At 67.5% G+C, this 52,112-nt stretch carries 52 protein-coding genes and 1 pseudogene; 32 read left to right on the top strand and 21 right to left on the bottom strand.

All coding sequences use genetic code 11. The features are described from left to right. The first annotated feature begins 135 nt into the window (after positions 1-135). The 10 genes and pseudogenes from N416_RS21335 (at position 136) to N416_RS0106105 (ending at position 9,833) form a co-directional block, all read left to right on the top strand. A pseudogene (locus N416_RS21335) lies at positions 136-566 on the top strand (VOC family protein). 45 nt (positions 567-611) lie between these two features. Further along, positions 612-1,061, top strand: a complete 450-nt coding sequence (locus tag N416_RS0106145; RefSeq protein ID WP_024441243.1) for a hypothetical protein — start codon at positions 612-614, stop codon at positions 1,059-1,061. A 10-nt stretch (positions 1,062-1,071) separates the two neighbouring features. Further along, a complete protein-coding gene (locus tag N416_RS0106140; RefSeq protein ID WP_024441242.1) occupies positions 1,072-2,604 on the top strand; it encodes a class I adenylate-forming enzyme family protein in 1,533 nt (510 codons plus the stop codon). Between the two features lie 36 nt (positions 2,605-2,640). Next, complete coding sequence (locus tag N416_RS0106135) at positions 2,641-3,888, top strand: DNA recombination protein RmuC (RefSeq protein ID WP_024441241.1); 1,248 nt, start codon at positions 2,641-2,643, stop codon at positions 3,886-3,888. Between the two features lie 9 nt (positions 3,889-3,897). Then, positions 3,898-4,554, top strand: coding sequence for a TetR/AcrR family transcriptional regulator (locus tag N416_RS0106130; protein ID WP_024441240.1), 657 nt, complete (start codon positions 3,898-3,900; stop codon positions 4,552-4,554). A gap of 56 nt (positions 4,555-4,610) precedes the next feature. Next, complete coding sequence (locus N416_RS0106125) at positions 4,611-5,432, top strand: SDR family oxidoreductase (protein ID WP_024441239.1); 822 nt, start codon at positions 4,611-4,613, stop codon at positions 5,430-5,432. Positions 5,433-5,445: 13 nt separating this feature from the next. After that, on the top strand, positions 5,446-6,666 hold the full coding sequence (locus N416_RS0106120; protein ID WP_024441238.1) for an acyl-CoA dehydrogenase family protein: 1,221 nt from the start codon (positions 5,446-5,448) through the stop codon (positions 6,664-6,666). Then, positions 6,663-7,439 carry an SDR family oxidoreductase gene (locus N416_RS0106115; RefSeq protein WP_024441237.1) on the top strand — a complete coding sequence of 259 codons (777 nt, stop codon included), beginning with the start codon at positions 6,663-6,665 and terminating at the stop codon, positions 7,437-7,439. Before N416_RS0106120 ends, N416_RS0106115 begins: the two co-directional genes overlap by 4 nt. Further along, positions 7,432-8,466, top strand: coding sequence for a phosphotransferase family protein (locus N416_RS0106110; protein ID WP_024441236.1), 1,035 nt, complete (start codon positions 7,432-7,434; stop codon positions 8,464-8,466). The genes N416_RS0106115 and N416_RS0106110 overlap by 8 nt, the downstream gene beginning before the upstream one ends. Continuing rightward, entirely contained in the window at positions 8,463-9,833 is a 1,371-nt protein-coding gene (locus N416_RS0106105) for an MFS transporter (protein ID WP_024441235.1), read from the top strand. The genes N416_RS0106110 and N416_RS0106105 overlap by 4 nt, the downstream gene beginning before the upstream one ends. A gap of 93 nt (positions 9,834-9,926) precedes the next feature. Here the strand turns inward: N416_RS0106105 and N416_RS0106100 are convergent, their stop codons facing one another. Then, positions 9,927-10,667: a dienelactone hydrolase family protein gene (locus tag N416_RS0106100; RefSeq protein WP_024441234.1), complete on the bottom strand. Its 741-nt coding sequence runs from the start codon at positions 10,665-10,667 to the stop codon at positions 9,927-9,929. Between the two features lie 97 nt (positions 10,668-10,764). On the opposite strand from N416_RS0106100, the gene N416_RS0106095 reads away from it, so the two are divergent. Genes N416_RS0106095 through N416_RS0106085 form a run of 3 tightly spaced genes read left to right on the top strand, consistent with a single transcriptional unit; the run spans position 10,765 to position 13,285 of the window. After that, on the top strand, positions 10,765-11,565 hold the full coding sequence (locus N416_RS0106095) for a thymidylate synthase (RefSeq protein WP_024441233.1): 801 nt from the start codon (positions 10,765-10,767) through the stop codon (positions 11,563-11,565). Then, positions 11,562-12,056, top strand: coding sequence for a dihydrofolate reductase (locus tag N416_RS0106090; RefSeq protein ID WP_024441232.1), 495 nt, complete (start codon positions 11,562-11,564; stop codon positions 12,054-12,056). Before N416_RS0106095 ends, N416_RS0106090 begins: the two co-directional genes overlap by 4 nt. Then, on the top strand, positions 12,044-13,285 hold the full coding sequence (locus N416_RS0106085) for a winged helix-turn-helix domain-containing protein (protein WP_024441231.1): 1,242 nt from the start codon (positions 12,044-12,046) through the stop codon (positions 13,283-13,285). The genes N416_RS0106090 and N416_RS0106085 overlap by 13 nt, the downstream gene beginning before the upstream one ends. A 4-nt stretch (positions 13,286-13,289) precedes the next feature. Here N416_RS0106085 and N416_RS0106080 read toward each other — a convergent pair whose 3' ends face one another. Continuing rightward, entirely contained in the window at positions 13,290-14,015 is a 726-nt protein-coding gene (locus N416_RS0106080) for a DoxX family protein (RefSeq protein ID WP_024441230.1), read from the bottom strand. A gap of 243 nt (positions 14,016-14,258) precedes the next feature. Here N416_RS0106080 and N416_RS0106075 point away from each other — a divergent pair, with 243 nt between their 5' ends. After that, on the top strand, positions 14,259-14,957 hold the full coding sequence (locus tag N416_RS0106075) for a sensor domain-containing protein (protein ID WP_024441229.1): 699 nt from the start codon (positions 14,259-14,261) through the stop codon (positions 14,955-14,957). A 2-nt stretch (positions 14,958-14,959) separates the two neighbouring features. Here the strand turns inward: N416_RS0106075 and N416_RS0106070 are convergent, their stop codons facing one another. From N416_RS0106070 to N416_RS0106055, 4 genes are read right to left on the bottom strand one after another with little or no spacing between them, the layout of a single operon-like run. After that, positions 14,960-17,038: an FAD-dependent oxidoreductase gene (locus N416_RS0106070; RefSeq protein ID WP_024441228.1), complete on the bottom strand. Its 2,079-nt coding sequence runs from the start codon at positions 17,036-17,038 to the stop codon at positions 14,960-14,962. Next, positions 17,035-20,238 (bottom strand): adenylate/guanylate cyclase domain-containing protein, encoded by a 3,204-nt coding sequence (locus N416_RS0106065; protein ID WP_024441227.1) that lies wholly within the window; start codon positions 20,236-20,238, stop codon positions 17,035-17,037. Before N416_RS0106065 ends, N416_RS0106070 begins: the two co-directional genes overlap by 4 nt. Continuing rightward, positions 20,235-20,738, bottom strand: a complete 504-nt coding sequence (locus N416_RS22085) for a hypothetical protein (protein WP_051190191.1) — start codon at positions 20,736-20,738, stop codon at positions 20,235-20,237. The genes N416_RS0106065 and N416_RS22085 overlap by 4 nt, the downstream gene beginning before the upstream one ends. Further along, positions 20,735-22,165: a hypothetical protein gene (locus N416_RS0106055; protein WP_155943328.1), complete on the bottom strand. Its 1,431-nt coding sequence runs from the start codon at positions 22,163-22,165 to the stop codon at positions 20,735-20,737. The genes N416_RS22085 and N416_RS0106055 overlap by 4 nt, the downstream gene beginning before the upstream one ends. 132 nt (positions 22,166-22,297) lie before the next feature. Between N416_RS0106055 and N416_RS0106050 the strand changes: the two genes are divergently transcribed. The 5 genes from N416_RS0106050 (at position 22,298) to N416_RS0106030 (ending at position 27,422) form a co-directional block, all read left to right on the top strand. Continuing rightward, on the top strand, positions 22,298-22,963 hold the full coding sequence (locus N416_RS0106050; protein WP_024441224.1) for a hypothetical protein: 666 nt from the start codon (positions 22,298-22,300) through the stop codon (positions 22,961-22,963). Continuing rightward, a complete protein-coding gene (locus N416_RS0106045; RefSeq protein ID WP_024441223.1) occupies positions 22,960-24,009 on the top strand; it encodes a polyprenyl synthetase family protein in 1,050 nt (349 codons plus the stop codon). Before N416_RS0106050 ends, N416_RS0106045 begins: the two co-directional genes overlap by 4 nt. Positions 24,010-24,039: 30 nt before the next feature. Beyond that, a complete protein-coding gene (thyX, locus tag N416_RS0106040) occupies positions 24,040-24,804 on the top strand; it encodes an FAD-dependent thymidylate synthase (RefSeq protein ID WP_024441222.1) in 765 nt (254 codons plus the stop codon). A gap of 85 nt (positions 24,805-24,889) precedes the next feature. Next, positions 24,890-25,738: a 4-hydroxy-tetrahydrodipicolinate synthase gene (gene dapA / locus N416_RS0106035; protein ID WP_231383997.1), complete on the top strand. Its 849-nt coding sequence runs from the start codon at positions 24,890-24,892 to the stop codon at positions 25,736-25,738. Positions 25,739-25,745: 7 nt separating this feature from the next. Continuing rightward, the gene (locus N416_RS0106030; protein ID WP_024441220.1) at positions 25,746-27,422 is read left to right on the top strand and encodes a ribonuclease J; all 1,677 of its coding nucleotides are present in this window, start codon (positions 25,746-25,748) and stop codon (positions 27,420-27,422) included. Positions 27,423-27,431: 9 nt separating this feature from the next. Here the strand turns inward: N416_RS0106030 and N416_RS0106025 are convergent, their stop codons facing one another. After that, positions 27,432-28,262: a mycofactocin-coupled SDR family oxidoreductase gene (locus N416_RS0106025; protein ID WP_024441219.1), complete on the bottom strand. Its 831-nt coding sequence runs from the start codon at positions 28,260-28,262 to the stop codon at positions 27,432-27,434. Continuing rightward, on the bottom strand, positions 28,262-28,576 hold the full coding sequence (locus N416_RS0106020) for a putative quinol monooxygenase (protein WP_024441218.1): 315 nt from the start codon (positions 28,574-28,576) through the stop codon (positions 28,262-28,264). Before N416_RS0106020 ends, N416_RS0106025 begins: the two co-directional genes overlap by 1 nt. A 134-nt stretch (positions 28,577-28,710) precedes the next feature. Between N416_RS0106020 and N416_RS0106015 the strand changes: the two genes are divergently transcribed. Then, positions 28,711-31,311 carry a DNA translocase FtsK gene (locus N416_RS0106015; RefSeq protein WP_024441217.1) on the top strand — a complete coding sequence of 867 codons (2,601 nt, stop codon included), beginning with the start codon at positions 28,711-28,713 and terminating at the stop codon, positions 31,309-31,311. 6 nt (positions 31,312-31,317) lie between these two features. Here N416_RS0106015 and N416_RS0106010 read toward each other — a convergent pair whose 3' ends face one another. Next, on the bottom strand, positions 31,318-32,682 hold the full coding sequence (locus N416_RS0106010; protein WP_024441216.1) for a wax ester/triacylglycerol synthase family O-acyltransferase: 1,365 nt from the start codon (positions 32,680-32,682) through the stop codon (positions 31,318-31,320). Positions 32,683-32,864: 182 nt separating this feature from the next. On the opposite strand from N416_RS0106010, the gene N416_RS0106005 reads away from it, so the two are divergent. Beyond that, on the top strand, positions 32,865-33,374 hold the full coding sequence (locus N416_RS0106005) for a DUF421 domain-containing protein (protein ID WP_024441215.1): 510 nt from the start codon (positions 32,865-32,867) through the stop codon (positions 33,372-33,374). A 6-nt stretch (positions 33,375-33,380) separates the two neighbouring features. On the opposite strand, the gene N416_RS0106000 is transcribed toward N416_RS0106005, so the two are convergent. Further along, positions 33,381-33,929, bottom strand: coding sequence for an amino-acid N-acetyltransferase (locus tag N416_RS0106000; protein WP_051190189.1), 549 nt, complete (start codon positions 33,927-33,929; stop codon positions 33,381-33,383). A gap of 31 nt (positions 33,930-33,960) precedes the next feature. Here N416_RS0106000 and pgsA point away from each other — a divergent pair, with 31 nt between their 5' ends. The 4 genes from pgsA (at position 33,961) to N416_RS0105980 (ending at position 36,764) form a co-directional block, all read left to right on the top strand. Continuing rightward, entirely contained in the window at positions 33,961-34,548 is a 588-nt protein-coding gene (gene pgsA / locus N416_RS0105995; protein ID WP_081654471.1) for a CDP-diacylglycerol--glycerol-3-phosphate 3-phosphatidyltransferase, read from the top strand. Between the two features lie 94 nt (positions 34,549-34,642). Then, positions 34,643-34,993, top strand: coding sequence for a transcriptional regulator ClgR (gene clgR, locus N416_RS0105990; protein WP_024441212.1), 351 nt, complete (start codon positions 34,643-34,645; stop codon positions 34,991-34,993). Between the two features lie 105 nt (positions 34,994-35,098). After that, the gene (pspA, locus tag N416_RS0105985) at positions 35,099-35,923 is read left to right on the top strand and encodes a phage shock protein PspA (protein WP_024441211.1); all 825 of its coding nucleotides are present in this window, start codon (positions 35,099-35,101) and stop codon (positions 35,921-35,923) included. 4 nt (positions 35,924-35,927) lie between these two features. Next, entirely contained in the window at positions 35,928-36,764 is an 837-nt protein-coding gene (locus tag N416_RS0105980) for a hypothetical protein (RefSeq protein ID WP_024441210.1), read from the top strand. Here N416_RS0105980 and N416_RS0105975 read toward each other — a convergent pair. Both N416_RS0105975 and N416_RS0105970 read right to left on the bottom strand, forming a co-directional pair. Beyond that, on the bottom strand, positions 36,761-37,183 hold the full coding sequence (locus tag N416_RS0105975) for a DUF5313 domain-containing protein (protein ID WP_036457371.1): 423 nt from the start codon (positions 37,181-37,183) through the stop codon (positions 36,761-36,763). The two genes, N416_RS0105980 and N416_RS0105975, sit on opposite strands and share 4 nt — an antisense overlap. Before the next feature lie 10 nt (positions 37,184-37,193). Then, positions 37,194-37,640: a limonene-1,2-epoxide hydrolase family protein gene (locus N416_RS0105970; RefSeq protein ID WP_024441208.1), complete on the bottom strand. Its 447-nt coding sequence runs from the start codon at positions 37,638-37,640 to the stop codon at positions 37,194-37,196. Positions 37,641-37,682: 42 nt separating this feature from the next. On the opposite strand from N416_RS0105970, the gene N416_RS0105965 reads away from it, so the two are divergent. Beyond that, complete coding sequence (locus N416_RS0105965) at positions 37,683-38,855, top strand: glycosyltransferase (RefSeq protein ID WP_024441207.1); 1,173 nt, start codon at positions 37,683-37,685, stop codon at positions 38,853-38,855. Positions 38,856-38,864: 9 nt separating this feature from the next. Next, on the top strand, positions 38,865-39,059 hold the full coding sequence (locus N416_RS0105960) for a DUF3046 domain-containing protein (protein ID WP_024441206.1): 195 nt from the start codon (positions 38,865-38,867) through the stop codon (positions 39,057-39,059). On the opposite strand, the gene N416_RS0105955 is transcribed toward N416_RS0105960, so the two are convergent. Then, a complete protein-coding gene (locus tag N416_RS0105955) occupies positions 39,050-39,700 on the bottom strand; it encodes a TetR/AcrR family transcriptional regulator (protein WP_024441205.1) in 651 nt (216 codons plus the stop codon). The genes N416_RS0105960 and N416_RS0105955 overlap by 10 nt on opposite strands. Positions 39,701-39,771: 71 nt before the next feature. Between N416_RS0105955 and N416_RS0105950 the strand changes: the two genes are divergently transcribed. From N416_RS0105950 to recX, 3 genes are all read left to right on the top strand, one after another. Next, complete coding sequence (locus N416_RS0105950) at positions 39,772-40,998, top strand: oxygenase MpaB family protein (RefSeq protein ID WP_024441204.1); 1,227 nt, start codon at positions 39,772-39,774, stop codon at positions 40,996-40,998. Positions 40,999-41,175: 177 nt separating this feature from the next. Beyond that, positions 41,176-43,329: an intein-containing recombinase RecA gene (recA, locus tag N416_RS0105945; protein WP_024441203.1), complete on the top strand. Its 2,154-nt coding sequence runs from the start codon at positions 41,176-41,178 to the stop codon at positions 43,327-43,329. After that, complete coding sequence (recX, locus tag N416_RS0105940) at positions 43,286-43,825, top strand: recombination regulator RecX (RefSeq protein ID WP_369797570.1); 540 nt, start codon at positions 43,286-43,288, stop codon at positions 43,823-43,825. Before recA ends, recX begins: the two co-directional genes overlap by 44 nt. 14 nt (positions 43,826-43,839) lie before the next feature. Here the strand turns inward: recX and N416_RS0105935 are convergent, their stop codons facing one another. The 5 genes from N416_RS0105935 to N416_RS0105915 all read right to left on the bottom strand — a co-directional run bounded on the left by N416_RS0105935 (position 43,840) and on the right by N416_RS0105915 (position 47,268). Next, the gene (locus tag N416_RS0105935) at positions 43,840-44,070 is read right to left on the bottom strand and encodes a hypothetical protein (protein ID WP_024441201.1); all 231 of its coding nucleotides are present in this window, start codon (positions 44,068-44,070) and stop codon (positions 43,840-43,842) included. Between the two features lie 63 nt (positions 44,071-44,133). Next, positions 44,134-45,018: an amino acid ABC transporter permease gene (locus tag N416_RS0105930; protein ID WP_024441200.1), complete on the bottom strand. Its 885-nt coding sequence runs from the start codon at positions 45,016-45,018 to the stop codon at positions 44,134-44,136. After that, positions 45,015-45,692 carry an amino acid ABC transporter permease gene (locus N416_RS0105925; RefSeq protein WP_024441199.1) on the bottom strand — a complete coding sequence of 226 codons (678 nt, stop codon included), beginning with the start codon at positions 45,690-45,692 and terminating at the stop codon, positions 45,015-45,017. The genes N416_RS0105930 and N416_RS0105925 overlap by 4 nt, the downstream gene beginning before the upstream one ends. After that, positions 45,689-46,510 (bottom strand): glutamate ABC transporter substrate-binding protein, encoded by an 822-nt coding sequence (locus tag N416_RS0105920; RefSeq protein WP_024441198.1) that lies wholly within the window; start codon positions 46,508-46,510, stop codon positions 45,689-45,691. Before N416_RS0105920 ends, N416_RS0105925 begins: the two co-directional genes overlap by 4 nt. Continuing rightward, on the bottom strand, positions 46,510-47,268 hold the full coding sequence (locus tag N416_RS0105915; protein WP_024441197.1) for an amino acid ABC transporter ATP-binding protein: 759 nt from the start codon (positions 47,266-47,268) through the stop codon (positions 46,510-46,512). Before N416_RS0105915 ends, N416_RS0105920 begins: the two co-directional genes overlap by 1 nt. 116 nt (positions 47,269-47,384) lie before the next feature. On the opposite strand from N416_RS0105915, the gene miaB reads away from it, so the two are divergent. Then, a complete protein-coding gene (gene miaB, locus N416_RS0105910) occupies positions 47,385-48,824 on the top strand; it encodes a tRNA (N6-isopentenyl adenosine(37)-C2)-methylthiotransferase MiaB (RefSeq protein ID WP_231383994.1) in 1,440 nt (479 codons plus the stop codon). Beyond that, positions 48,821-49,417: a hypothetical protein gene (locus N416_RS0105905; protein WP_024441195.1), complete on the top strand. Its 597-nt coding sequence runs from the start codon at positions 48,821-48,823 to the stop codon at positions 49,415-49,417. The genes miaB and N416_RS0105905 overlap by 4 nt, the downstream gene beginning before the upstream one ends. On the opposite strand, the gene N416_RS0105900 is transcribed toward N416_RS0105905, so the two are convergent. From N416_RS0105900 to N416_RS0105890, 3 genes are all read right to left on the bottom strand, one after another. Beyond that, on the bottom strand, positions 49,383-50,096 hold the full coding sequence (locus N416_RS0105900) for a hypothetical protein (protein ID WP_051190188.1): 714 nt from the start codon (positions 50,094-50,096) through the stop codon (positions 49,383-49,385). The genes N416_RS0105905 and N416_RS0105900 overlap by 35 nt on opposite strands. Next, a complete protein-coding gene (locus N416_RS0105895) occupies positions 50,093-50,548 on the bottom strand; it encodes an SRPBCC family protein (RefSeq protein ID WP_024441193.1) in 456 nt (151 codons plus the stop codon). The genes N416_RS0105900 and N416_RS0105895 overlap by 4 nt, the downstream gene beginning before the upstream one ends. Positions 50,549-50,628: 80 nt before the next feature. Beyond that, positions 50,629-51,972 carry a DUF349 domain-containing protein gene (locus N416_RS0105890; RefSeq protein ID WP_024441192.1) on the bottom strand — a complete coding sequence of 448 codons (1,344 nt, stop codon included), beginning with the start codon at positions 51,970-51,972 and terminating at the stop codon, positions 50,629-50,631. Positions 51,973-52,112 lie beyond the last annotated feature (140 nt).

Raw genomic sequence — 52,112 nt, 5'->3', positions numbered from 1 at the left:
AGATCCGTATCGAACATACGTTCGACTATACCCGAATCCACTGACTCAAACTTTCTGACAGGGTCGCGTTATCCACAACGCGCACCTGATGAGTGCGAGTCCGACAGGATGCTCCGTCGCTCTAGGCTCGACCGTATGGAGCAGCAGGTGCACTTCGTCACCATCGCGGCCACCGATCTGGACGCGACCAGCAAGTTTTACGGTGCGCTGGGTTGGCAGCCGCTGCTGGAGGTCGAGGGAGAGATCGTCTTCTATCAGGTGGCGCCGGGCCAGGTGCTGGGGTTCTTTGACGCCGAGAAGTTCAACGAAGACCTGGCGCTGCCCGGCGACCATTCCCGGGTCTCCGGGGTCACCATGGCGCACAACGTCGACAGCCCCGACGCCGTGATCGCGCTGGCCGATGCCATGGCCGCCGCCGGTGGCACGATGATCAAGTCGCCGCGACCCGGCCAGTTCGGTGGCGTGTTCCCCACGCCCACATCCAAGACCCGAACGGTCTGATCTGGGAGATCGCCCATAACCCCGGCTGGCGGATCGCGCCGGATGGCACGGTAAGTCTCGGTTGAGGTCGTAGGGTGGCCGGGAAGTAAGGCGAAAGGAACGGCACGACGATGCCCTCACTGCTGAGTACGGCGCTGGGCGCGGCACCGATCTTCGGCGGAGCCCTGCTGACGGCGGCGGCCGGGCAGCTCAAAGGCCCCGACGTACGCGCGCTGATCAAACAGGACCTCGACCTGCTCGACCGGCTTCCCGCGGAACAGACCCAGCGGCGCGCGGATTTGCAGCGCACCATCGACGAGCGCATCGACGACTTGGTCGCGGCCTCCGATCGCACCAGGACGCTGCGGGCGGCGGCGCTGTCCTATCAGGGCAATTGGCGTGACGTGGTCTTCTTCGTCTCCTCGGTGCTGTTCACCTATGTCTGGTGGCACATCAACCATGACCGCGGTAATTGGCTGCCGATGTTCGTGGTGTTGATCCTCGCGTGCATCGTGTCCGCGGTCTACGCGCTGCGGGGGACCTTGCGGGTGGTAACGCACAGCTGGCGGCGTCGGCGATGACAGGCTGACCATGTCGCACGTCGTCGAAATCCCACGGCGCGGCAACCCTTTTCCGGCAACCGGGGTGACCCGCGACCACAACGGTGTCGCGCATTACCAGCAGCTGCCGGCGACGCTGCTCGATGTGTTGGCCGAGCAGGCCGAGCAGCGGCCCGACAGCGAAGCCGTGGTGGAACTTGCGGGCGATCGGCTGACCTACCGGCAGTTGTGGCAGCGGGCCGCGCGCGTATCCGGCGGGCTGCGAGGCGACGGTCTGGCGCGCGGTGATCGGGTCGCGTTGCGTTACCCAGCGGGACTGGACTGGGTGCTGGCGTTCTGGGGCACGCTGATGGCCGGCGGGATACCGGTTGCCGTCAATACCCGGTCGGCCGCACCGGAAGTCGACTTCATACTCACCGATGCCGGCGTTCGGGTGGACCTGGCTCCCGGCGCCGCACTGCCCGATGGCCCACCGTATGTGGTGGACGGGCTCGAAGCGGGCGACACCGCGGCGCTGTTCTACACCTCTGGTACCACCGGCAGCCCCAAAGGAGTGCCCACCACCCACGAGGCGTTTGTGACCAACGCCGAGAACATGATGCGCGCCTTGGGTCGGACCCGGACCTTGGCCGAGGAGTACCGCACGCTGATCTCGGTCCCGCTGTTCCATGTGACCGGCTGCAACTCCCAACTGCTGGTCGCCGCCTACACCGGCGGCACCGCGGTCATCATGCCGTCACTGAGTCTTCCCGAGTTGATCGCAACGCTTCCCGCGCAGCGGATCTCATCGATGGTGACGGTGCCGGCGATCTACGCGCTGCTGCTTCGGCATCCCGACTTCGCCAACGTCGACGTCAGCCGGGTGCGGTGGGTCGGCTACGGCGGGGCGCCGACGGCACCTGCGCTGGTGCGTGCGCTGCGCGAGGCATTCGGCGCGGCAACGGTGTTCAACGGCTACGGCATGACCGAGACCGCCTCGCTCATGACGGTGCTGCCGGACTCCGACGCGGTGGCGCACGCCGATTCGGTCGGCTACGCGGTGCCGTCGGGCGATATCGGCGTCGTGCCACTCGGCGACGATCCGGGCACCGGAGAACTGGTGGTGCGCGGCGCGAATGTGATGCGGGCCTACTGGAACCGGCCCGAGGCGACCGCCGCCACCATCATCGACGGCTGGCTGCACACCGGCGATGTGGTGCGCGTCGACGACGCCGGCCGGGTGCACATCATCGACAGGCTCAAGGACATCATCAACCGCGGCGGTGAGAACGTCTCCAGCGTAGAGGTGGAAGCCGCCCTGCTGTCGGCTCCCGGCGTGGCCGACGCGTGTGTGCTCGCGGTGCCCGACGAGGTGATGGGGGAGAAGGTCGGCGCGGTGCTGCTCGGCGACCAGCTCGAGATCGATGTGGCGGCGGTTCTGGAGTACTGCCGCGGCCAATTGGCGGACTTCAAGGTGCCGCAGTACATCACCGTGGTGAGCGAGGCGCTGCCCCGCACGGCCAGCGGCAAGCTGCTCAAGGCGCAGTTGCGCGATCAGGTGCGTTGGGGCTCGCCGCTGCGCTAACCGGGAGTTGTCGGTGGGGCGCGCTACCTTGCCGGCATGGACACAGCACTGCTGATCCTCCTCACCTCACTGGCGCTGCTGGCGGTGATCCTCCAGGTGGTGGTGCTGGTGCGCCCCGCCGGCGGGGAGATCTCGCCTGCACAGCTCTCGGCGTTGCGCGGCGACAGTGAACGCGTGGAGCGAACCCTGCGCGAAGAGCAGCATGCCGGGAGGGCCGAACTCGCCCAGGCCTTTCACCAGTGGCAGCTGACCCTGCATCGCTTCGGATCGACCCTGCAGGGCACCCAGGACAAACTGGGCGCCACGCTGGATCGGCAGCTGCGGAGCCTGCAGGCCGAGAACACCGCGCAACTGGAGAAGATGCGCGCCACGGTGGACGAGAAGCTGCAGGCCACATTGGAAACCCGTCTGGCGCAATCGTTCACGCAGATCTCGGAGCGGCTGGAGGCGGTGCAGCGGGGGCTGGGGGAGATGCAGACGCTGGCCACCGGGGTGGGGGATCTGAAGCGGGTGCTGACCAACGTCAAGACGCGCGGCATCTTCGGCGAGACGCAGTTGGCCGCCCTGCTGGCCGAGACGCTGACGCCCGAGCAGTACGCCACCAACGTCATCACGGTGCCGGGGTCGAGCGCCCGGGTGGAATTCGCGATCCGGTTGCCGGGAGCCACCGGCGCGCGTGAGGTGTTGTTGCCGATCGACGCCAAGTTTCCGCGTGAGGATTTCGAGCGACTGCTGGACGCGCAGGAACACGCCGACAGCGTGGGGGAGGCCGCGGCACGCCAAGCGCTGATCCGGCGGATCGAAGCCGAGGCCTGCGACATCCACGACAAGTACCTCGATCCGCCGCACACCACCGACTTCGGGATCCTGTTCCTGGCCACCGAGAGTCTGTATGCCGAGGTGCTGCGCCAGCCGGGGTTGTTCGAGCAGATCCAGGCCAAGTACAACGTCACCCTGGCCGGCCCGACCACGCTGGCTGCGCTGCTCAACAGCCTGCGCATGGGCTTTCGCACCCTGGCGATCGAACAGCGCAGCAGCGAGGTCTGGCAGGTGCTCGGCGCGGTCAAGACCGAGTTCGGAAAATTCGCGGCGGTGCTGGAGAAGACCCGCAAGCAGCTCGACACCGCCCGCAACACCATCGACACCGCCGGAGTCCGCACCCGGGCCATCGAACGCAAGCTGCGCGGGGTGGAGTCGCTGCCCGAATCAGAGGCCGACGCCATGCTCGGTGAACTCGGCGGCGGTACCGAAGAAGTCAGTGAAGTTGACATCGAATTCAGTTAGTCTGCCCGGATGGATGCCGTCCCGGCCGCCCCGGCCCGCCAGTTGCCGGCGACGGTGCGCGGGGCGCGCACCCGGGCGGGGCTGGTCGCCGCGGCCCGCAAGGTCTTCGAACGGGACGGCTACCTCGACGCCAAGCTGACCGACATCACCAAGGCCGCCGGGTGTGCGACCGGGTCTTTCTACACCTACTTCGCGAACAAAGAGGAGATCTTCGCCGCGGTCCTCGAACAGGCCCAGCAGGACATGATGCATCCGGGCATGGGCCGGGTGAGCGATTCCGACGATCCCTTTGCGGTGCTGGAGGCGAGCAATCGCGCTTACCTCGAGGCGTATCGACGCAATGCCCAGTTGATGGGGCTGCTCGAACAGGTGGCCCAGATCGACCCGAAGTTCCGCGCCTTCCGTGCGCGGCGAGCCGACGCGTTCGTGCAGCGCAACGCCGCCGGCATCGCCGATCTGCAGAAGCGGGGCATCGCCGGCGCCGATGTCGATCCGCTGCTGGCGTCGCGGGCGCTGTCGGGAATGGTCAGCAGGCTCGCCTACGGCACCTTCGTCGGCGAGGAGGCCGAGCACGCGTCAGGCGCCGACTTCGAGACTCTGGTCGCCACAGTCACCCGGTTGTGGGCGAACGCCCTGCAGTTCCGCTCCGTCAGTAATCGAATATGAGATCGGATTCAACTAATGTCACTGCCGCTGCGCACTGAAGAACGGGGACGTCGCTTATGAAGGTTGCCGAGCGGGTCGCGATCGTCACCGGTGGCGGTGGCGGTATCAGCGGCGCACTGGCCGCGGCGCTGGTCGAGGCCGGAGCCAAAGTGGTGGTGGCCGACCTCGACGCGGACGCCGCGGCGGCGGTAGCCGAGGAGATCAGCGCCGCGCATCCCGGTGCCGCAATCGGTCATGGCGGCGACGTCTCCAACACCGAGACCATTCGTGAGCTGATCGCGTTGGCGCAGGAGCGCTACGGCCCGGTGGACTTCTACTTCGCCAACGCCGGAATCACCGGTGCCCCCGGCCTGCCCGGCGAGGCCGACTGGGACCAGGCCATCGACGTCAACCTGCGCTCGCACATCCGCGCCGCGCAGCTGCTGATCCCCGACTGGGTGCGCCGCGGGGAGGGATATTTCGTCTCCACCGCATCAGCCGCCGGACTACTCACCCAACTCGGCGCCGCCACCTACTCGGTGACCAAGCATGCGGCTGTCGGATTCGCCGAGTGGCTCAACATCACCTACGGCGACCAGGGTGTGCGGGTCAGCTGCCTGTGCCCGATGGGTGTCAACACCAAGTTGCTCTACGCCGGTGAGCAATCCGGGGACCCGCTGGGCGACCTGGCCACCCGTGCGGTCACCACCGCCGGCGAGGTGCTGGAGCCCGCGGACGTTGCCGCCGAGGTGCTCGCCGCCATCGATGACGAGCGCTTCCTGATCCTGCCGCACCCCGTGGTGCTGGAGATGTTCCGGCACAAGGCAGGCGACTACGACCGCTGGTTGCGCGGCATGCGCCGCTACCAGCGCGGCCTGCTCGACTCCGAAAATTCCTAGGTGAGGAGCCTGTATGTCCCTGTTCGAAATATCCGAGCGCGCAAAGAAATACCAGACCGATCTGCTGGAGTTCATGGACGAGTGCGTCTATCCGGCCGAAGCGGTCTACGAGACGCAGATGGCCGAAGCCGGCAACCCGCACTTCCAGCCCCCGATCCTGGAGGAGCTGAAGGCCCAAGCGCGTGAGCGCGGCCTGTGGAATCTGTTTCACCCCCACCCGGAATGGGGGCCGGGGCTGACCAACCTCGAATACGCGCCGCTGGCCGAGATCATGGGCCGGAGCCCGCATCTGGCGCCGGAAGCCTGCAACTGTAGCGCGCCCGACACCGGCAACATGGAGGTGTTCACGCTGTTCGGCAGCGACGAACACAAGGAGAAATACCTCAAGCCGCTGCTGGAGGGCACCATCCGTTCGGCCTTCGCGATGACCGAGCCGCAGGTGGCCAGCTCCGATGCCACCAATGTCCAGCTGTCGATGGTGCGCGACGGTGACGGCTACGTGCTGAACGGCCGGAAATGGTTCGCGTCCAACGCCTTGCATCAGAACTGCAAGGTGATGATCGTGATGGGCAAGACCGATCCGAACACCGCTACCCACCGCCAGCAGTCGATGATGGTGGTCCCCATCGACGCACCGGGCGTCACCGTCATGCGTGGACTGCCGGTCTTCGGTTACCAGGACCGCGAGGGCCACGCTGAGATCGACTTCAAAGACGTACGCGTGCCCGCCAAGGACGTGCTCAAGGGCGAGGGCGAGGGGTTCGCCATCGCCCAGGCCCGACTCGGTCCCGGCCGCATCCACCACTGTATGCGGGCCATCGGCATGGCCGAGCGGGCCTTGGAGCTGCTGTGCAGGCGCGCCCAGTCCCGGATCGCCTTCGGCCGGCCGGTCTCGGACAACGCCAACATCCGTGACTGGATCGCCGAGGCGCGCATCGACATCGAGATGATCCGGCTGCTGACGCTCAAGACCGCGTACCTGATGGACACCGTCGGCAACAAGGCAGCGCAGGTCGAGATCGCAGCGATCAAGGTCGCAGCGCCCAACATCGCACTCAAGATCGTCGACCGGGCCATCCAGGTGCACGGCGCCGGCGGAGTCACCGAAGACTTCCCGCTGGCCGGCTTCTGGGCCCACCTGCGCACACTGCGGCTCGCCGACGGCCCCGACGAGGTGCACAAGCGCGCCATCGCGCGTCAGGAGCTGGGTAAGTATCGCGAGAACGCTCGATGACGGCACCGGACTTCGCGGGGCGCACCGCGATCATCACCGGCGGGTCGCGGGGGATCGGGTTGGCGATCGGGCAGCGACTGGCCGAAGCGGGCGCCAATGTGGTCCTGACCTCACGCGATCAGGAGAGTGCCGATGCGGCGGCGGCCCAGGTCAACGGCAACGCATTGGGTGTGGCCGCCCACGTCGCCGACGACGAGGCTGCCCAGCGCTGCATCAACACCACCCTGGAACGATTCGGCACTGTCGACATCCTGGTCAACAACGCCGGCACCAACCCGGCGTTCGGGCCGTTGATCGACCAGGACCACGCCCGGTTCGCCAAGATCTTCGAGGTCAACTTGTGGGGGCCGCTGCTGTGGACGTCATGCGCGGTCAAGGCATGGATGGGCGACCACGGCGGTGTGGTGGTGAACACGGCTTCCATCGGCGGGATGAGTTTCGCGCCGCTGATGGGCATGTACAACGCCACCAAGGCGGCGTTGATCCACGTCACCAAACAGCTTGCGCTGGAACTCTCCCCGGGGATCCGGGTCAACGCGATCTGTCCCGGCGTCGTGCGCACTAAGCTGGCCGAGGTGCTGTGGAAGGAACACGAGCAGGGATTGTCGACCGGTATACCGCTGGGCCGGATCGGCGAGCCGGTCGACGTGGCCGACGCCGTGTTGTTCCTGGTGTCCGATGCGGCGAGCTGGATCACCGGGCAGACCCTGGTCATGGACGGCGGTCAGATCCTTGGTGACGCAACAGGATTCCGGGGAGGTTCAGGTGGCTGACGAGCCACTGGGCATCGATCCGGCGGCTGCGACCGCGTGGATCACCGAGCTGGGCCTGCCCGTGGCCGGGCCGCTGAGCTTCGAGCGGGTCGGTATCGGACAGTCCAATCTGACCTACCGGGTGTTCGACGACGCCGGTCACAGCTGGGTGCTGCGCCGGCCCCCATTGGGAACGCTGCTGGCCTCGGCCCACGACGTGGCCCGGGAAGCACGAATCCTTGCGGCACTGGGCGATACCGAAGTCCCCACACCGCAGGTGTACGGGCTGACCCGCGACTCCGAAGGCACGCCGCTACTGCTGATGGAGTTCGTCGACGGCGTGGTGGCAGACCGGATGTCGGTAGCGCAGGCGCTCTCCCCGGAACGGCGCCGACAGATCGGGCTGTCGATGCCTAAGACCCTGGCCAAGATTCACGCCGTCGACATCACCGCGGTGGGCCTGGATGATCTGGCCAGCCACAAGCCGTACGCCCAGCGTCAGCTCAAACGGTGGGCCGGGCAGTGGGAGAAGTCCAAGACGCGCGAGTTACCGGCACTCGATGACCTGACCCGGCGGCTGACCGACGCCGTGCCGCAGCAGCAGGAACTGACGCTCGTGCACGGGGACTTCCACCTGCGCAACGTGATCACCTCGCCGCAGACCGGTGAGGTGATCGCGGTGCTGGACTGGGAGTTGTCCACCCTGGGCGACCCGCTGGCCGACATGGGCAGCTTGCTGGCCTACTGGCCGCAGGTGGGTGAAGAGCACATCGCCGGGGAGTTCGTCATCAGCACCCTGGAGGGTTTCCCGGACCGCGCGGAGCTGGCCCGGGTATATCTCGAAGAGACCGGGCGCGACGCGGCGACACTGCAGTACTGGCATGCACTGGGACTGTGGAAGGTCGCCATCATCGCTGAGGGAATCGTGCGGCGGGTGCTCGACAACCCGGCGAACAAGGCCGCTGCGGGTACCCCGATCACCGCGTGGATCGACGCCTTGGTCGACAAGGCGCGTGAGGTCGCCGACGAGGCGGGCATCGCCAGATGAGCACGTCGTATCGCGCCGGCGCGGCCGCCGGCGGGGCGGACCTTGTCGACGGTGTGCCGCGCCGCAGGATCGCGGTGGCGGCGATGGTCGGTACCACGATCGAGTTCTACGACTTCTACGTCTACGCTGCCGCCGCGGTCACCGTCTTCCCGCACCTGTTCTTCCCGAAGGGCAATCCCACTGCGGCGCTGCTGGCTTCGCTGGCAACGTTCGGCTTGGCGTTCGTGGCCCGACCGGTCGGGTCAATCCTGTTCGGTCACTTCGGTGATCGGCTGGGTCGCAAATCCACTCTGGTGGCCTCCTTGTTGCTCATGGGCGTCGCCACCTTCCTGATCGGCGTGCTGCCCACCTACCACCACATTGGCCTGCTCGCCCCGGTACTGCTGGCCGCCCTGCGGTTCTGCCAGGGCCTGGCGCTCGGCGGTGAATGGAGCGGTGCTGCGCTGCTGGCCACCGAAACCGCCAAACCCGGCCGGCGGGCGACGGCGGGAATCTGGCCGCAACTGGGTGCGCCCCTGGGCTACCTGCTGGCCACCACGATCTTTCTGATCCTGTTCCTGTGGCTGGGACAGTCCAACCCCGGGGTAGACGGGACCGGGCCCTTTCTCACCTGGGGCTGGCGCATTCCGTTCCTGCTGAGCGCCGTGATGGTGGCCGTCGGACTGTACGTCCGGCTGCGGCTCACCGAAACTCCGGTGTTCGCGCAGGCAAAGGCCACCGGTGCGCCGGTGAATGCTCCGATCGCAGTGCTGCTGCGGGGCAGCTGGCGCCGGCTGGTCATCGGCACGCTGGCGATGGTGGTGCCCTACACGCTCTTCTACACCGTGACGACCTGGAGCCTGAGCTACGGGACCGCTAAGCGTCCCCCCGAGGGTGTGGGGTTGGGTTATGGCTACGCCGAGTTCCTCGGGCTGCAGCTGATCGCCGTGCTGTTCTTCGTGGCGGTACTGCCGATCGTCGGCAGGCTGGCCGACCACTTCGGCCGGCGCCCGCTGCTGTTGGCCTTCACCGCCGGGATCATGGTGTACGGGGCCACCTTCGGCGTATTCCTGAATCCGACCGCGTCCGTCGGCGTGACGCTGGCTTTTCTGATCATCGGTATGACGTTGATGGGCTTGGCGTTCGGGCCGATGAGCGCGGTACTGCCCGAACTGTTCCCGACCAATGTCCGCTACACCGGTTCGGGTGTCGCCTACAACGCGGCGAGCATCCTGGGCGCGGCGGTGGCGCCGTTCATCACCACCTGGCTGGCCACCAGTTACGGCGTTGTCTGGGTGGGCGGCTATCTGTCCATCGCGGCCGCGTGCTCGTTCGTGGCTCTGCTGGCCATGCAGGAGACCAAGGACGCCGAACTCGTGGACGTCTAATTGCCGGGGCTGTTTCGGCGGTCCAGCTTCGCCTCTCCTTCGTCGAGCCTCGCTGATATAGGTCGAGCTTCGCCTCTCCTTCGTCGAGCCTCGCTAACCGCCGAGCGCGACTCCGAAGACGTCCCGCATCGCCGCCCAGTGCCGGGCCGCGGCGTCGGCGTCATAGGGCCCGTTGTCGGGCACCGCGAAGCCGTGCGCGGCCGGGTAGAACTCGACGGTGTGCGGGACGCCCGCGGCGCTCAGCGCCTCGTCCAGGGCTGTGGCATGCGCCTTGGTGAACGACGCGTCGTTCTCGGCGCCGGCCACATAGACGGTGGCCGTCATCTGATCGGCCAGCAGGTGGGGGCTGTCGGCGGAGTCGGTGACCAGTCCACCACCATGGAACGACGCGGCCGCTGCCACCCGGTCGGGCACGCGTCCGGCGACCACGACCGAGGTACGTCCACCCATGCAGTAGCCGCACACCCCGAATTTCTCGCCGCGGACTTCGGGCCGGCCGGCCAGATAGTCGAAGAACGCCTGCGCGTCGGTGGCCATCCGGTCCGGGGTCACGTCGCCGATCATCGAGAACAGCCGACCGCGCTCCTTGGCGTCGGCGAACACCGTCGCCATGTCGAACGGGGCCCAGTCGGGGTGCCGGTAGTACACATCGGGAAGCAGCACGGCGTAGCCGTAACCGGCCAGTTCGGCGGCCATCTCGTCGAAGGTCGGCCGCACCCCGCCCGCATCGGGATACATGACAACGCCGGGCCAGGGCCCAGCGCCCTCCGGAGTGAACAGACGAACCGGGCAGTCCCCGTCGGGCGTGGTGATGGTGTCGGTGATCGTGGGCATGGCCTCCGTTGTACTCCGCTATGAACGTTTGACTCAATGCGGCGACCCGCGGCGCGTGGCTTCGCCACGCTTTGTGATCGCCGCTAAGCTAGGCGCCGTGTCGATCGCGACCCCGTACGAGGACCTGTTGCGGCTCGTTTTGGCCGAGGGAACACCGAAGGCGGATCGCACCGGTACCGGCACGCGCAGCCTCTTCGGCCACCAGTTGCGTTATGACCTGGCCGCCGGATTCCCGCTGATCACCACCAAAAAGGTGCACCTGAAGTCGGTGATCTATGAACTGCTGTGGTTTTTGCGCGGTGACTCCAACATCGCCTGGCTTAACGAGCATGGCGTCACCATCTGGGATGAATGGGCCTCTGAGACAGGAGATCTCGGTCCGGTCTACGGAGTGCAGTGGCGGTCGTGGCCGACTCCGGCGGGTGAGCACGTAGACCAGATCTCTGCCGCGCTGCACCTGCTGCGCACCGATCCGGATTCTCGCCGCATCATCGTTTCGGCGTGGAACGTCGGCGAGATCGGCCAGATGGCGCTGGCCCCCTGTCACGCGCTGTTCCAGTTCTACGTCGCCGACGGCAAGCTGTCCTGCCAGCTCTATCAGCGCAGCGCGGATCTGTTCCTCGGCGTGCCGTTCAACATCGCCAGCTATGCGCTGCTGACCCACATGATGGCTGCGCAGTCCGGGCTGGGCGTCGGGGAGTTCATCTGGACGGGCGGCGACTGCCACATCTACGACAATCACGTCGACCAGGTCACCGAACAACTGAGTCGCGAGCCGCGTCCGTATCCGCAGTTGGTTCTGGCCCCGCGTGAATCGATCTTCGACTACACCTTCGACGACATCGAGATCCGCGACTACGACCCGCACCCCGCAATCAAGGCGCCCGTGGCGGTATGACGATCAGTCTGATCTGGGCTCAATCGAAGTCCGGGGTGATCGGGCGGGCCGGCGGCATTCCCTGGCGGGTGCCCGAGGATCAGGCCCGCTACAAGCAGCTCACCGTGGGCCACACCGTGGTGATGGGGCGGCTGACCTGGGAGTCGCTGCCGGCCAAGGTCCGGCCGTTGCCGGATCGGCGCAACGTCGTGCTCACTCGCGACCCGGGCTATGTCGCCGACGGTGCCACCGTGGTAGGCACCCTGGATCAGGCCCTGCAGGGTGACGACATCTGGGTGGTCGGCGGAGCCGAGATCTACGCGTTGGCGCTGCCGCTGGCCGGCTGCTGCGAAGTGACCGAGGTCGACATCGACCTGCCGGTGCAGGACGGTGACGCCGTGGCGCCGGTACTCGATCAGTCTTGGCAGGCCAGCACGGGGGAGTGGCTGACCAGCCGAACCGGACTGCGGTACCGCTATCTGACCTACCACCGGACTTCGTGCCAGTCCTGACCGCCGCGCAGGCGCGCCGGATCGCCGTTGCCGCACAGGGCTTCACAGATCCCAAACCCACTGCCACGGTCACCCGGGCGCACCTGAAACGGCTGATCTCCCGCATACAGGTACTGCAGCTGGACTCCGTCTCGGTGGCGGTACGCGCCCACTACGCGCCGGTGTTCAGCCGGCTCGGGCCCTATGACCGCACCGTGCTGGACCGAGCCGCATGGAGCCACAGCGCCCGTTCGCCGCGGCTGCTGGTCGAGTACTGGGCGCACGAAGCGGCGCTGATGGCCGTCGAAGACTGGCCGCTGTTGCGCTGGCGGATGCGGCAGTGGCCCCATGGCCGGTGGGGGTCGGCCATCGTGCGGGCCAACCCGCAACTGGTCACCGACGTCACCGCCGCGGTCGGCGAACTGGGTCCGGCCACCGCCGGTCAGATCGAAGAGCACCTGGCTGCCGCGTCCGGGCGGGCCGGCAAGGGGCCGTGGTGGAACCGCAGCGACACCAAATGGGTGGCCGAGGCGCTGTTCGCTGCGGGGGTGCTCACCACCGCCACCCGGGTCGGGTTCGCCCGGCACTACGACCTGGTGGAGAACGTGCTGCCACCGCAGGTGCTGGCTGTTCAGGTCGATGACGACGAGGCGATCCGCGAGCTGGTCCGCCGCGCCGCCGGCGCTTTGGGCATAGCCACCGAGGCCGACCTGCGCGACTACTTCCGGCTGTCGGCCACCCAGGTCAAACCCGCGATCGCCGCGTTGGTGGCGGCCGGCGAGTTGGAACCGGTGGCAGTCGATGGTTGGGACACCGCGGCCTATCTGCGTGCCGGGCAGGCGATTCCGCGAACCGATCGCGGCACCGCGCTGCTGTGCCCATTCGATCCACTGATCTTCTTCCGGCCGCGGGTGCAGCGACTGTTCGGCTTTCACTACCGCATCGAGATCTACACCCCGGCGCCCAAACGCCAGTACGGCTACTACGTGTGGCCACTCCTGCTGGACGGTGAGCTTGTCGGCCGGGTCGACCTCAAAGCCGATCGGCAACAGGGGGTGCTGCACGTCATCGGGGCATTCGCCGAAGCGGGGCAACCACGCGAACGGGTGGCCGAGGCACTGGCTACCGAACTGTGGTCGATGGCGTCCTGGCTCGGGTTGAGTCAGGTCAGCGTCGGGGATCGCGGGGATCTGGTGGCCGAGTTGCGCCGGCGGGTGCTTCCCGGCCCCGCGGACGCCACCCGCGCGTGACGGACTAGGGGAGGTGCCGGCGCATGCGGCGGCGGGCGCTGTCGGCGAGCGTGATCGCACCGTCGCGGGCCGCGTGCGCCAGCTCGGTTCCCCGGTCCGCGGCGACTTCCGCGAGCTGTGTTCCCCGTTCGCCGGCCGACTCCAGTAACGGTCCGGCCTTTTCCCCGACCGCCTCGGCCAGCTCGCGGCCATGCTCCACGCCGGCGAGCAGGCTCGTGCTCACCTTCTCACCGACGGTCTCCAGCACGGCATCGCCGGAGGAAGTGGGCAAGGCGTCGGTTGCGCGACGATAGGCGCGACGGGCCCGCCAGCCCAGCGAAGGCTTTCCTTCGGTGTCGGCGGCCGCGATCAACAATCCGCCGATCAGGCTGACGTCGGTCAAGAACGCTTTGCGTTGTTCGTTCTTGCGTTCGGGGTCGGATTCCGTCCAGAACATGTGCGCCCCGGCGCTCCCTGGAATGACCGTGCATGCCAGCACCGCAGCCGCAACCCGTGGCAGCCTGCCGCTGGCCAGCAGGACGCCGCCACCGATCTGTGCCAGCGCGTTCGCCTTGGCGAATGCTTCGACATCGGAAGGCACCTTGGCCGCTACCTCGTCGGGTAACTGTTTGAGGCCGTCGAACGCTGGACGCGCCGCCTGCCCGGCTTGCTGCGGCCGGCGCAACGCGTCCACGCCTTGACCGATAAACGCTGCCGCGAGCAGTGGACGTGCGATCTTCCGTAGCAACACTGGGGCCCCTATCGCCGGTCGGATTACTGTTCGGCACGCTCGCGTGCCTGATTCCGCAGCGGCCTTGGCTCGGGATACCCGTTGGGGCTTACACCGTAAACGTCGACCGTCAACGTCGAGGTGGGCGGACCGGTCGTCACCGGCGAATCTCGGCCGCCGGCGCTAGGGTGGCGACGGGGAGTTGATCGGCCGCGCTGATGACTGGCGTGCCGATCCGGGGTCGGGCGTTGTCGGGGTGGTTGTATGCGGGTTTCTTCTGCGTGGGGGCTTGTTGTCGGGGGTGCGGTGCTGGCCGCCGGATGTGGAAGTCACGAACTCAAAGTCGTGTCGAGCACCACATCGTCGGTGCCAACCGCCACCGTGACGGCAGCGCCCGTCGCTGAGGACGCCCTGCGCGCTCTTTTGCTCAGCCCCGAGCAGATCAACCCGATCATGGAGGCGACCGACATGGCCGTCACCCGTACCCATACCGCCCTGTCGGACGACAGCGCCACCATGCAACCTCAAGAGTGCCTGGCGATCGACGGTGCGGCTCAGGAGCCGGTATACGCCGACAGCGGCTACATCGCAGTGCGGGACCAGACGCTCAGTGAGGGCGACGATTTCGAACACTTCGCCGAACAGGCCGTAGTGGCGTTTCCGTCGGCCAAGCAAGCCGCCGCATTTCTTGCCCACGCCACCCGGCAATGGCCGGCCTGCCATGAATACAGCCATGTGCAGAGCGGCACCACCTGGATCGCCGGCCCCATCGTCAACGCCGACGGCATGCTCAGCACCGTCGCGACCCAAGACAATGCCGGAAACGAGGTGAGCTGGGCCTGCGGGCGGGCGCTGACCGTGGTCAACAACGTCGTGATTGACGTCAACACCTGCAGCGCGGATCCCAAGAACACCGCGGTGGTCATCGCTGAGCAGATCGCAGCCAAAGTGCCCAACCGCTGACGTCAGGGCAGGTATAGGCCCCGAATGCGGTGGTATCGGTGTCGCCCCGCCAGGACGTTCGCGGCCTGCAGTCCAGACATGACGGCCGCTTCGATGCACCCGGCGTTCATGCCGGAGTCGGTCCAGTCGCCGGCCAGAACCAGGTTGTCGTAGCCGCTTTCGTCGGCGCGCAACCGGTACCGGTCGGTTCCCGGGATCGACTGCACATACCGGTCCGAGGGATCGACATTCACGCTGATGTGTTGGGTTTCCAATGCTGCGCAGTCGGTTTCGCCGTCGGACCCGCTGAGCAACCGCCAGTCGAAGCCTGCTTCGCTGACGGCGCCGGGAAGGAACCGGTGTAGGTGACGGTCGAGGTGGTGGGCGACTTGTCCCCGAACCTGCTGCCGATGTCGGTGCAGGTAGCCCGGACCGGTCTCATCGGTGGGCCACGCCGCATCCAGGGTGCCGCAGAAGTAGGCCACTGTGCCGGGGCGATCATGCTCGGGCCAGTCTTCGGCCCACAGCGTCTGCGGCATGGAGGCCCACGTCTCGAACGGGGGAACGTAGGCACTGAGCGTCACGCCGGGCTCCTGCCAGCCCAGTGCCGGTTCATCCGGGCGCAACCAGATCTGGAAGGCCTGGGTGGCGACGGTGCGGACCTCCGTGGTCATCCGTCGCCACTCGGGCCGGTCTTCGATCAGCTCGGTGGCGACCACCGGCAGCATGCCCAGGGATACGGCCAGGACGGCGTGATCGAAGTCGACACCCCTACGCAGCACCCGTGACTCGGCGTCGGGGTAGTCCGACCAGTGCGTTTCCAGCGCATGCCAACCATCGGGGGGGACCTGGTCAGGTGCCGCCAATTGGTTGGTCAGCGGCGTGCTGGGGAACACCGGCAGCCCCCGCACCGTGGTCAACGGCTCGTAGCTTGTCAGGCCGTCGGCCAGGTGCAGTTGCCGCCCCAGCGTGATGGTGTCGACTGCTCGTCGCGCGGCGTCCAGGTGGAGGGCATCGAGGCGGTGGAAGAACTCGAAGGTGACACCGCGACGCCGCAACGCCTGGTACAGCGGAGCGATGACGACGTCGCCCATTCCGGCGGTCATCTTCCAGAAGATCGACCCGTGGTAGCCGAACAGCACCTGGCCGGTCAGAAACACCGCCAGCCCCGCGGCGAACGCGGGCTGGTCGGGATCGCCGTCGCGGTACCCGAACACCAGGTCGTACATGCCACGTACCAAAGCGAATTCGGTGACATCGGGGTGCGCGCCGTGGCGCAGGATCCAGTCGTTGAAATCTTCGTCGTTGATCGCCCGCATTCCGCGCGGGTCGGTGACCAGGTGGTCGGCGAGGATTCCGCGGATCACCGCGGTCATCAGCGAGAGCAGCAGCCAGGACCGCCGGTGGTCGGGCCGTCGCTCATAGTCCAGGGCGGCGCGCACCGCCGCCACCGCGCCGTCGACCTTCCCGGGCAGGCCGGCGCCGGCGGCCTGCGGATCGCCCAGGGCGAGCAGTATTGCCACGGCCGCATCGGTCACCGCCTCGATCCATCGCTGCGTGGGCGGCGGCTCCGGGTGGACGGACAACGTGATTCCGGGCGCGGTGGTGCCGCGCAGCGATTCGGCGAAATCGCGAACGAGACGCAGTGCCCGGACGGTGAACTCCACCACCGTCATCTCCCGGCCGGTGCCGCCGGGAGCGCCGGGTGACCCGTCGGTTCGGGTGAAGGTGCCCAGCCAGATCAACCACTCGCTGCCGAGCCGGTCGGCCAGCCCCACGTTGTCCGCCGGAATCAGCGCTTGGTCCCAAGTGCTGATCGGTGCTGCCGGATCAGTTGTGGCCCGGTCGAGTTCGGTGTAGCACTCGCGAAGCAGGGCGAAGGCGTTCTGATAAGAGCCCAGCCAGATATGCAGGCCGTGCTCTTCGATGCGTCCGTGCCGGCCACGGCTGGAAGCTCCCTTGCCGCCGAGGCGCCAACCGCGTTGATAGACGGTGATGGAGTCGAAGCGGTCTCGCCAACCGGGTTCGCTAAGCCGCCAGGCGGCACTCAGCGCGGCCATGCCTCCGCCCAGGATGACTACCTTGCCACCCGGCGGACTCACCTGAGCAGCGTTCTGGCTCGATCCAGCTCCGTCCAGTCGGAATCGGCGAGGAAGTGCGTCATGGCGCCGGCCAACAGGTCACGTGCGGAATCCCCCTGCAGGTCGACAAGATCCATCGCCGCGCGCAGTTCGTAGATGTGCGCCGCCTGCCGGCGTGCCGTCTCGATGGCGCAGCGCAGATCGCGGTCGCGTGCCGCGGCGTCACCGCGGGTGTGTGACCGTATCCGCAGCAATTCGGCGCGGTAGAAGTTCACCGCGGTCTCATCGGCCAACGCCAGCGCGCCGTTGAGGCATTCGTGGGCCTGCGCGGTGTCGCCGACGGCAATCAGCAACCGGGCCAGTACCCCGTCGTAGTAGGTAGAGAACAGCTTGACCTCGGCCGCCCGCAAGGCAGAACCGATTTCGGTCATCGTCGCGATGTGGGGTGCCAACCGGGCTGGGTCGGTGTGCTCGCCCGCCAGCGCCGACAACGCGTCGACGGCGCCGCGCTGATTGGCCGCGATCATCGTCCAGTACTCGAATCCGTGCCGCTCGGCCTGCGCAGCCAGTACCGTCACCACCTCGCCGGCGCGTTCGAGTAGGCCGGCCTCCATGCACATGTAGATCTCGGTGAATCGTTGGTAGCAGTGGCTGAATGGGCCTTGCGGGAAGCCGATATCTTCTGCCCGCCTGACGGTTTCGGATAACTGCTCGTCGGCGCCGGTGAGATCGCCTTGGACGAATCGTGCCATCGCCAAGTGCATGTGCATGGAAGCGAGCGCATCGCTGGGAATGAACCACAGAGATTCGAAATCGGGCAGGGGCGCTTCCTTCATCTCCGCGACGGCCTGCTCCAACAGCGCTCGGGCCTTGCCGAAGTCACCAAGAAACCAGGCGACCATGCCGAACGCCGCGGCGTTTGTCGGACCGAACCACTTCCGCTCATCGGGTCGCTTCGATCTGGCGTACTCGGCCACGCGCAGGGCGCGGCGCAGGTCGCCACGGGGCAGGTAGTAGGCCCACAACGCAGTCATCGTCGACATGAAGCAGTCCTGTCGGGGATCGGTGGCCCCGAGCTTCAGGCAGCATTCGAAGTCCTTGGCCGCCTTCGGGCTGGCAGTACCTTCCACCGCCGAGGTGAGGAAGCCACGCCGAAGCCGATACAGCACTTCGCGGCGATCGCGAGACGGTCCCTCCGCCGCTAGCCGGAGTTGTTCGATGGCCTGGCTGAGGCAGGCGCGGGCCTCGTCGAGGGCACCGCGCTGCCGGGCGTCGTACGCAGCTTTCTGGTGGGCGTCGGCGGCGGCCTCGAACCGCTCCGCCACCCGGTAGTGCAGGGCGACCAGATGCCAATCCGGATTGTCTGAGTCGCTGACCAGGGTGTCGGCGACTCGACCATGCAGCTGGCGCCGAACGCTGGGCGGAGGCAACTCGTAGGCGACCTCGCGGAGCAGCTCATGCCGGAAACGCCAGCGGTCCTTGGTCACCGGCTCGAAGACCCGCGCCGCAACCAGGGCTGCAACAGCATCCTCGAGATCACCGGCTGCGAGGTCGAGGACTGCGCCGAGCATGGCGCGATCGAATTCCCTGCCGACGGTGGAGGCGGCTTCGACCACCTGAATCGTGTTGCTGCTGGCGCGAAGCCGAGAGAACAGCGGCTCGTAGAGGGCGTCGGGAACCCGCGCCCACCCCGCCGCGTCCTGCGGCTGCTCGTGCAACTTGGCGACCACCTCTTCGATATAGAGCGGCACACCGTCGCAGCGCCGCTGAACCTCGGCGCGTTCGGCGCCGGGCAGGGCAGGATTCAGCACTGCGATCAACTCATCGGTCTGTGTCGCCGTCAACGGTGCGAGCTCGAACACCTTGAGCTGGGGCAGATCCGGCAGCGAGTTCAGCTCGCGGGCGGTCAACACCATGAGCAGCGTTCCCGGGGCGGTCGCGAGCAACGACGCGACCACATCGCGTGTCGATGGGTCGAACCACTGCAGATCTTCGGCCAACAGCACCGCCGGCCCAGCACCGGCGCAGGCGAGCAGGTAGCCGACGACGGCCTCGATGACCTGCCCGTAGAGCTTGGCGCCCTCGGCCCGGGTGGGCTGATAGCCACCTTCGGCCGGAATCTCCAATGCGGCAGCCAACAACGGCACCATCGTGACCGGATCCAAGCCGCGCGCCGTGACCTCGTCTTCGAGAAGTCGCAGCCGGTCGGATTGTGCCGTCGTCCGCTCGATCCCGGCCCGCTGTTCCAGCAGGGTGCGAATGGGGTGGAGCCCGGCGTCGGCGTGAAACGGCGATCCGATCAGGGCGAGCACCGGCCTGCCGGACTGTTCGGCCAGTTCTGCTGCGGCGGTGGCCAATCGGCTCTTGCCCATGCCCGCCTCGCCACTGAAGCAGATCCCCGGAACGCTCAACACACCGTGCCGGGCGTGATTCCAGGCGTCTCGCAGGTGCGTGAGCTCGAGGTCGCGGCCGACCAGCCGGCCCAGCGGAACCCGAGAGCGGCCGACGTGTTCCTTGACGACGCGATAGTGCTCGACCGGCTCGTCGATGCCCTTGACCGGTTGAGCCGGTTGGGCCTCGAGCTCGAAGTGGCCGGCCACCAACGGTGCAACGGCCGCCGACACCACGACACCGCCGGGCGGGGCCAGGCCTGAGACGCGAGAGGCCAGGTTGGCGCCCAGTCCGTACACGTCGTCCTGTGCCACATCGAGATACACCATGCCGCGATGCACGCCCACCCGGACTGCGATGTCGAAACCGAACCGCGCTCGCACCCGATCGCTGAGGCGGTCCACTTCGCGGGTGATGTCGAGGCCGGCCTGTACCGCTCGCCGCACGTCGTTCTCGTGGGCGCTGGGGTGGCCGAACACGGCGAGCAGCCCGTCGCCCTTGGTGGAGAAGACGTGGCCTTCATAGCGGTTCACGATCTCGTCGACCTGCTGGCGGTAGCGGCCGATCACCGTCCGATAGATCTCCGGCTCGATTCGGGTCGACAATGCTGTCGAGTTGACCACATCAGCGAAAAGTATCGTCAGCCTGCGTAGTTCACCGGAGCCCGCGAGTGGTGCGCAGAGCAGGTCTTCGGCGTCCTGGTTGCCGATGTCGACGGTGAGCACCTGCTCGGCGAGTGCGCTGGCGGTGGCGCGGTCGCCGCTGTTCGCCGCTTGAATCGCGTGATCCAGCAGTTCGTCGATCTCGGCGGGCTCCTCGCTGACGCTCATAGGTCGACGATGACGTCCATTATCTGGGCCGGTGCGGTGGCGGGCGGCAGACAGGACAACCGAATCCGGCCGCGATAGGTGCCGCTGACGTAAGTCGGCCCGCGCACCCCCACCCGGAATCGGGTGGCATAGGGCCGTAGCACACCCGGTACCAACACCAGTGCCTGCGGCGGGAGCGCGTACGAGGTTCCCTCGGCGACGAAGGGTGCGGCGACCGACAGCACCCGCTCGTATCCGGGACCCGGCGGCGCCTCGAGAAATTCGGAGAGCTCGACGTCGGAGCACTGCGCGCCGCACTGCGCCAGCACGGCGCCGGACATCTCGTAACCCGCGGTGGCAACCAGATTGACCAGTTGGCGGACCGACTGCGCCCACTGTGCTGAACCGAACGTGCCCTCGCCGATCCGCTGGTCCGCGTCGCGCACGATGGCTCCGGCCTGGTCGACCAGCTGTCGCGACCGCTGCGCGTACTGGTGAATGCCCTCGGTGATGTCTTTCATGCGCCACCGCCCTGAGGTGGAGTGCGCATCCGCTGCAGGTAGCGCCACGGGTCGGTCACCAGCCGGGCGGTCAGATCGGCGGCGAACGCGATCGACTCCTCGACCGGAGGTACGCCGCTCGCGTATTTGGCGGCCAACGCCGCGCTGCGCTGCGACATCTCGTCGATGCATTCGTCGAGCATCTCGATGGCCACCGTGATCGCCCGCTGCGTCGGGTCCGGCTCGGCCGGGGGCGCCGGCGCCGTTGGGCCACCCTGCTGGCCGGCGGTCGGTGTGGACGGTTGCCACGGGGTCCAACCCGCCGGGCCCTCCTGCGCCCGCTTGGCCACGCCGCCGAGCAACATCTCGACACCCTGGTCGCCGTAACCCAGCACGCAGGCGAACAGGGCGGTGGGAAACCAGCCCAGGTTGCGGAAGCCCACGACTTTCCTGGTGCGCACCTGCACACCGTGCAGCGTCGGATCGTCGACTGTCGACGTCATCCGGATGAAGCCTTCGTCGATCACCATGGCGCCGTCGCCGTGCTCCCCGGGCGCCGGGTCGTCGTCGAGCGTGTAGTCGACCCAGGCCGTGGGTTTGGGGACCGGGGCGCCGACCGCGGGCCCCTTCCAGTACTTGAGCGGCGTCCGCATCTGCGGCATGCCGGCGATCCCGCAGGTGGTGCTGAAGTGTTCGAGCACCCGGCTCCAGCCGTCGGGGCGGGTCGGCATGGCGTCCATCGCGCAGAAGAACGGCAGGCAGCGCGCCCAGTTCAGCGGGTCGATGACGTCTTTCAGGTCGTTCAGCGACACCTTCGTGCTGCTGAATTCCGTGGTCAGCACCACGCACAGCCGCCCGCGCACCCACTTGGGTTTGGCGTTGCACAGCGGGACTACGGCGACGTCGGCGTTCAACGAACCCGACAACACCACCTGCGTCCAGTCGTCGCGGCCGCCGAACTCGTTGCGCAGCATCTCGAGCAGTTCGGCTCCGTCGCCGGCTCCGGCCAAGGCGAGAGTCTGGGTGAAGGCCGCGTCCCACTCACCCGGCGGGTAGTAAGACGGCAGGTGACTCAACGCACCGATCGCATAAACCATGCGGGACAACTCAACCGACGTCAGCTGCGCGGGCTGCGGCGCGGCGGCGGCGGCGGCGAAGGGGCCGGCGTCGGTCATCGGCTGAGACCGGGCCGGCGTTGTCGCCTGGTTCTGCAAGACGGTCAATGCCTGGCTCAAATCGGGCACCGCCGGTGATTCGGGCCGCTCGGGGTCGAAATCGTGCGACTGGCCCAGGAAGCCGAGCAATTCGTCGTACCACCCGGCATTAGCTCCGGTGCTGCCCGGAAGATAACGCTCGACAGTGGCTTCGATTTCCGGGTCTCCGGTGTTGATGACCGCTTGATCGAGAGCGCCGTAAAGCGCCAGCAGAGATTGAGCAGCAGTTGCCATATCGGTCGCCACCATTGGGCCTCCGATCTCCCGATTAAGCAGGTAGTATACGGCGTTCGGGTCGTTTACCGGCAAGCTTGGCAAAGCGTATTTTTTAGCAGAGTAAGGCTGATTTCCTTAAGGAGGGAATCGGTGGCTGACAAAACGTTCGGTGACGGCACTATCGATGATTTGCCGTGGGCGTCAATTTTCGATCCCGCGGCCAATGCGCGCGCCCTCAGTGCCATCCAGGCTGAAGGATTCCGGGCGGCTCGCCGAATCATCGATCGATTCGCCCAAGCGGCCGAGATCTCGCCGGACCGCGGCTCTGCCGAACACGGCAATGGGGCCGAGCCGACCGGGCTGCCGCAGTGGGAACAGCTGACCCGGGCCTGGTGGTCGGCGGCCGGGCAGTTCCTGCTTCGGTCGCAGCCGGTCCGGCCACCCGGCGCGGACGGGTCCGTGGCGCTGGAACTCGATGCATCAGCATCCAAGGACGCATTGACGCTGTCCGTTACCGGGCCGGGTTCGGCCACCGGCGAGGTGTGGCTGCACAACCGGGAGTCCGAGGACCGCGTGGCGGTCCGGTTGCGTTGCGGTGAGTTGCTCGGTCACGGTGGCCGCGCGATCGACGCCGGCGCGGTGCGAATCGACCCCGCCGTGGTGCCGATGCCGCGACGGTCCAGTCGGGGCGTGCAGATCACCGTCGACGTGGGCCCCGACGTCTGCCCCGGTACCTACCGCGGCACCCTGCTGGCGATCGGGTGCCCGGCTCTGTGGTTGCCCGTGGTGCTCACCGTCGCGGCGCAAGAGTCGTGACCGACATCGCCGACCGCGGATCGGTGGCCGGGGTCGATGAGCGCTTGGGTGAAGTCGCCAGAATTGTCCGCCGCGCCATGCTCGACGCCCTGCCCGACGGTGAGCCCGCCAAGTGGCTGTATGCACCGCTGCGGGCATACCCCCAGCGGCCGGGCAAGGCGCTGCGGCCCGCCCTATGCCTGTCCGCCGGCCGGGCTTTCGGCGCGGATACCGACGCGTTACTCGGTGTCGCCGTCGCGATCGAGTTGCTGCACAACGCCTTCCTGGTCCACGACGACGTCGCCGATGGCAGTGAAATGCGCCGGGGCAGGCCGACTTTGGGCGCCATATACGGCATGGCGACGGCGATCAACACCGGTGATGCACTGGCATTGGTCGCCGGGCAGGTACTGCGGCGAGCAACCCGGCAGCTTGACCGTGATCTGGCCGAACTGGTGTGGGCTGAGTTCGACACCATGGCGCTGCGGACACTGGAGGGGCAGGCGATCGAAGTGGGCTGGCAGGCCGACAATGTCGATGATCTGCGGCCCGAGGACTATCTGAATCTGATCCTGCACAAGACCTGCTGGTACACCACCATCCACCCGCTGCGGGTGGGGGCGATCGTGGGATCGCGTGGCACCGCCGAGCTGGGGCCGCTGGTGCGGTTCGGGTTTCATTTCGGCGCCGCGTTTCAGATCCGCGACGACCTGCTGAACCTGGCCGGCGACGAACGGATCTACGGCAAGGAGATCTTGGGCGATCTCTACGAAGGGAAGCGGACGCTGCCGCTGATCCATCTGTTGACCGTGGCGCGGAGGCCCGATCGGGACCTGCTCGCGGACTATCTGCACCGCAGTCGGTCACAGCGCTCGGCCGCGCTGGTGCGACGGGTGCGAACTCTGATGGACGACTACGGCAGCATCGCGTTCACCCGCCAGTACGCCGAGGGCATTCTGCTGGCGGCCCGGGAGTACTTCGAGCGGGCATTCGCCGAGGCCCGCCCCGGCCCGGATCTGGAGTTCCTGCGGTCGCTGGTGCCCTACGTGTGGGCGCGTTGGCGCTGACACAGGCCCGGCACGCTTAAGGTGAGTGCTGTGGCCGAGACGGCGCCGCTGCGCGTGCAACTGATTGCCAAGACCGAGTTCACTCCGCCGCCGGACGTGCCGTGGAGCACCGATGCCGACGGTGGGGCGGCACTGGTCGAGTTCGCCGGTCGGGCCTGCTACCAGAGCTGGTCGAAGCCCAACCCGCGAACCGCCACCAATGCCAGCTACCTGCAGCACATCATCGACGTCGGGCACTTCTCGGTGCTGGAGCACGCCTCGGTGACTTTCTACATCACCGGCATCTCCCGGTCAGCCACTCACGAACTGATCCGGCACCGGCACTTCTCGTTCTCCCAGCTGTCGCAGCGGTACGTGCCGGAGCCGGACTCGCGGGTCGTGGTTCCTCCCGGCATGGAGGACGATCCCGAACTTCAGCAGATCCTCACCGACGCCGCAGACGCCAGTCGCGCCGCCTACGTCGAACTGCTGGCCCGGCTGGAAGCCAAATTCGCGGCGGGCCAGGCCGTCGAGACCATGGGGGCGCTGCGGCGCAAGCAGGCCCGGCAGGCCGCTCGTGCCGTGCTGCCCAACGCCACCGAGACCCGCATCGTGGTGACGGGCAACTACCGGGCCTGGCGGCATTTCATCGCGATGCGGGCCAGCGAGCACGCCGATGTCGAGATCCGCCGGCTGGCCGTCGAGTGCCTGCGGCAGCTCACCGACGTGGCTCCGGCGGCGTTCGGGGACTTCCATATCAGCGCGCTGGCCGACGGCACCGAAGTCGCGACCAGCCCGCTCGCCACCGAGGTCTGAGCAACTCTGGGGGCCAGGTAATCTTGGGGCCGTGAGCAGCAGCGGATTCGACGCCAGGGCGCAGTTCGGCACCGTGCTGACCGCCATGGTGACCCCCTTCGGCGCGGACGGCTCGGTGGACACCGATGCCGCCGTGCGCCTGGCCAATCGCCTCATCGACGCCGGTTGCGACGGTTTGGTGATCTCGGGCACCACTGGCGAGTCGCCGACCACCGCGGACTACGAGAAGCTCACGCTGCTGCGTGCGGTGGTCGAGGCGGTCGGTGACCGTGCTCGCATCATCGCCGGGGCCGGCAGCAACGACACCGAGCACAGCGTGCGCCTCGCCGAGGCCTGCGCCGGGGTCGGCGCGCACGGCCTGCTGGTGGTGACGCCGTACTACTCGCGTCCATCGCAGGCCGGCCTGTTGGCGCACTTCACCGCCGTCGCCGACGCCAGCGCACTGCCGGTCATGCTCTACGACATCCCGGCCCGCTCGGTGGTGCCGATCGCACCGGACACCATCTTCGAACTGGCAGAACACCCCAACATCGTCGCGATCAAGGACGCCAAGGGGGATCTGCACGCCGGAGCGCAGATCATCGCCGAGACCGGATTGGCCTACTACTCCGGCGATGACGCCCTCAACCTGCCGTGGCTGGCCATGGGCGCCACCGGATTCGTCAGCGTGATCTCGCACTTCGCGGCCGCGCAGTTGCGCGACATGCTGGCCGCCTTCGCGGCCGGCGACGTGGAAACCGCCCGAAAGATCAACGTCTCGATCGCCTCGCTGTCCAACGCGATGGGTCGCATCGGCGGAGTGACCTTCGTCAAGGCCGGTCTGCGGTTGCAGGGGTTCGAGGCCGGCGACCCGCGGTTGCCGATGGTCCCGGCGTCCGCCGCCGAGGTCGACGAACTCGCCATCGACATGCGCGCCGCGTCCGTCCTCGGGTGAGGCGCGGGTGACTGACGATCTCTCCCCGCCGGGTCCGCTGACCGAAGGCGGCCTGCGCATCACCGCGCTCGGCGGCATCAGCGAAATCGGCCGCAATATGACCGTTTTCGAACACCTCGGCCGGCTGCTGATCATCGACTGCGGCGTACTCTTCCCGGGCCACGATGAGCCCGGCGTCGACCTGATCCTGCCGGACATTCGCCACATCCAAGACCGGCTCGACGACGTCGAGGCGCTGGTGCTGACCCACGCCCACGAAGACCACATCGGCGCCATCCCGTTCCTGCTCAAACTGCGGGCCGACATCCCGGTGGTCGGTTCGAAGTTCACCCTGGCCCTGGTCGCGGCCAAGTGCCGGGAACACCGCATCAAGCCCGTCTTCGTCCAGGTGGCCGAAGGCCAGCGCAGCACCCACGGGGTGTTCGAATGCGAGTACTTCGCGGTGAACCACTCCATCCCGGACGCACTGGCGATCGCGGTCCACACCGGCGCGGGGACCGTGCTGCACACCGGCGATATCAAGCTCGACCAGCTGCCCCCGGACGGGCGGCCCACCGACCTGCCCGGGATGTCGCGCCTGGGCGACAAGGGCGTGGACCTGTTCCTCTGCGACTCGACGAATGCCGAGATTCCCGGTGTCGGTCCCAGCGAGAGCGAAGTGGGCCCCACCCTGCACCGGCTGATCCGCGGCGCCGAGGGCCGGGTGATCGTGGCCTGCTTTGCCTCGAACGTGGACCGGGTCCAGCAGATCGTCGACGCCGCGGTCGCGCTGGGCCGACGAGTCGCGTTCGTCGGCCGGTCGATGGTCCGCAACATGGGCATCGCCAAGGACCTGGGCTTCCTGCGGGTGGCGGACTCGGATCTGGTCGACATCGGCGCAGCCGAGATGATGCCGCCGGAGAAGGTGGTGCTGGTCACCACCGGTACGCAGGGTGAACCGCTGTCGGCGCTGTCACGGATGTCGCGAGGCGAGCACCGGTCCATCACGCTGACTGCCGGCGATCTGGTGGTGTTGTCGTCGTCGTTGATTCCCGGCAACGAGGAAGCCGTGTACGGCGTGATGGACGCACTGGCCAAGATCGGTGCCCGGGTGGTCACCAATGCCCAGGCGCGCGTCCATGTCTCCGGGCACGCCTACTCCGGCGAACTGCTGTTCCTCTACAACGGGATTCGGCCCCGCAACGTGATGCCGGTACACGGCACTTGGAGGATGATGCGCGCCAACGCCGCGCTGGCCGTCCGTACCGGGGTGCCGGAGGAATCCATTCTGCTGGCCGAGAACGGGGTCAGTGTGGACCTGATCGCCGGTCAGGCACGCATCGCCGGGGCTGTGCCGACCGGCAAGATGTTCGTCGACGGGCTCGTCGACGGCGATGTCGGCGATGCGACTCTGGGGGAGCGGTTGATCCTGTCCAGCGGATTCGTCGCGGTCACGGTGGTGGTGCGCCGTGGGACGGGCAAGCCGGTTGCGCCGCCGTACCTGCACTCGCGCGGCTTCTCCGAAGACCCCAAGGCGCTGGAGCCGGCGGCCCGCAAGGTCGAGGCCGAGTTGGAATCACTTGCCGCAGAGCAAGTCACCGATCCGATCCGGATCGCTCAGGCGGTGCGCCGCACGGTGGGCAAGTGGGTGGGTGAGGTCTACCGGCGTCAGCCGATGATCGTGCCGACGGTGATCGAGGTCTGAGCCGACGGGCTACCTCTTGTTGATGAACCCGGCGTCGACGGGCAAGGTGATGCCGGTGATGTAGCGGGCCGCATCGGATACCAGCCAGGCCACCGCATTGGCGATGTCCTCCGGTTCCAGCACCTGAACCGGCAGCGCATTGCCCATGTCCGGTGGCGTACCTGTCGCGGTGGCGAGGTCGGCCAGCCAACCCCGGACGTAGTCGTTGTTGATCATCGGGGTGTCGACTCCGGCCGGGTGCACCGAATTCACTCGAATGCTGTGCTGCGCCAGCAGGTTTGCGTAGACCCGCATCAGTCCTACCAGCCCGTGCTTGGCCGCGGTGTAACCGATGGCCCCGGCATCGTGGCTGCCGATGCCGGCCAGGCCGGCGGCCGAGCTGATCAGCACGATCGACCCGCCGTCGCCCTGGTCGATCATCGTCGGAATCGCGGCCTCGATGGTGTGGTAAACCCCGGTCAGATTGACGTCGATGACGTCGTGCCAGCCGTCGGCCGCGGCCATCGGGGCGATGCCGGCGTTGGCCACCACGATGTCCAGCCGGCCCAGCTCGTCGATGCCGGCCTGCACTGCGGCGCCCAACGCCACCTGATCACGCACATCGGCCTGGCGGGCCACGATGCGCGCGCCGGTGTCTTCGACCAGCTTGACCGTGGCCGCCAAGTCCTCGGCGTCCGCCAGCGGATAGGGCACGCTGTCGATCTGCTCGCACAGGTCGACAGCGATGATGTCGGCTCCGTCGGCGGCCAATCGCAGGGCATGGGCGCGGCCCTGGCCGCGGGCCGCGCCGGTGATCAGCGCGACTTTCCCGCGCAGGACACCGTCCGAGGGTCGGGACATCACGGCCGCAATTGGCCCTTAGCCGGGTCGCCCGACGGTACAGCGTTGAGCAGCTTGATCTCGGGCGCGCCGGCCAGGTGCTCGCCGAGGCTGCCGAACAGTTCGCCGGAGGCAGGCGAGGTCGAGTGAGCCTTCAGGGCCTCGGCGTCGGCCCACTGCTCGATGAAGACGAACGACCCGTCGGCCTCGTGCAGGGAGTACAACTGGCAGCCCGGTTCTTCGTGCACCTGTGCCACCGCCTTGGTGCAGATCTCGCGGACGGCCTCGACCGATTCCGGCTTGACGGCGAAGGTGGCGACGACGACCACGGGCATATTGCGACTCCTTGGCAGGTAGGGGATTCACCGGTCACCCTACCCAGCCTGTGGCCCAATGCGCCCTGAACCGATCCGTCGGGGCCAGTGTGGCTTATGGTGCAGATGGGGTAATTGCGACTAGGCTTGCCGCTATGGCTAGTAAGACCGCTGCTAGTAGGGCTCCCGCGCGTTCCGGTACCCGAACGACCAGGGCAAAAGCCGGTTCCAAGGCCACCGCCAAGGGTGGTTCGCGGCCCGCTCGGTCCCGCCCGGCAGCCAAGCCGCGCCGCTCCACCCGGCAGCATTCGGCTCCGGTGGCGCTCGGGATGGCCTGCGGACGCCTCGCCCGCGCCACCTGGCTGATGGTCGCCAAGGGTGCTGGCGGCGCGGCACGCTCGGTGGGCCGCGCCCACGACATCGACCCCGGCCATCGCCGCGACGGCATCGCGCTGGCTCTGCTGGGATTTGCCGTGGTGACCGCCGCCAGCTGCTGGCTGGATGCCGCCCGGCCGGTCGGGGCGTGGATCGACACCGGTCTGCGCGCCGTGATCGGCGGAGCGGTGGTGCTGCTCCCGCTGCTGGCCGCCGCGGGCGCCGTGCTGCTGATGCGCACCGAACCCGACCCGGAGAACCGGCCCCGGCTAATCCTCGGATCGGCCATGATCGGGCTGCCGATCCTGGGGCTGTGGCACCTGTGGTCGGGGGCACCGCAGAGCCCCGACGGCCGTCTGCATGGCGCCGGCTTTGTGGGGTTCGCGATCGGCGGCCCGCTCGCCGACGGACTCACGGCGTGGATCGCCGCGCCGTTGTTGTGCATCGGTGTGCTGTTCGGCGTGTTGTTGCTGACCGGGACCACCCTGCGTGAGGCGCCCGAGACGTTGCGAACGATGTTCCGCGGCGACTACGACGACGGCTATTACGACGACTACGACGACTACGACTACGACGACGACCAGGACTACGGCCAGGACTACGGCCAGGACTACGACGGCGCCGAGGACGTCGACGCCGGCGACACCGGAGTCGGCAACCAGGCCGGCGGCACCAGCCGGTTCGGCACCCTCGATCCGGACGCTCGAGTCGACGACGCTCCGGACTGGCAATCACGCACCCCGCTGGACAACTACCCGCTCGATGAAGAGCCCCCCGCGCCGGCGCCCCCGGTCAAACCCGTGCGCCGAAAGGCCGCGAAGGAACCCAAGTCGGCCAAACCCACCGACGCCACAGTCGTCCTCGACCGGGTGGTGGAGGGCCCCTACACGCTGCCCGCGCTGAGTCTGCTGGTCGCCGGGGACCCGCCGAAAACGCGCACCGCCGCCAACGACCAGATGGCCGATGCGATCACCTCGGTGCTGGAGCAGTTCAAAGTCGACGCGGCGGTCACCGGCTGCACCCGCGGTCCCACCGTCACCCGCTATGAGGTGGAGCTGGGGCCCGGAGTCAAGGTCGAGAAGATCACCGCCCTGCAGCGCAACATCGCCTACGCGGTGGCCACCGAGAGTGTGCGGATGCTGGCCCCCATCCCGGGCAAGTCCGCCGTCGGTATCGAGGTGCCCAACACCGACCGCGAACTGGTGCGACTGGCCGACGTGCTGACCGCGCCGTCCACCCGCGGCGATCACCATCCGCTGGTGATCGGACTGGGCAAGGACATCGAGGGTGACTTCATCTGCGCCAACCTGGCCAAGATGCCGCACCTGCTGGTGGCCGGCTCCACCGGTTCGGGTAAGTCCAGCTTCGTCAACTCGATGCTGGTGTCGCTGCTGGCGCGCGCCACCCCCGAAGAGGTCAGGATGATCCTGATCGACCCGAAGATGGTGGAACTCACGCCGTACGAAGGCATTCCGCACCTGATCACCCCGATCATCACCGAACCGAAGAAGGCAGCCGCGGCGCTGGCCTGGCTGGTCGAGGAGATGGAGCAGCGCTACCAGGACATGAAGTCTTCCCGGGTGCGCCACATCAACGACTTCAACGACAAGGTCCGCTCCGGGGAGATCACCACGCCACTGGGCAGTGAACGGGTTTACCGGCCTTACCCCTACATCCTCGCGGTCGTCGATGAACTCGCCGATCTGATGATGACCGCACCGCGCGACGTCGAGGACGCGATCGTGCGGATCACCCAGAAGGCCCGCGCCGCCGGCATCCACCTGGTGCTGGCCACTCAGAGGCCGTCGGTGGACGTCGTCACCGGTCTGATCAAGACCAATGTGCCGTCTCGGCTGGCGTTCGCCACGTCGTCGCTCACCGATTCCCGAGTCATCCTCGACCAGCCGGGCGCCGAAAAGCTGATCGGCATGGGCGACGGGTTGTTCCTGCCGATGGGCGCCAACAAGCCGATCCGGCTGCAGGGGGCGTTTATCTCCGACGAGGAGATCCAGGCCGTCGTCAGCGCCTGCAAGGACCAAGCCGAGCCCGAGTACACCGAGGGCGTCACCGCCGTGAAGCCCAGCGGCGACCGGGCCGATGTCGACCCCGACATCGGCGACGACATGGATGTCTTCCTGCAGGCCGTCGAACTTGTGGTGTCGAGCCAGTTCGGTTCCACCTCGATGCTGCAGCGAAAGTTGCGGGTCGGCTTCGCCAAGGCGGGCCGGCTGATGGACTTGATGGAGACCCGCGACATCGTCGGCCCCTCCGAGGGCTCTAAGGCCCGGCAGGTGCTGGTCAAGCCCGATGAGCTGGCCGCGACGCTGATGCTGATCCGCGGCGGCGCCGCCCCCGACGACGACGGCGACGACGAGTTCTAGTCGCGGTTACGCGCTGTGCACCAAGGCCAGACCATGCCAGTCGCGCAACGGCTTGCGCCGCTTGCTGCGTGCCACCAGCCGGGCCACCGCGGCCTCTAACCCACGGGTCAGTTCGTCGACCGCAGCGAATTCGAAGTCGGCCAGTATCCCGACGAACAGTTCCCCGGCGTAGCTGAGGACCGACACGCCGGTGCGAAGCTGCATGGCGATCGGCGGTACCGGCAGCACCGCGGCCACGTCGCACCCCATGATCTGCAACGGTTCTGACGGGCCGGGGACGTTGGTCGCCAACGCCACCACGCCGCGCTGGTGGACCTGTCCGAGCAACCGGGCCGCCCAGGCCGACCATGCGACGGGCAGCAGGCCCGCGGCCGACATGATCGCGCGTCCGGCGTGCCGCTGCCCGCCGGCTTTGGCCTGCGCCAGCCGGGAGCGCACGGCCAGCAACCGCTTGACCGGGTTTGACTCCTCGATCGGCAGACGCGGCAACAGCAACGACACCCGGTTGTCGGGATAGCCCGGCGCATCGGCAGAGCCGGCCGAAACGGGTACCAGAGTGCGTAGCGAATCGGATTGGGGCACTTGGCCACGACGGATCATGAAGTCGCGGTAGCTCTCGGTCAGGGCTGCCAACACCACGTCATTGACGGTCACATCGAAGACCCGACAGACCTGCTCGATGTCGCCGAGCGGAACCCGTGCTGCGCTGTAGCGGCGGCGGCTGGTGATCGGACCGTTCAGCGACGACGAACTCGGTTGCAGCAAGCCGGTCGCGAGTTCCACCGCGCCGCGCAGGTTGTACATCCAATGCACCGGGTTGAGGTCCAGCACCGGCCGACTGCGCGGGGGCTGCGCCGCTTCGCGCGGCGCCGCGGCGGCGTGGGCCGCCAAATGGGCGAACCCGTTGTCGGACAAGCCGGTCAGCATGTGTGCGGCCGCAGTGCCATCGGCGATGCAGTGGTGCACCTTCATCAGCAGCGCCCACCTGTCACCGCTGAGACCGCTGATCACCCAGATCTCCCACAGCGGACGGTTGCGGTCCAACCGCCACGACATCACGTCGGCAACCACCGTGTGCAGTTCGGCGTCTCCGCCGGGGGAGGGCGCCGCTACCCGGCCGATGTGGTGGGCGAGGTCGAAGTGGGGGTCGTCCACCCACTCGGGTGCGCTCAGGTCCAAAGCATGGCGCACCAGGCGCTGCCCGAACCGCGGGCAGGCGCGCAGGCGTTCGGCCAGCGTTGCCTGCAGCGAGGCGTGGTCGGGAACCGGACCGTGGAGGACGGCCAGCGTTCCGGTGGCCATGCTGACGTTGTGGTCGGAATCCTCGACGCCCAGAAAGCCGGCGTTCAGGGGGCTCAGGTACTCGGCCACGGCTACCTCCAGTTGTCTGCAACTGTCAGTACCACTATCTCCTGTTCCGCCGGCGCGCGGCAGGGCCGGAAGTCCCCGGTTTCGGCGGCCGTGGCACCCACCAGACACATGCTGGACACGGACCGGATACGGACCGGACACCAGCGGTTTTCCCAGGCCGGAATCGCGCGTAATCTCGCCACGTGGATTGGGCACGACTTTTCGCTTTCGATACCCCGCCCTCGGAGATCTTTATCCGCGGAACCGTCATCTACATCGCGATATATGCGCTGCTGCGGGTGGTACTGAAACGCGAGGCAGGCACCAACGGCATCACGGATCTCATCGTCGTGGTGTTGATCGCCGACGCGGCGCAGAACGGGATGGCCGGTGGCTACCGATCGATCAGTGACGGCATCCTGCTGGTCGGGGTGATCATCGGCTGGTCCTACCTGCTGAATTGGATGGCGCACCGCTGGCCTTCGGTGGCGAGGGTCCTGCGACCGGGGCCGCTGTTGGTGATCTACGACGGCGCCTTCCTCTACGCCAATATGCGCAAAGAGATGATCACCGAGGAGCAGGTCCGCGAGCAGGCGCGCAAACAGGGGATCGCCGACCTGTCGGTAGTCCGTGAGGGTCGGATGGAATCCGACGGACAGTTCAGTTTTCTCATCGGCGCCCCCCGCCGGGCACGCGATCTCGTCAGTGACTAGGGGAGGCTAGAGGACCAGCAACATCCGGGTGTTGCCCAAGGTATTGGGCTTGACGTAGCTCAGGTCCAAGAATTCGGCCACACCGACGTCGTAGGAGCGTTGCATCTCCTCGAACACCTCCGCGGTCACCGGCGTGCCGTCGATCTCGGTGAAGCCGTGGCTGGCGAAGAACTCGGTCTCGAAGGTCAGCACGAACAGCCGCTGCAACTGCAGTTCGCGGGCGACCTGAAGCAGCCGGTCGACGATCGCGTGTCCGATACCGCGACCGGTCAGGGTCGGGTCCACCGCGATGGTGCGGACCTCGCCGAGGTCGGACCACAACACATGCAGCGCGCCGCAGCCCACCACCTGCTGATCGGCGTCCTCGGCAACCCAGAATTCCTGGACCGCCTCATACAGCGTCACCAGGTTCTTTTCCAGCAGGATCTTGCCGGCATAGACGTCCACCAGCTGCTTGATCGCCGGGACGTCCGAGGTGCGGGCACGCCGGACCACAGGCTGCCCCGCCGGTGGATCTGCCGCAAGACTCACAGCTGCACAGTATCGGTTTCTCATTTCGGGCAGGGCAACAGATATTCTGACCTCCGTGTCGGGACAGCCAAAGACCGGTCCAGCGGTGACGCATGTCCCCGTGGTCAACCTCGCGAACGCGTTGACCGTCATGCGGATGGGGCTGGTCCCGGTCTTCCTGCTGGCGCTGTTCGCCGAGGGCGGCCACGATCCCAAGACCCGTATCGCGGCATTCGTCATCTTCGCCGTTGCCATCATCACCGACCGGCTGGACGGCGCCCTGGCCCGTAACTACGGCATGGTGACCGAGTTCGGCACGTTGGCCGACCCGATCGCCGACAAGGCGCTGATCGGCGCGGCGCTGATCGGCCTGTCGATGCTGGGCGACCTGTGGTGGTGGGTGACGGTGGTGATTCTGGTCCGCGAGATCGGGATCACCCTGCTCAGGTTCGCCGTGCTGCACCGAGGGGTGATCCCGGCCAGCCGCGGCGGCAAGCTCAAGACCCTGGTGCAGGCGGTCGGTATCGGCCTGCTCGTCTTGCCGCTGCAAGGTCCCTGGCTGGTGACGGCCTGGACGGTGATGACCGCGGCGGTGGTCCTGACGGTACTGACCGGCCTGGACTACATCGTTTCGGCGGTGACCGACCTGCGCGGCGCCGCATGAAAACTGCCGAATCCGGGAACCCATTCGGGTGCCGCGCACGTTGACCTTGGTGACTGTTCGGTTTTCCAAGGTTGGCCCGTGAGGGGAGTGCACGATGACGACATTGCTGCGGGAGTCGGTCGGCGAGGTGCTGCGTCAAGCCCGGACCTCTCAGGGCCGCACGCTGCGTGAGGTGTCGGACGCGGCGCGAGTCAGTCTGGGTTACCTCTCGGAGGTCGAACGGGGCCGCAAGGAAGCGTCCAGCGAGCTGCTCAACGCGATCTGCGCGGCGTTGCGGATCCCGTTGTCGACGGTGCTCTTCGACGCCGGAACCCGGCTGGCGCAGGCCGAGCGGGCCGAACTGGCAGTGCGCAACGCCCGCAGCGGCGAGGTGACCCGCATCGACGCCGGCACCAAGGTGGTGATCCCGCCGATTCGGACGCTGGCATCGGTAGCCTCGGCGTGACGCGCCCGGGCTGAACACCCACCCGAGCACCGTCGACCCGATAAATTGATCACCGGTACCGGCGGTAGAGCCACAACACTGGAAACAAGCAGACGGAGCTGACTGATGGCCAACCCGTTCGTCAAGGCGTGGAAGTACTTGATGGCGCTGTTCAACTCGAAGATCGACGAGCACGCGGATCCCAAGGTGCAGATCCAGCAGGCGATCGAAGAGGCGCAGCGTCAGCACCAGGCCCTGACCCAGCAGGCGGCGCAGGTGATCGGCAACCAGCGGCAGTTGGAGATGCGTCTGAACCGGCAACTGGCCGACATCGAGAAGCTCCAGGTCAACGTGCGCCAGGCCCTGACCCTGGCCGACCAGGCCACAGCCGCCGGCGACGCCGCGAAGGCCACCGAGTACAACAACGCCGCGGAGGCGTTCGCCGCCCAGCTGGTCACCGCCGAGCAGAGCGTGGAAGACCTCAAGGCGCTGCACGACCAGGCGCTGTCCGCGGCGATGCAGGCCAAGAAGGCCGTCGAGCAGAACGCCATGGTGCTGCAGCAGAAGATCGCCGAGCGCACCAAGCTGCTCAGCCAGCTTGAGCAGGCCAAGATGCAGGAGCAGGTCAGCGCCTCGCTGCGCTCAATGAGCGAGATCGCTGCTCCCGGAACCACTCCCAGCCTCGACGAGGTGCGCGACAAGATCGAACGGCGTTACGCCAATGCGATCGGGGCAGCCGAGTTGGCGCAGGGCTCGGTGCAGGGCCGGATGCTCGAGGTCGAGCAGGCAGGTGTGCAGATGGCCGGTCATTCCCGGCTGGAGCAGATCCGGGCGTCCATGCGGGGCGAGTCGCTGCCGGCGGGTGGCTCTACCACCGCCGCGGGCCAGGCCACTCCGGCAACCCCGCAATCTGGCACCAACCCCACCCCCGAGAATCCGCTGGGACGGTAGTCAGGTGGCCGCGACACTGGGAGGTAGCGCACGGCACCCACTGCTGCAGCGTGTCGTCGACCGAGCCAGTGAGGCCGCCGACCTGCTCGCCGACAAGCTGGGTGCCATCGCCGACCCGAGGGCCAGGATGCTGCGTAAGCGCCGTTGGGCGCTGCGGCTGGGCCTGTTCTTCGCCGTCACGTGCGGATTCTGGACGTTGGCGACCGCCGTTTTGGCGTCGTGGTCGACGCCGGCGTGGGTGTTGCTGATCACCGGGCTGGTGGCCGCGGGTGCCTCCGCGCCGGCGACGCTGTTGCTGCTGCGCTATCGCTGGCTGCGCGCGGCGCCGTTGCCGGCTGTGCGCTCCACCGCGGCGCGGCGCCTGCCGCCGCCCGGGTCGGCGGCCCGGCCGGCGATGTACGCGCTGGGCGCCTCCGAGCGGGGGATGGTCTCGCTACTGGGTGTGCTTGAGCGGGGCCGGCTGTTGCCCGCCGATGAGATCACCGAACTTACGGCCGCGGTCAACCGCGCCGCGTCCACCATGGCGGCCACCGCCGCTGAGGTGGTGTCCATGGAGCGTGCCGTGCAGCACAGCGTGCAGTCCCGTCAGTATCTGGTGCCGACGATCAACGCGTTTACCGCTCAGCTCAGCGCCGGTGTACGCCAGTACAACGAGATGGTCACCGCCGCAGCGCAACTGGTGGCGTCGGCGAACGACGGCTCGACCACGTCGGCCGGCGATCCGGCGAATTCCCCGATGTCGCAGCGACGCTACCGCGAGGAGCTGGCCGGTGCGACCGAGAAGATGCTGGGTTGGGCGCAGGCCTTCGACGAACTGGCCGAGTTGCCCCGGGTCGTCTAGATGTCGTCGCTGCGCTGATCGACCGATTCCGGTCGCGGTCCGTAGCGTTCCTCGTAGGCCCGGTGAATGTGGGCGTCGCGCTCGCGTTTACGTGCGTTGGCGAGCTCCGGGTTCAGGCCGTGCATCCGCAGCATGTGCGTGCGCCACACCTTGTTGAGCGCGTGTGCGAACAGAATCACCATGAACCAGATCGGAAACGTCATGGTGAAGTGCGTCATGAAGTCCGCCGGCAAGAACCAGAACGGGATCAGGATCAGGGTCGTCGGCACGACGGCGCGCATGATCATCCGGACGGTGGCCCCCGGGCCCGCCAGGTCATTGCGGACCCAGTCCAGCAGCGTGGGGGGCAGCGGGCGCCCGTAGCAGTACCGGAGGTATTGGATCGGGCTGGGGCGCTGAGGCTTTGAAACTTGACGCACAGAGCTGACCCTAGAACGTCGGCCGCAGTGCCGGGAACACGGTGGCCGCCACCGCCCGCAGCGTCGCCTTGAACATGTCCAGGAAGTCGAAATAGTCGCGCCACAGCGTGATACGGCCGTGATGCACCTCGAAGACCCCGCACACCCAGAACTGCAGGCGCAGCGGTCCGAACGTCAGCACGTCAGTGCGCTCGGTGAGCACTGACGAGCCGTCGGCGGCGATGCGGTGGATCTTCACGTCGAAGCCCGCCCGGCCGGCCATCCGCTTAAACACCCGGATGGTGGCGCTGCGGCCGTAGATGGTCGGCAGTCCGACATTCTGGTACACCACGTCCTCGGCGAGGGCCGCCGCCGCGGTGTCAAGGTCCTCATCGCGCAGGGCTTCGAGGAAGGTCTCTACGATGCGGATGTTGGCGGTGGCCTCGACAGCGTTCGGCTGGCCAGTCAGTTCGGTCATGCCTGCCACCCTAGGCCCGTGGGGCTGTGGCACGGTAGGCCGATGCGAGTCGTAGTGGTTGCCGGGCCAGATCCCGGTCACGCGTTCCCGGCGATCGCCCTGTGCCAGCGCTTCGCGGCGGCCGGAGACACGCCGACGCTGCTGACCGGGGTGCAGTGGCTCGATACCGCGCGGGCCGCCGGGGTGGACGCCGCGGAGCTGCTGGGGCTCGATCCCACCGCCGCCGATGACGACGCCGACGACGGGGCGAAGCTGCATTACCGGGCGGCGCGGATGGCGGTGGAAAACCGCGATCAGCTGCGGGCTCTGGCGCCGGATCTGGTGGTCTCCGACGTCATCACGGCCTGTGGGGGAATGGCCGCCGAGCTGCTCGGCATCGGCTGGGTTGAACTCAGTCCGCACCCGTTGTACCTGCCGTCGAAGGGGCTGCCGCCGATCGGCAGTGGGCTGGCGCCGGGCACCGGGGTGCGCGGCCGGCTGCGGGACACGCTGATGCGCTCGTTGACGGCACGGTCGGTGCGCAGCGGTTTGCGCCAGCGCGCCCAAGCGCGGGTGGGTATCGGTCTGCCGGGTGACGACCCCGGGCCGCTGCGGCGCCTGATCGCCACGCTGCCCGCGCTCGAGGTGCCCCGGCCGGACTGGCCCGCGGAGGCCGTTGTCGTCGGGCCGCTGCACTTCGAGCCGACCGAGCAGGTGCTGGCCGTGCCGCCGGGTTCGGGCCCGCTGGTGGTGGTGGCGCCGTCTACGGCATCCACCGGAGCTGCCGGGCTGGCCGAGCTCGCCGTGGAGCATCTGGTGCCCGGTGCCGGCCTGCCCGACGGCGCCCGGCTGGCGGTGTCGCGGCTGGGCGGTGCACCCTTGGAGCTGCCGTCGTGGGCTGTCGCCGGGTTGGGGCGCCAGGACGAGCTGTTGACGCACGCCGACGTGGTGGTCTGCGGCGGCGGGCATGGCATGGTCGCCAAGACGCTGCTGGCTGGGGTGCCGCTGGTGGTGGTGCCCGGCGGCGGCGACCAGTGGGAGATCGCCAATCGCGTGGTGCGCCAAGGCAGTGGGCGGCTGATCCGGCCGTTGACCGGGCCGGCGTTGGCGGACGCGGTGGGCGCCGTGTTGGCGTCGCCGGGCTATCGCGATGCCGCGCGGCGGGCTGCGGTCACGGCCGCCGACGTCGCCGATCCGGTACGGGTGTGCCACCAGGCGCTGTCAGGCACTGGGTAGGTTGGGTGTGTGCGCCTGACCGAATTCCACGAACGGGTCGCGATGCGTTTCGGTACCGCCTATGGCGCCTCGGTACTGGCAGATCACGTGCTGGCCGCGGTGGGCGGACGGACCGCGGCGCAGGCCATCGAGGACGGTGTGGAGCCTCGTGATGTGTGGTGGGCGCTGTGCTCCGACTTCGACGTGCCGCGCGATCAGTGGTGAGACTGATCGCTGCGGGCCACGATGCTGCGCACCAGGGCGACGGAGAGGTCTGAGCAGATCGCGGCAAGCTCGGTCGTGGTCTCGACCGGATCGGCGAGCCAGGTTTCGATGATCTGGTTGACGCCGCCGACAATGAACAGGGCACCGCGGCGGAGTTCTTGCGGTGCGAGATTCTGACCGTCGAGAACGCCGGGGGCATGTTCGACGATCGCATCGGTGATCATGTCGAGGATGCCCGCACGGTGCTCGTTGAGTCCCGGGATCGCCGACAGGTCGCTGGTGGCGATGCGGTGGATGCAGGGGTCGGCGGCAATGAGGTCGAGAAATGCGGTCAGCGCGGACCGCAGCTTGTCGGCGAGTGTGCCGGGGTCGCCGATACCGGCGGTGACCATCGCTTCGAGCAACTGGTCGCGGACGTCGTCGGAGACCGCGAAGAACAGCGCGTCGCGACTGGGGAATTGCTCGTAGAAGTAGCGCGGGGTGAGCCCGGCCGCGGTACAGACGCCGCGGACCGTGACCTCGCCGATGCCGGATTCACCCCAGATCTGGCGCCCGGCGGCCAGCAGCTTGCTACGGCGCTCGGCGCGGCGGTCCACCGCGCTGATTCCGCCGTAGTCACGCACCACCTCAGGGCGTTTCATTGACATCACCCTACTAGCGGCCGTAGATTCGGAATACGGTTGTTGTCCAAAATGACGCTGGAGGCCGCCCGATGAACGCATCCGCGCTGACCGTCCCCACCCGTCACCCCGCTGGACCCGGTGCCGTTCCGGTCAGTATTCGCGTGCTGGCGACCGCGTTGGCGATCGCCAAACCCACGCCCGAGCGGTGGCGCAAGATCGGCGAAGACCTGACTGCCGGAGACGAACCGATGCAGCGACTGGTCGAGTGGATGTCGAGTACCGGAGCCGCCGAGACGCGGCCGATCTTCGAACAGATACTGGCCCACGGCCTGGACAGCGTGCCGGATGCGCCTGCGCCGCTGCGCGAGTTCTTCGGCGAGTTCGAGCCGATCCCGGACTGGGTCGACCTGGCCCGGGTGCGGCGGGGCCAGCGAGCGCTGCGCCGTGGCGGTGCTGACGGCACCTACATCGCCCGGGACGTGTCGTTCCTCGGCGGCTACCAGTTCTCCTCGTTCAACAAGACGCTGTTGCGCACCGGTGTGCTCGAGAAGGGCTCGAACAAGCGCTTCGCCGAGACCCTGCAGTGGGCGCTGGACGTCAGCGCCGAAGGAGGATTGGAGCCGCTCGGCGTCGGCTATCAGGCCACTGTCCGGGTCCGGCTGATCCATGAGTTCGTTCGTCGGCACGTGTCCGCGCTGCCGGACTGGCGCAGTGCGGAGTGGGGTCTGCCGGTCAACCAGACCGACATGGCCGCCACCTTGGTGGGCGCGCTGATCGCGCCACCGGCCGGCGGGCTGGCATTGGGAATCGTGATGTCGCCGGCCGAACTGGAGGACATCGCGCACCTGACCCGCTACGTCGGCTGGCTGATGGGGGTCCGCGACGACTGGCTGCCCCGCAGCTTCCGGGACGGTGTCCGCATCCTGTATCAGACCCTCGGCGCACTCTCCGCCCCCGACGAAAGCACCAAGCAGTTGGCGGCCCCGATGGCCGACGATCCGCTCGGATGGCACTTCGGCGCCCTGGCCGGGGTGCGGCGCCGTATCGCACGTGCCCAGCATCTCTCCCTGACCAGCAGCTTTCTTGGGCCGCGGACGATGCGAAAGCTGGGCCTGCCGGTCTTCGTGCTGCCGTGGTACCCGCTGCTGCGGATGCCGGTGAACCTGGCCCGCAGCGCCGCGGCGCTGGCGCTGCCCGGCGGCCTGGATCGCGCGGCGGAGCGCGGGCGGCGCGAGCAGGAGGAGTTCATGCGCACCATGATGGGCGCCGGCGACACCACGATCGGGGCGTCCGCGCACGTCATGGCGGTGGCCTGACCGGACGTCAAAAGTCGACACGCCGACACGCCGCGTGTCGAACTTGATTCGAACATTCGTTCGCCTACTGTGGAGGCAGTTCGTTTGGCTCGGCGGGTCTGTCAGACCCCGTCGCTAGCGTCACGGCCAACCGACCGAGAACCGGTCACCGAACTACCGAACCACAGGAGAGGCATCATGGCGCAAGCGCCCGATCGCGAAAAAGCACTCGAACTGGCGATGGCCCAGATCGACAAGAACTTCGGCAAAGGCTCGGTGATGCGCCTCGGGGACGAGGTGCGTCAGCCGATCTCGGTCATCCCGACCGGCTCGATCGCCCTGGATGTGGCGCTGGGCATCGGCGGTCTGCCCCGGGGCCGGGTCGTCGAGATCTACGGCCCAGAGTCCTCCGGTAAGACCACCGTGGCGCTGCACGCGGTGGCCAACGCCCAGGCCGCCGGCGGGATCGCGGCGTTCATCGACGCCGAGCACGCACTGGACCCCGAATACGCCAAGAAGCTCGGCGTGGACACCGATTCGCTGCTGGTGTCCCAGCCCGACACCGGGGAGCAGGCGCTGGAGATCGCCGACACGCTGATCCGCTCCGGCGCGCTGGACATCCTGGTCATCGACTCGGTGGCCGCCCTGGTGCCGCGCGCGGAGATCGAGGGCGAGATGGGGGACAGTCACGTCGGCCTGCAGGCCCGGCTGATGAGCCAGGCGCTGCGGAAGATGACCGGCGCGCTGAACAACTCGGGTACCACCGCCATCTTCATCAACCAGCTGCGGGAGAAGATCGGGGTGATGTTCGGATGTGGATCCTGGTACACCAATGTCACTCTGGCTGACGGGTCGACGGAAAAGCTCGGCAAGATTGTGAATCAGAAGATGGATGTCGAGGTCTTGTCCTATGACTTTGAAACGGGGCGTATCGAGCCACGGCGAGTAATCAACTGGTTCAACAACGGTAAGACCGAAGAATTTTTGCACTTCAAGGTTGATCGAGCAGGGGGCGGAACGGGGCGTGGACACGCTAGCTTGGCGATGACCCGCAACCACCTCATCCGAACTCCTGGCGGTTGGCGAGAAGCTGAAGACATCTGCGTTGGTGACCGTGTGATGCTGGCTCAGCCGGCTCTGCTGAGCGATCAGCAGTGGGAAGTCGTACTGGGCTCACTGATGGGCGATGGCTGCTTGTCCTCGCCAGTTCGGCATGATTCAGAGAGTGCACGACTCCGTATGGGGCATGCGGCGAAGCAGTCGGAATATCTCGACTGGAAGGTCTCCCTGCTGGGGAACATTCCGCACAGTCGTACTGTCAATAGCAAGGGCGCAGTGTTTGCCGACTTCACCCCTCTCGCGGAACTGCACGAATTGCGAAGTGCGGTTTACCTCGGCGATGGCAAGAAGTTCCTCTCCGAGGACTACCTCAAGGCGCTCACCCCGCTATCGTTGGCCATCTGGTACATGGATGACGGCTCATTCACCGTGCGCTCCAAGGGATTGCAGGAACGTACCGCCGGCGGCAGTGGACGAATCGAAATCTGTGTCGAGGCCATGACGGAAGGAACGCGGGAGCGGCTTTGCGACTACCTGCGTGACAACTACGGGCTGGACGTGAAATTGCGCTATCCGGGAAAGGCCGGCAAAGCGGTGCTGCAGTTCTCCACTGAGGCATCCGCGAAGTTCCAAGAGCTGGTGGCGCCGTATATGGCTCCATCAATGGGGTACAAGCTGTTGCCTCGGTTTCGCGGATATGGCGCGGTAGCGCCGCAGTTCGTGGAACAAACGATGCAGCTGATGCCGGCCCGCGTCACAGAGATTGAATCGAAGACCGATTACCAAAAGATGGATCGTTTCGATATCGAGGTCGAGGGCTCGCACAACTACTTCGCCGACGGGGTGATGGTGCACAACTCTCCCGAAACCACCACGGGTGGAAAGGCTTTGAAGTTCTACGCCTCGGTGCGCCTGGACGTTCGGCGGATCGAGACCCTCAAGGACGGCACCGATGCGGTCGGCAACCGGACCCGGGTCAAGGTGGTCAAGAACAAAGTGTCGCCGCCGTTTAAGCAGGCCGAGTTCGACATTCTGTACGGCCGGGGCATCAGCCGTGAGGGTTCGCTGATCGACATGGGCGTGGACCAGGGCTTCATCCGCAAGTCCGGTTCCTGGTTCACCTATGACGGCGAACAGCTGGGGCAGGGCAAGGAGAACGCCCGTAACTACTTGCTGACCAATGTCGACGTGGCCAACGAGATCGAGAAGAAGATCAAGGAGAAGCTCGGCATCGGTGCCGTGCTGACCGATGATTTGGCCGACGATGTCCTGCCCGCTCCCGTCGACTTCTGAGCCCTCCGAACCGAAGCGTGAGGAGCAGGCGAAGTCACTGTGCCTTCGCCTGCTCACCGCCCGGGCGCGCACCCGCGCCGAACTCGCCGGCCAGCTGGCCAAACGCGGGTATCCCGACGACGTCAGTGACCGGGTGCTGGACCGACTGACCACCGCCGGATTGATCGACGACGCCGATTTCGCCGAACAGTGGGTGCGGTCCCGGCGCGAGCACGCGGGCAAGGGCCGCAAGGCGCTGGCCGCTGAGCTGCGCACCAAGGGTGTCGACGAGGACGTGATCGCCGGAGCACTGGCCGGCATCGACGCCGGCGCCGAGCGTGACCGCGCCGAGCAGTTGGTGCATGCCAAGCTGCGCCGCGAGGCACTCGGCGATGATGACGTGAAGGTCACCCGCCGGCTGGTGGCGATGCTGGCTCGGCGCGGCTACAGCCCGTCGATGGCCTACGACGTGGTCAGCACCGAGCTGGCCGCCGAACGGGAGCGCCGCCGGGTGTGAGGTGAGGGGCCGGCTCAGACCTCTTCGGAGTCCTCGGCCGCGTCCGTGCCGGTGAAGACTTCCTTGGTCCGTTCGACGGCGTGCGTGGCGATCTCAACGGAGTCCTGGACGATCGCGCTGACTCCACCGGAGATGTCCCCACGAATGATGTCGCCGGCGTCCTCGACGATGTCCGAGGCCTTCTCGACGGCGTGTGCGGCGATGTCGCGCGCAGCGTTGAATGCGTCCTTGGGGGTGATGGCCATCCGAGTCTCCTGTCGTTAGCTGTCGAGTCCGACTCTAGACGCCGGACACCGTGCGCGCAGTCCCTAAACGACCCGGGTGCCCGGGGTACCCTCCGGCTCAATTGTGGCTGCCCCCAAGGGGGAGTGGCGGGCTTGGCGCAGCCGCCGCTCCAGTCCGATGGCACCTGCCGAGAGCGCCAGATTTCCGGTGATCATCAGCGCCGCGATCACCAGCAATGCGGGCAGGTAATTGCTGTACTGGGAGCCGACGACGGTGCCTTGGCGCACCATCTCCACAAACGTGATCTGGTAGCCGATCGCGGTGTCTTTGAGCACCACCACCAGTTGTGACACCAGCACCGGCAGCATCGCGGTGACGGCTTGCGGCAACAGGACCAGTCGCATCGAGGCGCCCCAGCCCAGCCCCAGCGCAGCGGCCGCCTCGGACTGACCGGCGGGCAGGGCCTTGACCCCGGCGCGCACGATCTCGGCGATGACGGCGCCGTTGTAGAGGGTCAGCCCGGTGACGACCCCGGCCAGCGCGATCTGTTGCGGCGGGAAGACGTTGAGCAGCCCGTAGATGAAATAGGCGAAGATCATCATGATCAGCACTGGAATCGCCCGGAAGAACTCCACGATCACCGCGCAACTCCAGCGCAACGGTCTGATCTGCGAGAGCCGGCCGACCCCGAGCCCGACGCCGAGGATCAGCGCGAGCCCGATCGACCAGGCGGCCGCGGTCAGTGTGCCCACCACCCCGGGCAGCACGTAGGTGCGCCACAGGTCCGCGGTCAGAAACGGCGTCCACTTCTCCGCGGTCAGCTGGCCTTTGGCTGACAACCGCGAATAGATCACCCACCCAAGCAGTCCGGCAACCACGACTGTCGCCACCGACAAAGCGTGGTAGCGGGCGCGGGCGCGGGGCCCCGGCGTGTCGAACAGCACCGTCGCGCGCGGCGCGGGCCTCATCGCGACACCGCCCAGCGGCGGTCCAGATATCCGAACACCAGGCCCAACGGAAGGGTCAGTACGACGAATCCGGTGGCGAACACCGCACCGACCCCGAGCAGCGCCGCGGTGTTCTCGGTCATCGACTTCATCAGCAGCGCCGCCTCGGCAACCCCGATCGCTGAGGCCAAGGTGGTGTTTTTCGTCAGCGCGATCAGTACCGAGCCCAGCGGGATGATCACCGCTCGAAAAGCCTGGGGGAGCAGGATGATCCGAAGATTCTGAGTGAAGCTCAACCCCAGTGAGCGGGCCGCCTCGGCCTGGCCGATGCCCACCGTGTTGACGCCGGAGCGCACCGCCTCGCACACGAACGACGCCGTGTACACACCCAGTCCTAGTACGGCCAGGCGAAAGTTGCTGTCGTCGATCGACGTCGGCGACTGCGGATCGGTCAGCGAGACTCCCAGTGTCTGAGCCAGTCCGAACGAGCACAGCAATAACAGCAGGGTCAGCGGGGTGTTGCGCACCAGATGGACATAGCCGCCGCCGATCCACCGCAGTACCGGGACCGGGGCCAGCCGCATGGCGGCCAACCCGGTACCCAAGGCCAGTGCGAGCGTGCCGGACAGCACCGCCAACTCGACGGTGACAGTGAAGGATTGGAGGATCTGTCCTCGATACTCGGCGAACATCATCGCTCGATCGGCGGCGGCTCGGGCACCGCGAAGCCGGCCGGGCCGAAGTTGTCCACGAACGCCGCTCGCCACGAACCGTCGCGTTCCATCTCCTCGAGGGCGTCGTTGATCCGCCGGCGTAACCCGTCGTTGCCCTTTTGCACACCTATCCCGTAGAGCTCCTTTGAGAAGCGTTCGCCGACCAGCTTGAAGGTCCCGGGACTCTGCGCGGCGTAACCGGCCAAGATGACGTCATCGGTGGTCACCGCGTCGATCGCGCCGTTGCGCAGTGCCTCCACGCACGCCGAATAGGTGTCGTAGCGCTGCAGCTGCACCCCGGGATAGCGGTCTTTGATCCGTTGCGCGGGGGTGGAGCCCGAGACCGAGCACAGTTTCTTGTGCCGCTGCAGTGATGCGCTGCCGGTGATGTCGGTGTTGTCGGCCCGCACCAGCAGCGACTGGCCGGTGAGCAGGTAGGGGCCGGCGAAGTCGACCTTCTGACGCCGGGAGTCGGTGATCGAATAGGTGGCCACCAGGTAATCGACCTGGCCATTGCGCAGCAGCATCTCGCGCTGACCGGACGGGGCTTCGATCCAGGTGATGCGGTCGGGCGGGTAGCCCAGTCGGGCCGCCACGTAGCGGGCCACCTCGACATCGAATCCGCCGAGCGTGCCGTCGGGCTTCTTGACGCTCAAGCCGGGTTGGTCGAACTTGACGCCGACGGTGATCTTGCCGCTGTCGTGCGCGGTACACGCCGTGCAGAGCGCGGCCAATGCGGACACCACTGACAGGACCGCCCAGGACCGTGCCAGCACGTGCAGGGTTCGCGCCGCTGGCATCAGTGGTCGAGGACCTTTGCGAGAAAGTCTTGGGCCCGTGCGGATTTCGGCGCGCCAAAGAACTCTGCGGGGGCGGCTTCCTCGACGATGGCGCCGTCAGCCATGAACACCACCCGGTCAGCTGCACGGCGGGCGAAGCCCATCTCGTGGGTGACCACCACCATGGTCATCCCGTCGTCGGCCAGCGCGGTCATCACATCGAGCACCTCGCTGATCATCTCCGGGTCCAGGGCACTGGTCGGCTCGTCGAACAGCATCACCTTCGGGTTCATCGCCAACGAACGTGCGATCGCCACCCGCTGTTGCTGTCCGCCGGACAACTGTGCGGGGTGTTTGTGGGCCTGGTCGGCCACCCCAACCCGCTCCAGCAGCGCCATCGCCTGGTGCTGTGCCTGCGTTCGGGGCATCTTGTGCACCTTCATCGGTGCCAGTGTGACGTTGTCCAGGATGGTCTTGTGCGGAAACAGGTTGAACGACTGGAACACCATGCCGACCTGGGCCCGCAGCCGGGCCAGCGCCGCACCCTCGGCCGGCAGCGGCTGGCCGTCGACGGCTATCGCGCCGGAGTCGACGACTTCTAGCCGGTTGATGGTGCGGCACAGGGTGGACTTGCCCGACCCCGACGGGCCCAGGATCGCCACCACCTCGCCGCGAGCGACCTCGAGGTTGACGTCTTTGAGCACGTGCAGGCCGCCGAAGTACTTGTTGACGTGGTGGATGGCGATCATCGGCACCAGATCCGGCCCGCCGCTGGTCATGGGACCTGACCCTACCCAGGAAGACGTGGCGCGAGCGCCGCTATCGGCCTGGTCACTCCGATCGACTCGCCCGCCGTACCATAGACCGGGTGAGTTTGCCGGTGTTTTCCGAACAGATGCGCACCTACGAGGTGCGTACCTACGGCTGTCAGATGAATGTGCACGACTCCGAACGCATTGCCGGCATGCTCGAGCAGGCCGGTTACCGGCGGGCAGCCGATGACGCCGACGCCGACCTGGTGGTGTTCAACACCTGCGCGGTGCGGGAGAACGCCGACAACAAGCTCTACGGCAACTTGAGTCACCTGGCCCCCAACAAGCGCAGCAACCCCGACATGCAGATCGCCGTCGGGGGCTGCCTGGCCCAGAAGGACAAGGACAGCGTGCTGAGCCGCGCGCCGTGGGTGGACGTCGTCTTCGGCACCCACAACCTGGGATCGTTGCCGGCATTGCTGGAGCGCGCCCGGCACAACCGGAGCGCCCAGGTGGAGATCGTCGAATCGCTGCGGGAATTCCCGTCGTCGCTGCCCGCCGCGCGGGACTCGGCCTATGCGGCGTGGGTGTCCATCTCGGTGGGCTGTAACAACAGTTGCACCTTCTGCATCGTGCCGTCGTTGCGTGGCCGGGAAGTGGATCGCAATCCCGAGGACATCCTCGCCGAAGTGCGGGCGCTGGCCGCCGAAGGCGTTCTCGAGGTAACCCTGCTGGGCCAGAACGTCAACGCCTACGGCGTCTCCTTCGCCGACCCGCAACTGCCGCGCGACCGCGGTGCATTCGCGTCGCTGCTGCGGGCCTGCGGAGACATCGACGGCCTGGAGCGGGTCCGCTTCACCTCGCCGCATCCGGCCGAATTCACCGACGACGTCATCGAGGCGATGGCCCAGACCCCCAACGTGTGCCCCACACTGCACATGCCGCTGCAGTCCGGCTCGGACAGAGTGTTGCGGGCGATGCGCCGCTCCTATCGCGCCGAGCGTTATCTGGGCATCCTCGACAGGGTTCGGGCCGCCATTCCGGACGCCGCCATCACCACCGACCTGATCGTCGGTTTCCCCGGTGAGACCGAGCAGGACTTCGACGAGACCCTTGAGGTGGTGGCCGCCGCGCGATTCTCGGCCGCATTCACCTTCCAGTACTCCAAGCGGCCCGGAACACCGGCCGCCGAGCTTGCCGATCAGCTGCCCAAAGAGGTTGTCCAGCAACGCTACGACCGGCTGATCGAGCTGCAGGAACAGATCTCCTGGGACGAGAACAAGGCCCAGATCGGGCGCACCGTCGAACTGCTGGTGGCAGTCGGTGAAGGCCGCAAGGACGCCCAGACGGCGCGGATGAGCGGCCGAGCGCGCGACGGCCGGCTGGTGCACTTCGCCCCGGGGACCGCACAGGTGCGCCCCGGTGACGTGGTGACCACGACGGTCACCGGAGCGGCACCGCACCACCTGCTCGCTGACGGTGCCCTGCTGAGCCATCGGCGTACCAGGGCCGGTGACAGCCATGCCGAACCAACGCCCGGTGTCGGACTGGGCATGCCGAAGATGCCGGGGGTGGCGCGATGAGAGGCAACCGAGACAATCAGCACAACTTCGAGGCCTACCGCGCCGACATCGAGGCCGCTGAGCGGCGTGTCGCCGGGGAAATCGACCCCGGCGGCAGGGGGCTGGTCGTCGCGATCTGCGTCTTCGTGCTGCTCGGCTCGTTCCTGCTGCCGCACACCGGTTCCGTCCGCGGCTGGGATGTCCTGTTTCCCGGCCAGGGCACCGACGAAGCTCTGGTGACGCTGCCGTCGCAGCTGTTCATGTGGCTGGCGTTGGTATTCGGGGTGGGGTTCTCGCTGCTGGCCCTGGTGACCCGGCGCTGGACGGTGGCCTGGGTGGCACTGGCGGGTTCGGCGGTGGCCTCCGCAGCCGGACTCCTGGCCGTGTGGTCTCGTCAGACCGCGGTGCCGGGCGACCCGGGCCCGGGCATCGGGCTGATCCTGGCTTGGATCACGCTGATCGTGCTGACGTTCCACTGGGCCCGCGTGGTCTGGTCACGCACCGCCCTGCAGCTCGCGGCCGAGGCCCAGCGCCGGCAGAGCACCGCGCAGCTGCAGTCACGAAACCTGTTGGACGATCTCAGCCGTCCCGAGGACCCGCCGCCGAGCGAGTAGTTCTGGCCCCGGCCCGGCCTTCGCGGCTTCCGCGATAGGCGCGGGCGCGCAACTCGGCGAGCCACCCGGGACGCAGTTGAACCCCCGGCGCGGTGTGCACGATCGGGTCGAACGAGACGTCGTGGCCCGCCCCGTCGGTCTCCTCATGTCTGTGCAGAACCAGGTAGGCCAGCGGTCGGAATTCGCCGGTACCGCAGGCCTGGTCGATTTCGAAGCGGATATGGCCGCCGTCGAGTTGCTTGCGGATGCTGCTCAACGCCAATCCGTAGCCGTCCACCCGCGTCGTCAGCCGGGCTCGCAGCCACCACAGCTGCTCTCGATACTGCAGCGGCATGAGGGTGGTCATCCGCAGCCCCGACCACGACACCGCGGGCCGTACGCCCAGCGTTCGGCCGATCACCCCGGAGCCCGCCGAGACCAGCAAGATGTCCCAGCAACTGGGGTCATGCTGCGGCTCCGGAATCTGAAGCGCCAGGCCGACGGCGTCGGGCAGCCGGCCAGGCGTGCCCGTGGCTTTGGAGATCCGGGCAACGACGGGGGCTGACGGCACCGGCAGACCTTCGTCTGCCGGTGCGTCGCGTTCCAGAGAGCCCGTCGCCAGCACACCGTCGGGATGGAAAAACCGGCGATGCCGCAGCGCGGCGCCCCAGCGGAACACCCACCTGGCCGGGTCGATCATTGGCGCGGTACATCTCCGCGCCAACCACCGGTTTCGGCGGGCTGGCTCTCGATGAAGTCCTTGAACCGCTTGAGATCCGCATGGACACGGTGGTCGAGGATGTTCAGCTTGTCGGCCACGTTCTCCAGCACACCATCGGGGTCGATGTCCATCTGCGTAGTCACCCGGGTGGTGCCATCGTCGATCTTGTGGAAGGTGACCACGCCGCCGTGGCTCGGGCCGCTGTCGGAACGCCACGCGACCCGTTCTTCGGGGTGTTGCTCGGTGATCGTCGCGTCGAACTCACGCGACGCCGGGCCTACCTTGATTTTCCAGTGCAGGTGGGTGGCGTCGCGTTGCTGTACCTGTTCGACGCCCTCCATGAACTTCGGGAACGACTCGAACTGGGTCCATTGGTTGTAGACCGTCCGGATCGGGCGCTTGACGTCGAGTGCTGCGGTGATATTGCTCATGCGTCACCTCCAGTGAGTTGGTTGTTGTCTCACTGGGGGTGGTAGCCCGGCGGTGCCGATGCTCAAACATCGGCAGGTGGTCAGCGCCGGTTGAGCGCCTGTTCGGCGGCCTGGGCCCATTGCCGCCACTGCTCGGCGTTGGCGGTGGCCTCGGCGGCCTCCTTGTCCCGGCCCGCGGCCTGGGCCTTGAGCGCCTGACGTTCGAACTGTTCGGCGCGGGTGCGGAACTGCGCGGCCCGGGCTTCTGCTTCGGGATCCACCACGGCGGCCTCTGCGGCAGCACCGGCGTCGCGGACCTTCTTCTCCACCGCCCGCAGTCGCCGTTCCAACTCGGCGGAACGCTCCCGGGGCGCCTTGCCCAGGTCGTCCCACTTGGTGACGATCGAGCGCAGCGCGGCGCGCGCGGCGTTCTGGTTGGTCGGGTCGATCCGCTCCGCCTCGGCCAGCAGGGCCTCCTTGGCGGTGGCATTGGCCTCCAGTTCGGCGTCGCGTTCGGCGTTCGCGGCGTTGCGGGCTGAGAAGAACGTGTCCTGGGCGGCCTTGAACCGCTGCCACAGTGCCTCATCGACGTCCTTGGAGGCCCGCCCCGTCGTTTTCCAGGTGGCCAGCAGCTGCCGGAACGTGGCACTGGTGGACGCCCAGTCGGTGGACCCCGACAGCTCCTCGGCCCGCTTGCACAGTCGTTCCTTCTCCTCGCGCGCCCCGGCGCGGCCGCGATCGAGGTCGGCGAAGTGCGAGCCGCGGCGCCGGTTGAAGCCGTCGCGGGCCGCGGCGTAGCGCTTCCACAGCGCGTCGTCGACCTTGCGGTCCAGGCCGGTGATGGTGCGCCATTCGTCGAGAATGGCGCGCAGTCGGTCGCCGGTGGCCTTCCACTGTGTCGAGGTCGCGGCCAACTCCTCGGCTTCGGCGGCCAGCGCCTCCTTGCGTGCGGTCGCCGCCGCTCGATGCTCATCGCGCTGCGCACGGCCGGCCGCGGCGACGCTGTCGGCGTGCTCGCTAACCGCCGCGATCCGAGCGGCCAGCGCCTCTACGTCCCCGAGGACGCTGGCCGTCGGCAACTGCTCGGCCAGCGCCGCAGCGGATGCCTTGATCTTGCGGGCGTCGCCGCTGCCGGACGACAACCGCTCCTCGAGCAGGGTCACCTCGGTGCTCAGGTCGTCGTACCGGCGGCCGAAGTGGGCGAACGCGGCCTCGGGGTCGCCGGCCTGCCAGGAGCCGATCTGACGCTCACCGGTCGACGTGACCAGCCACACCGTGCCGTCGTCGTCGATCCGCCCGAATCGGTGCGGGTCAACGGTGGGCGGCCCGATAACGGCCGGGGCAGGCCGGGCACCGGGCTTCGGCCCGAGGTGGGCACCGGGCCTGGGACCGGGACGGGGCCCCGGCCGGGGGGTGGGGGCGGGTGAACCGCTGTCAGTGGTCATCGCTGTCGTCACCTAACCCTTCGCGGGGTAACCCGCGCATCTGCCGCGCACCGCGGCGCCTTCGATCTGCCTAGAGGCATTCAAGAGTATTCAAGCAGTTGCCCGCCACACTGTGCCGCCAACTCGGCGGTTCAGCGAGG

Origin of the sequence: Mycobacterium sp. UM_WGJ (assembly GCF_000455125.1) — a bacterium.
Taxonomy (GTDB): Bacteria; Actinomycetota; Actinomycetes; order Mycobacteriales; family Mycobacteriaceae; genus Mycobacterium.
This window is presented reverse-complemented; position numbering and strand designations above follow the sequence as displayed.

Excerpts from the sequence above, each read along its gene's own strand:
- N416_RS0106145 (WP_024441243.1), top strand. The coding sequence starts at position 612 with ATGCCCTCACTGCTGAGTACGGCGCTGGGCGCGGCACCGATCTTCGGC.
- N416_RS22085 (WP_051190191.1), bottom strand. The coding sequence starts at position 20,738 with ATGAAAGACATCACCGAGGGCATTCACCAGTACGCGCAGCGGTCGCGA.
- N416_RS0105890 (WP_024441192.1), bottom strand. The coding sequence starts at position 51,972 with ATGACCACTGACAGCGGTTCACCCGCCCCCACCCCCCGGCCGGGGCCC.
- recX (WP_369797570.1), top strand. The coding sequence starts at position 43,286 with ATGATTTGGCCGACGATGTCCTGCCCGCTCCCGTCGACTTCTGAGCCC.
- N416_RS0106140 (WP_024441242.1), top strand. The coding sequence starts at position 1,072 with ATGTCGCACGTCGTCGAAATCCCACGGCGCGGCAACCCTTTTCCGGCA.
- miaB (WP_231383994.1), top strand. The coding sequence starts at position 47,385 with ATGCGCACCTACGAGGTGCGTACCTACGGCTGTCAGATGAATGTGCAC.
- N416_RS0105920 (WP_024441198.1), bottom strand. The coding sequence starts at position 46,510 with ATGCCAGCGGCGCGAACCCTGCACGTGCTGGCACGGTCCTGGGCGGTC.
- N416_RS0105970 (WP_024441208.1), bottom strand. The coding sequence starts at position 37,640 with ATGACCGAACTGACTGGCCAGCCGAACGCTGTCGAGGCCACCGCCAAC.
- N416_RS0106065 (WP_024441227.1), bottom strand. The coding sequence starts at position 20,238 with ATGAGCGTCAGCGAGGAGCCCGCCGAGATCGACGAACTGCTGGATCAC.
- N416_RS0105925 (WP_024441199.1), bottom strand. The coding sequence starts at position 45,692 with ATGATGTTCGCCGAGTATCGAGGACAGATCCTCCAATCCTTCACTGTC.
- N416_RS0106075 (WP_024441229.1), top strand. The coding sequence starts at position 14,259 with ATGCGGGTTTCTTCTGCGTGGGGGCTTGTTGTCGGGGGTGCGGTGCTG.
- N416_RS0106130 (WP_024441240.1), top strand. The coding sequence starts at position 3,898 with ATGGATGCCGTCCCGGCCGCCCCGGCCCGCCAGTTGCCGGCGACGGTG.
- N416_RS0106105 (WP_024441235.1), top strand. The coding sequence starts at position 8,463 with ATGAGCACGTCGTATCGCGCCGGCGCGGCCGCCGGCGGGGCGGACCTT.
- N416_RS0106125 (WP_024441239.1), top strand. The coding sequence starts at position 4,611 with ATGAAGGTTGCCGAGCGGGTCGCGATCGTCACCGGTGGCGGTGGCGGT.
- N416_RS0106000 (WP_051190189.1), bottom strand. The coding sequence starts at position 33,929 with ATGAGAAACCGATACTGTGCAGCTGTGAGTCTTGCGGCAGATCCACCG.
- N416_RS0105950 (WP_024441204.1), top strand. The coding sequence starts at position 39,772 with ATGAACGCATCCGCGCTGACCGTCCCCACCCGTCACCCCGCTGGACCC.
- pspA (WP_024441211.1), top strand. The coding sequence starts at position 35,099 with ATGGCCAACCCGTTCGTCAAGGCGTGGAAGTACTTGATGGCGCTGTTC.
- N416_RS0105965 (WP_024441207.1), top strand. The coding sequence starts at position 37,683 with ATGCGAGTCGTAGTGGTTGCCGGGCCAGATCCCGGTCACGCGTTCCCG.
- N416_RS0105935 (WP_024441201.1), bottom strand. The coding sequence starts at position 44,070 with ATGGCCATCACCCCCAAGGACGCATTCAACGCTGCGCGCGACATCGCC.
- recA (WP_024441203.1), top strand. The coding sequence starts at position 41,176 with ATGGCGCAAGCGCCCGATCGCGAAAAAGCACTCGAACTGGCGATGGCC.
- N416_RS0105915 (WP_024441197.1), bottom strand. The coding sequence starts at position 47,268 with ATGACCAGCGGCGGGCCGGATCTGGTGCCGATGATCGCCATCCACCAC.
- clgR (WP_024441212.1), top strand. The coding sequence starts at position 34,643 with ATGACGACATTGCTGCGGGAGTCGGTCGGCGAGGTGCTGCGTCAAGCC.
- N416_RS0106090 (WP_024441232.1), top strand. The coding sequence starts at position 11,562 with ATGACGATCAGTCTGATCTGGGCTCAATCGAAGTCCGGGGTGATCGGG.
- N416_RS0106135 (WP_024441241.1), top strand. The coding sequence starts at position 2,641 with ATGGACACAGCACTGCTGATCCTCCTCACCTCACTGGCGCTGCTGGCG.
- N416_RS0106120 (WP_024441238.1), top strand. The coding sequence starts at position 5,446 with ATGTCCCTGTTCGAAATATCCGAGCGCGCAAAGAAATACCAGACCGAT.
- N416_RS0106100 (WP_024441234.1), bottom strand. The coding sequence starts at position 10,667 with ATGCCCACGATCACCGACACCATCACCACGCCCGACGGGGACTGCCCG.
- N416_RS0106015 (WP_024441217.1), top strand. The coding sequence starts at position 28,711 with ATGGCTAGTAAGACCGCTGCTAGTAGGGCTCCCGCGCGTTCCGGTACC.
- N416_RS0105905 (WP_024441195.1), top strand. The coding sequence starts at position 48,821 with ATGAGAGGCAACCGAGACAATCAGCACAACTTCGAGGCCTACCGCGCC.
- N416_RS0105895 (WP_024441193.1), bottom strand. The coding sequence starts at position 50,548 with ATGAGCAATATCACCGCAGCACTCGACGTCAAGCGCCCGATCCGGACG.
- N416_RS0106115 (WP_024441237.1), top strand. The coding sequence starts at position 6,663 with ATGACGGCACCGGACTTCGCGGGGCGCACCGCGATCATCACCGGCGGG.
- N416_RS0106055 (WP_155943328.1), bottom strand. The coding sequence starts at position 22,165 with ATGGCAACTGCTGCTCAATCTCTGCTGGCGCTTTACGGCGCTCTCGAT.
- N416_RS0105930 (WP_024441200.1), bottom strand. The coding sequence starts at position 45,018 with ATGAGGCCCGCGCCGCGCGCGACGGTGCTGTTCGACACGCCGGGGCCC.
- N416_RS0106025 (WP_024441219.1), bottom strand. The coding sequence starts at position 28,262 with ATGTCCCGACCCTCGGACGGTGTCCTGCGCGGGAAAGTCGCGCTGATC.
- N416_RS0105955 (WP_024441205.1), bottom strand. The coding sequence starts at position 39,700 with ATGAAACGCCCTGAGGTGGTGCGTGACTACGGCGGAATCAGCGCGGTG.
- N416_RS0106020 (WP_024441218.1), bottom strand. The coding sequence starts at position 28,576 with ATGCCCGTGGTCGTCGTCGCCACCTTCGCCGTCAAGCCGGAATCGGTC.
- dapA (WP_231383997.1), top strand. The coding sequence starts at position 24,890 with ATGGTGACCCCCTTCGGCGCGGACGGCTCGGTGGACACCGATGCCGCC.
- N416_RS0105900 (WP_051190188.1), bottom strand. The coding sequence starts at position 50,096 with ATGATCGACCCGGCCAGGTGGGTGTTCCGCTGGGGCGCCGCGCTGCGG.